Here is a 57,671-nt window from a genome sequence, read left to right on the forward strand (position 1 = left end):
GCGGTCACGGCCAGGCCGGCGGCTCGTGAGCGGGGCACGCAGCCGGATCCAGCGCTCAGCCGGGCAGCCACAGTATGCCAGCTCCTCGTCCAGACCGTCCGTGATCTTGGCGACTCCCGTGAGGAGTCGCCAAAATCGACGCGATGGCGATAAAAGTCGACACTGTGTAGACTTTGCGGCCAAGGGGAGCATTCCAGCTCCTGTCGAGGCTCTCTCTGGAGGAGCGATGCAGAAGCAGAAGTGGCTCATCACCGGCGTCAGCACGGGCCTTGGCCGTGCCTTCGCCCAGGCCGCCCTGGCCGCCGGGCACACCGTCGTCGGAACGGTCCGCTCCGACGATGACCTGCGGGCCTTCGAGGAGCTAGAACCCGGATACGCTCACGGCCGCATCCTGGATGTGACTGACAGCGACGCCGTCTCGCGTGTGGTCGCGGAGGCGGAGCAGAGCGTCGGCCCGCTGGACGTCGTCGTCGCCAACGCCGGCTACGGCCTGGAGGGCACCTTCGAGGAGACCCCGCTGGCCGAGGTGCGGCGGCAGTTCGAGGTCAACGTGTTCGGGACGGTGGCCACCTTGCAGGCGGCACTGCCCCACATGCGCCGGCGCCGCCGCGGGCACCTGATGGCCGTCACCTCCATGGGCGGGCTGATGGCCGTGCCCGGCATGTCCGCCTACTGCGGCAGCAAGTTCGCCCTGGAGGGCATCCTCGAGGCGCTGGGCAAGGAGGTCGCACAGTTCGGGATCCACGTGACGGCGATCGAGCCCGGCTCCTTCCGCACCGACTGGGCCGGACGGTCCATGACACGCGCCGCGCGGTCCATCGACGACTACGACGAGCTGTTCGTCCCCATCCGCGAAAGGCGGCAGAAGGCGAGCGGTAACCAGCTGGGCGATCCGGCCAAGGCCGGGGACGCCGTCGTGCACATCGCGTCGGTCGACCGGCCGCCGGCTCATCTCGTGCTGGGTTCGGACGCGCTGCGGCTGGTCGCCGCCGCGCGCACGGCCGTGGACGAGGATATCCGCGCATGGGAGGCGCTCTCCCGTACGACCGACTTCGCCGAGGGCACTCATCTCTGATGCCCGGCCACCACGCCGCGCGAGGCCGGCGCACCACCGAGCGCAAGGGCGATGTCCGGGAGCGGGCCATTCTCGACACCTGCGAAGCCCTGCTGGTGCAGAAGGGCTACGACGCCATGACCGTCGGCGACATCGCCCAGGGTGCCGGCATCACCCGCGGCGCCCTGTACTTCTACTTCGGCTCCAAGCAGGAAGTGGTCACGGCACTCGTGGCCCGGACCGTCGAGCACCTGTGGGAGCGGTCCCGGGCCACTGCGGAGGCCGACGAGCCGCGCCAGGCCATCGCGGCGGCGATGCGGCGCACGGTCGAGCTGTGGAACGAGCACGGCCTGGTCATGCGCACGGCGATCGACCTGTCGTTGAGCGTGCCGGAGATCGGCGAGCTGTGGAGCCGTACAGCCGACCTGTTCATCACGGCCATCACCGCGGTCCTGGAACGAGCCGGCGTTCAGGCGGGCACCGAACCGGACCAGGCGTCAGCCATGGCACGCGCCCTGTGCTGGATGATCGAGCGGTCCTTCTACCACGCCTCGCAGGAGTCCCGCGAGAAGCTGCAAGAGGCATCGTCGACCTGCGAACACATCTGGCTGATCAGCGCCGGCCTGACCACTTGATGCGGCGAAGATTCTGGCGCCTTTGCGCCGTATGGCCGCATATATAATGACAAAGCTTAGTCAAGCTTGAAATAACTCCTGGTAAGCGCGGCTATTCTGGCAAATTCTGGCACCGAACCGCCCCCCACCGGAGATGATGGCATGAAAGCAGCCAGCAGCGTCCCTGGAGGGGCGATCCCAGCGGTCGCCGTCGTCGACGCCGCCGGCCTGGTGATCGGCTGGACCGAGGCCGCCGAGGAGCTCACCGGCTACCCCGCCGCCGACATCCTCGGCCGCCCCATCAGTACGCTCCTCCCGTCCGACGACCCCGACCCCGACCCCGACCCCGACCACGGCCACGGCGACGGCGAACGGCGCGGCACGCACCTGCCCCGTACGGGATTGACGGAGGTGCGGCGGCGCGACGGCGAGGTGGCCATCGTGCGCGTCAAGGCCGCCGCGCTCACTCACGGCGACCACGCCGGCAGCCGGAAGGAGTCCTGGCTGGTGTCGGCGATCCCGGTCACCACCGGCCTGCCGACCGGCAACGGCGCCCTGCTGGAGTCGCTCATCAGCAGCTTCCCCGTCGCCATGGCCATCTGGGACAAGGACCTGCGCTGCGTCTGGCTGAACGAGGCGGCCGAGCAGCTCAGCGACGGCTACCCGTACTACCGGGTCGGCCGCTCCCTGACCGAGGTCATCGAGGGGATCGACACGGAAGCGGTGCAGGACGCGATGCGCAAGGTGCTCGCCGACGGCCGCCCTGTGATCGACCGTGAGGCCCGCTGGTTCCACCGGAGCCAGGAGCGCACGCTGTCCATCTCGCTGTTCCCTCTGGAGGGCGCGGACGGCCGGCCGCTGGGCGTGCGGTCGGTGGCCCTGGATTTCAGCAACAGCAAGGCGCGGGATCGCCTCGAGCTGCTGCGCGAGGCCAGCGTCCGGCTCGGCAGCACGCTGGACGTCATGACCACCGCCCAGGAGCTGGCCGAGCTGGCCATTCCAGTCCCCGCCGACTACGTGACCGTCGACCTGGCGGAGGCGATGCTGCCGGGCACGGAGCCGCTGCAGCGGCAGGCCGCGGCCGAGGCCGGGGTCCCCCTCTTCCGGCGGGGCGGCGTGGCCATGGTGCACGACGAGCTGCACGGTGACATGCCCGAGTCGCTCTGGAGGCGCGAGGAGGCCGTGTCCGTGCCGCCGGGATCCCCGTTCATGGAGGTCCTGCACTCGCGCCGGCCGCACTTCGAGCCCGTGCTGGACGCCTCGTCCAGCACCTGGCTGGATCTGGACCCCGACCGGGCGCGGATCATCCACGCCACCGGCATGCACTCGCTGATCGTCATTCCGTTGGAGGCGCGCGGCGACGTGCTCGGCGTCGCGGTGTTCGGGCGTACCTCCAACCCGGCGCCGTTCACCAGGGACGACCTGCTGCTGGCCGAGGAGCTGGTCACGCGGGCCGCGCTGAGCCTGGACAACGCGCGCCAGTACACGCGCGAGCGGCTGACCGCGCTCGCGCTGCAGCGCGACCTGCTGCCGCACGACCTGTGCGGCACGGGCACCGTCGAGGTGGCCTCGCGCTACCTGCCCTCCGACAGGCACGAGGGAGTGGGAGGCGACTGGTACGACGCCATCCACCTGCCCGGCGGCCGCATCGCCCTGGTCGTCGGCGACGTGACCGGGCACGGCATCAACGCCGCGGCCACCATGGGCCGGCTGCGTACCGCCATGCGCACCCTGGCGTACCTGGACCTGCCTCCGGACGAGCTGCTCACCCATCTCGACCACCTGATGGCGAGGGACGCCCGGGGCTTCGACGCCGCGGGCGCCACCTGCCTGTACGCGGTCTATGACCCGCGGACCGGCCGCTGCACCATGGCCGCGGCCGGGCATCCGCCGCCCGCGATCGTGACCCCGTCCGGCGACGTGACGTTCCCGTCGCTGCCCGCCGGCACGCCGATCGGCGTGGGGCTGGGCACCTTCCGGTCGCGCGACCTGCACCTGCCGGCCGGGACCCTGCTGGCCCTCTACACCGACGGCCTGATCGAGACGCGGCAGGCCGGCCTCGACGCGGGCATGGCCAGGCTCGGCGGCGCCCTCGCCCGCGCGGCACCGCGGGGGACGTCGCTCGAGCGCGTGTGCGCGTCCGTGATCGGCTCCCTCGTGGGCGACGCGCCCGCCGAGGATGACATCGCCCTGCTCATGGCCCGTGTCCGGGCCTGACCCCGGCGGCCGTCACCACGCCGCTCGGCCCGTCCCAAGGTCGCGTCACACACGCCCGTCTCGCCGTGGTGGTCGGTTCAGAGAGTCGCCGTCACGGGACGGCGGCCGCCGAGGTGGGCGGGAACCGAGGTGAGCGCCGCGACCACGAGCACGGTTGAAAGCACCAGGGCGACCAGCTGCCAGGGTGCGGGCAGCGTGGCCCTGTCGCTGTCGCCGCCGGTGATCGCGTTGATGGCGGCGAACAGCAGGAAACCTCCCGGGAAGACGCCCAGGACGGCGCCGAGGAGCGCGGGCAGCACCTGCGCGGCCGCCAGGGCGACGGTCACTTCCCGGGGAGTTGCGCCGAGGGCGCGGGCCAGCGCCGACGCATGCCGGTTGTCGAGCACCGTCGCCCACGTGATGACGGTGGCGTTGACCGCCGCCAGGGAGAGCAGGATGACCGTCCAGACGAGGAGCACGTGCCGCAGCACCGCCACCTGAGCTTCGGTGTACGCGCCGGTGTCCGGCTGGTCGCCGAGGAAGGTGTTGAGCACCAGCAGGACGTAGATGCCGCTGACCGTGACCGCGATGCTCGCCACGCCCAGCGCCGCCCGTCGCGGCCGGCGGGCGGCGACCCGCAGGGCGAGCAGCAGCGGGACGGGTAGTCGCGTCGAGAGAGCGATCAGCCAGCCGGTGCGGCGAGGCGGGCGTGCCGCGTCCGCCAGCGCGCTGACGGTGCTGGAGCGGGCGCCCCGCACGGCCGGAACGGCGGTCGCCACCACCGCGACGCCGAGTGCCACAGCGGTCACCAGACCGATCGTGGACCAGGTCAGCGCCGCCGTTCCCGCGCCGCCGACGAGGCCGGCGCTCGACTCGGTGAGCAGTGGAGCGGCCAGCGCTCCGATCGTCAGCCCGGCCGCGGCCGCGACGACGGCCACCAGGAGGTACTCCGCGAGGAGCACGGCGGCGACCAGGCCCGGTGTGCCGCCGACTGCCTTCAGCAGCCCGACACGCCTGGTCTGATCGGCCATCCGCCCGCCGACCAGCACCGAAAGGCTGGCCACGGCGAGCAGGCCGAGCAGCCACGCGCCGAGCAGCAGCAGGATCTGGGAGTCCCGGGCCAGGTCGGTGGCGTCGGCGAGAACGGTCTCCCAGGTCTGCATCGGCACGGGGCGACCGTGATCGCCGCGGTTCCGGTCGACGAATGCCTGGGCCTGGTCGGGGTCGGCCAGCTTCAGGTTCATCACGTAGGACAGCGCGCTTCGGCCCGGGGCGAGGCTCAGCAGGTCCGTCTGGGTGAGCCAGGCCAGCCCGGGCCTGTACAGCAATCCCGCCGGCAGGTTCCGGTCGTCGGGGACGGCGCCGTTGACGCAGCCGGCGGAGACGATGCAGGACGCTCCGGGATAGGGCGGCATGGCGGCGGTGACCGCGACGCCGGCGACCTTGTACGACCTGCCGTCCAGGGCGACCGCGTCACCGACGCCCACGTCGAGCGAGTCGGCGAAGGCCGCCTCGAGCACCACGCCGCCGTCACTGACCCAGCTGCCCTGCCTCACCGCGGGCTGATCGACCGCCGCGACAGCGGCGTCGCGCCCTATGACCTGCACATCCGACGTCCGGCCGGACGCCTCCAGCTTCGCCGCGATGACGGGGTACGGTCCGCTGTGCTCGGTGACGCCGGAGGCGGTGGCCAGTTTCCCGAGCTCCGCGAGGTCGCCGGCCCGGCCGACGTTGGCGATCACGTCAGGTCCCTTGGTCGCCGCCCGGGTGCTCCGGTACGGGTCGCCGGCCGCGTCGCGCAGGACGAGCCCGAGCGTCAGCGTCGTGGTGGCGGCCAGGATGGCGATCAGGAGAAGCGCGACCTCGGTGCGGCGCCGCCGGAGGTCGCGCAGGGCCAGGCGGATCACGAGGACGATGCGGCCCATGCCGATCAGTCCTCCAGCCCGGCGAGCGCGCCGAGTCGCCCGGTGGTGCCGCCGGTCAACCTGGCCTCGTCCACGAACGCGCCGTCGCGCATCGAGAGCTTCCGGTCCGCGGTGGCCGCGATCCGCGCGTCGTGGGTGACGATGACCAGCGTCTGCCCGGACTCGTGCAGGTCCTTGAAGAGCTGGAGGACGTCCACGGTGGCGGCGCTGTCCAGGTTGCCGGTCGGCTCGTCGGCGAGGACGACCAGCGGCTCGTTGCTCAGCGCCCGGGCGACCGCGACCCGCTGCCGCTGGCCGCCCGACAGTGCCGAGGGCAGGAACCGCGCCCGGCCGGCCAGCCCGAGCTGATCCAGCAGGGACTCCGCGCGCCGACGGGCGGCCCGCGGCGAGCGTCCGGCGAGCAGCGCCGCCAGCTCGACGTTCTCGACGGCGGTGAGCTCCTCCATCAGGTGGAACGACTGGAAGACGTAGCTGACCTCGGTACGCCGCATCCTGGCCAGCCCCTTCTCGCTGATGTTGTCGATGCGCCGGCCGTTCAGCGACACCTCGCCGGCCGAGGGCCGATCCAGCCCGCCGAGCAGGTGCAGCAGCGTGGACTTGCCGCAGCCGCTGGGCCCCATGATCGCCACCGTCTCTCCCGCGCTGACATCGAGATCGACGCCGTCGACGGCGCGCACCAGTCCTTCCCCTTTGCCGTGCTCCTTCCGCAGCCCGCGGGCGCTCAGTACGGGCGTGTGGGCGGTATTGCTCACGATTCACTCCTTGCGATGGGTCCAGTTCTGCTCACGGGCCTTCAGCCGGCGCGGGCCGCCTCAAGAGCGGCGGTCGGCCCCGGCCGCCGCGGCAGGTGGGTCACAGAAGCGCCAGCGCCTTGGCCACTCCCGGGTCACGCCCGGTGGCCAGGTCGAGGGCGGTCATGGGGGCGTAGTGGTCGACCGGCACGCCGATCGTGTCGATGACTTCGCGGGCGGGCCCGAGGTGCCGGACGCCGGGCAGGAACACGGCGCTCCCGTCGTCGAGGAGGTACGCCTTGCTGGGGCCGGAGATTGCGCCGGCGGTGCGGGTCCCGATGAGGGTGCCCAGGCCGTTGTCCTTGACCGCCGCGCTGAAGCCCTCGCAGGCCGAGGCGCACCCGCGGTCGGTGAGAACGATCAGGCGCGAGCCGAGCAGCGGGACGCTGTCGTCGGTCCGGTTGGGCACGCAGTCGCCTTTCAGCGGGCAGAAGTAGCTGGTGACCTTGCCGTGCGCGAATGCGCCGAGCAGCCGCATCACCTCGCGAGGCGACCCTCCGCCGTTGCCGCGCAGATCGAGGACCACGACCTCCGGCCTTCCGCGCAGCTTGGCGAGGACCTGGTCGGCGGCGCCCTCGTAGAATAGGGGCAGCTGGACGTAGGTGACGCCGTCGGCGAGCTTCTTCGACGTCACCGCCGGAGGCCGCCGCGTGATGGGGCCCTCCTTGAGCTTGACGGTGCGGGTCCGTCCCGTTGTGGGCCGCTTGAGGGTGAGCCGTACCGTGCCGGAGGCGAAGGCGTCGAGGATGCTCTGATTCACGGCGTCTCCGATGAACGCCGGCACGCCGTTGGCCTTGACGATGATGTCACCGGCCCTGATGCCGGCCTTGGCGGCGGGGCTGCCGGGCAGGACGCGGGTGATGAACATCGGTGGCTGGGCCGCGGGGTCGAGCCGGTGATCGCGGCGCGCAGGGCGGCGCGGTCGCCGGCGCCGAGGACTTTCGCGAAGGCGGCCCAGTCGGTGTCGCGGTTCCCGGTCAGGGCGGGCAACCTGAGGTCGGCCCGGTCCGCGCGGCGTCGCATCAGGTTCTGGGTGTAGGCGGCGAAGGCGCTCTTCAGCAGCGCCTTCGCATCCATCACAGGGCCGCTGTAGTAGTTGTCCAGCACGCAGAAGTACGCCTGCCGGAGCGTGTTCACCGATGTCGGCGGTGCCGGTTTCGGGGGTGGCCCCGTGTCGGCGGTGCAGCCCCCGCCAGGGGCGGCTGATGCGGAGGCCGTGGCCGACGCGGGTGCGGACATGGAACAGGCAGCCATCAGGACGGCCACGCAGAGGGCTCTGATCATGGCCGCCAGCGTGGCCTCGGGCGGGTTACATGGTCGTGAACGGATCCGTTAACGCCATTGAAACCCCGGTTCGAGTATGAAGGTCGGGTGCGCATTCTGGTGGCGGAAGACGAACGCGACCTGGCCGATCTCGTGGCGGTGGGGTTGCGCCGCCATGCGATGGCCGTCGACGTGGTGTACGACGGGGCGGCCGCGGTGGAGCGGTTGGCGGTGCACGACTACGACGTTCTCGTGCTGGATCGGGATCTGCCCGAGCTGCACGGCGACCTCGTGTGCCGTGAGCTGGTGGCGCGCGGGAGCCGTACGCGGATCCTGATGATGACGGCGGCGGCGTCGGTGCCGGAGCGAGTGGCGGGTCTGGGGATGGGGGCCGACGACTATCTGCCCAAACCGTTCGACTACGCCGAGCTGGTCGCGCGGGTGCAGGCGCTGGGACGGCGGAGCCGGTCGGCGGTGCCGCCGGTGCTGACGCGGCACGGGATCGTGCTCGACAGGCACCGGCTGCAGGCCTCGCGGGACGGGCGGCACCTGCATCTGTCACTCAAGGAGTTCGCCGTCCTGGAGGTGCTGATGAGGGCGGACGGCGCGGTCGTGAGCTCCGAACGGCTGCTCGAAGAGGCCTGGGACGAGAACGCCGATCCGTTCACCACGGTGGTGCGGGTGCTGGTCAGCCGCCTGCGGGCCAAGCTGGGCGACCCGCCGTGCATTCAGACCGTTCCCGGCGCGGGATATCTGCTGTGACGACGATCCGGGTACGGCTCACCCTGATCTACTCCGGGCTGTTCCTGCTGACCTCGATCGTGTTGCTGGTCACGGTCAACCTCCTGCTGCGCCAGGCGGTGAAGAGGCGGGTCGGCCAGTTGTCCGGGGGAGTGGCGCCGCCGCTGGACTCGCTGTCGGGCGGAAGGGCGACGCCGCCGCGGGCCGGGCCGGGTGATCAGCTGTCACAGCTGCCCGGTCTGGTGAACAACGTGATCGGCTACCAGTGGCAGGTGACCGTGCTGACGGTCGGGGGCCTGACACTGGTCTCGCTGGCCGTCGGATGGCTGCTCGCCGGGCGGATCCTGCGGCCCATCCACCGGATCACGGCCACCGCGCAGCGGCTGTCCCTGTCCACCCTGCACGAACGGATCGCGCTCGCCGGGCCGAAGGACGAGCTGAAGGAACTGGCCGACACCTTCGACGCGATGCTCGACCGGCTCGAACGCTCCGTCGAAGGGCAGCGGCGATTCATCGCGAACGCCTCCCACGAGCTGCGGACCCCGCTGGCCGTCCAGCGGGCGGCGATCGAGATCGGGCTACCCGAGGACGTCGGCGAGATCCGCGGCACGCTCCTGCGCCACAACCGCCGCGCGGAGAACCTCATCGACGCCCTGCTGGTGCTGGCCCGGGCGGAACACGGCCTCGACAGCAGGAGCCCGGTGGCCGTGGACCAGGTGGTACGGCGCGTCCTGGCGGAGAAGGACGCCGACGGCGTCACCGTGACGGGGCGGACAGAGCCGCTCGTCGTCGACGGGGACCCTGTCCTGCTGAACCGGCTCGTCACCAACCTCCTCGACAACGCGGTCCGCTACAACCATCGCGGCGGGACCGTCGAGGTGACGCTCTCCCATGGAGTGCTGACGGTCCGCAACACCGGCCCGCAGGTGCCCGACGAACGTCTCGGCGACCTCTTCAAGCCCTTCCGGCGGCTCCACACGACGTCCGGACAGGGTGCCGGGCTCGGCCTGTCGATCGTCGCAGCGATCGCGAAGGCCCACGGGGCCGACGTACGAGCGAACCCCAACCCGGGCGGCGGGCTGGAGCTCGCCGTCGTCTTCGCGGGATCGGAGGATGCGTCCCCCGCGGGAGGAACAGCGGAGTAATGCGCGTGGCACACAGGATGCCAGGAGCGCCGGTACGTCCGCCTGGGCGAGGAGAGCCAACCGCCGAGGCGGCTGCTGGATTCGCCGCCGTCAAGCCGCCTCGTCCGAGGAATCGGGGGTGGGAGCCAGGCGCACGCTGCCGGACTCGGCCCTCTCGTCGGGGAAGACCCACTTCCGGAGCGCCCAGAAGCGGAAGACCATGGCGATCAGCGTGCCGATGACCTGCGCGCTCATGAAGTCGGCGATCTCCTGGGTCACCAGGCTCACGTCCGGGGTCTCCAGGCGGAACACGTACCGGGAGATCCACAGCGGCGCGGAGCTGAGCACCAGACCGACGCCACTGACCAGGAAGAACAGCGCCGCCTCGTGACGGCGCTCGCGGCCGCCCCTGGTCCGGAACGACCATTCGCGGTTCAGCACGTAGGACACGATCGTCGCCACGAGCACCGCGATGATCTTCGCGGTCACCGGCTTCGGCTCCAAGATGGTCAGCTTCAGCCCGTAGAAGACCGAGTTGTCCACCAAGAAGGCTGTTCCACCCACCACCACGAACTTCAGCAGCTCACGGTGCTTCAGCACAAGGGCGTGCAGCGGTTCCGGCAAGCTTGCCAGTACTGCGTTTGCTATTCGGAGCACCCCCGATCTTCTCACCCTTGGAACATCCTGGAAGCAGGATTTACGGACCGGGAACGTGACCACTTCACGCACCGGAACGCCGACGCCTGCACGAGATCTCGACATCTCTTCCCCCGGAGCTGCATCCGCGTCTGGTTGGCTGAGCGCATGATCAACATGGACTCCCGGTCTCGTCCGGATCCCATCGCCTATCTCGACCAAGTCGCCGCGAGCACAGCCGGCCGGGACTACAAGCAGCAGGTGCTGGAACTGCTGGATCTGCACCCCGGGCAGACCGTGCTCGACATCGGTTGCGGACCGGGGACCGACCTGGCGGCGATGGCGACCGCTGTCGCGCCGGCCGGCCAGGTCATCGGGGTGGACCGCGATCCCGTGATGATCGCCGAGGCCCGTTCAGCCGGCCGTGAGCCGCGCGCTGGTTCGGTTCCTGATCGCACAGATCATCCGCAACGCGACCATCGGCCGCAGCCTGGCCCGGGTGTGCGGGGAGGCGGGACTCGTGGTGCGGTCCGTGGTAACGGCCGCGCCGGTGTTCCGCGACTTCACGACCGCCGATCACCTCTTCGGGCTGCGCCGCAACGTCGCCCGGGCCGTCGATGCCGGCTGTCTCAAGCCGGACGACGCCGAAGGATGGATCGACGACCTCGCCTCTCAGCCATTCCTGGCTTCGGCCTTGCTGTTCTTGGTGGTGGCCGAAAATTCCGGGGTGATGGGCCGGCCCGGGTTGCGAGGACAGCCGCCCAGCGGCGGCCGACGGCGAGGAGCAGGACTCCGGGTCTTTCGCTCGCTCGACCGCGACGACCTCACCGGAGCGACGGAGGCCGCTGGCGAGATGGAGGCACCAGGCCGCACCTCGCCGACGCCTCTACGGCAGATCGAAGGGGGCGGGAAAGTGGCCTTCCCAGATCCGGCGGGAGACCTCTTCGGGGTACGGCAGAGTCTCGGGCACGGTGTCCAGGACGCGGGTGAGCCGCTGGCCGGGCCGGTAGGCGGCCCAGTCCGGGTCGCCGGTGGTGATGAAGCGGACCCATGCGGCGTGGAGTTCGTGGGAGAGCGCGACGGCCTCGGGGGTGGGCTCGTCGCCGATGAGCTGCGCGGCGATGGGGCTGTCCAGCGTGCCGAACGCCAGGGGGACGTCGAGGCTGTGGCAGGCGCCCAGGGTGCCGCCGAGGGCGGGGGCGGTCCAGCGCAGTTCGAAGAGGTACGAGGTGCCGCCGGCCGCGGCGTTCGCCTCGGCCAGCTTCTGCGTCGGCATGCGGAAGAGGGCGTCGGAGTACACCGTCTCCACGAGCTCCTCCGGGCCGGCCTGCGGGAAGGCGGCACGGTAGGCCTGCGCGCCGTGCGGCTGCGGGGCGAGCAGGTGCAGGGCTGTGCTGGCGTCCTCCTCGGTGAGGGTGCCCCGCCGTCCGCTCATGACGCTGAACAGGCGGAACTCGTCGCGGGTGTGGCCGGCGAGCAGTTCGGTCCCGCTCGCGCGCGCACCGGTCAGCGCGGGCCAGGGCGTTTCGGGGAGGACCTCGCCGTCCACGACGGGGCACAGGGCGGTGCCGGTCTCCGTGATCCGTCCCCAGCTCTCCCGGTGTGCATGGAGGCCGAAGTTGAAGGAGGTGAGCTCCGCGGCCAGGTGCCACGGGTCGATGTCGCGCAGGGCCGCGGCGGTGGGCGCCGCCGCGCCGAGCCGCTCCGCGAATGCGGCGGTGATCTGCCGTGCCAGCGCGGGAGTGCTGTGCAGCCCCGGCACCGAGTGGGCGATGGCCCGCCGGAACAGGCCGCGCGCCGGCTTCATCGTCAGGAGAGCGGCGACCGACCCTGCCCCGGCGGACTGTCCGGCCACGGTGACCAGGTCGGGGTCGCCTCCGAAGGCGGCGATGTTCCGCTGCACCCACTCCAGCGCCGCGATCTGGTCGAGGAATCCGCGGTTGGGCGGCGCGTCGTCGAGGAACGCGAAACCTTCCACGCCCACGCGGCAGTTGATGGTCACCACGACGAGTCCCGCCTCGGCCAGCGCCGCCGGGTCGTACATCGGGTCGCTCGACGCCGCCGAGACGTAGCCGCCCACGGGGATCCACACCAGCACCGGTAGCCCTGCCGCGCCCGGGTCCGGAGTGCCGACGTTGAGCGTCAGCCAGTCGGTGCCCTGCGGGGGCACGTCGATCGGCAGGGACAGCGGCACCACGGGGCCGAACTCGACCGCCTGCCTCGTCCCCTCCCAGCGGTGCGGCGGCGCGGGCGCGGCGAAGCGGAGCGCTCCCACCGGGGGCTGGGCGTAGGGGATGCCGCGGAACACCGCGTGCCGCTGCCGCCGGCGCCCCTGCACCACGCCTTCCGTGGTGCGCACCCGTGGCTGTTCGGGCAGTTGTCCAGGCATGACGCTTCCTTCCGCGAGTGGACGAGCCTTATAGGTCAACTGTATTATGTCAGCTGTATGGGAAAGACTCCGGGGGTAGGAGGACGGGACGGCGATGCCGAAACAGGTGGATCACCGCCGACGCCGCGAGGCGATCGCCCGCGCGCTGTGGCGGGTGGTGGAGCAGCGCGGCGTCGCCCACCTGACGATGCGCGTGGTGGCGCAGGAGGCGGGCATCTCCCTCGGGCAGCTGCAGCACTATTTCGCCTCCCGGGCCGCCATGCTCTCCTTCGCCATGGATTTCGCGTCCGAGCAGACCTCGCTACGCGTCGACCAGGGGCTCGAGAAGCTCGGCGACCGCCCGCACCCCCGTGACGTGCTGCGACTGACGCTCGCGGAAATGCTCCCCCTGCACGCCGACGCCCGCGCGACCAGCCGGATGAGCGCCGCCTACGTCCTGGAGGCCCTGCACGACGAGGCCGTCCACGAGCAGGCGCGCCGCGGCCTGGTCCAGGGCCGGGCCCTCGTCGAGCAGCTGGTCCGCCAGGCGGTCGCCGACGGCCACATCGGCTCCGACCGCGACCCGGCGACCGAGACCAACCTGCTCCTGGCCCTCACCGGCTTCACCCCTCTGATCGAACTGGACGTGATCGAACCCCGGGACGCGCTCGCGGCGATCGATCTGCATCTGGACAGGCTGTTCAGCAAGATTGATCGGAGTGCGTGACCACGGCCGGCGGCCCGATCGCCTACGTGACCGTGGCCGCGCATCAACCAGCATCGAGACGAGCCATCCCGCGAACGGCAGCGGCGACAGTGACGGGCTTCAGGCTCGCACCGGCGCCTCTCTGCCCTGGCCTGCGGCCTCCACGCCAGCCGGCACAGCACCAGGCGGCCGAACGACCCGGTTCACGCCGAGATCAACAGCACCCCGAAAGGGGCGTCTGACAGGTCGACGGTCAGCTATGGCGGACACGGCTTCGTGCAGCCCTACGTGATCGCGGCCAGGTCCAGGACGTACATCTCGTTCTTGATCGGGTAGGTCATCAGCCGGTCGAGGCCGCCGTCGGGGATCCCCATGGCTCCCTTCGCATCCGGCCGTATGCCGAGATCGGCGGACCTGCCGGTGTCGGCGTCGTAAAGCGTCAGGACGGCCTGGTTTCCCGATCCCCACAACGTGACCTTGAAGAAGCGCTCCAGCCCGGCGTCGTCGCCTGGCTGGAAGGTGCTGGGCAGCTCGCGTTCGTGGGAGCCGTCGCGGTCGCGGACGAACCTACGCAGGATGGTCTGGCTCTGCACCGTGTCCGGGCACTTGCGGGTGCCGCACTTGATCTCCTTGCCGGAGCGGTCGCGGGGCGGTTCGACCTTGACGGTCTTGTACCGCACGGCCACGCCCGCGCACCGCTCGACGCCGCACCGGACCTCCTCGTCCGGCTTGACCACGGCGTCGCGCCGCTCACCGGTCTCGACGTTGAGCAGCTCGCTGAAGATCGCTTTTCCGTGATGGACGCCCACCCATGGCCACTGCAGGATGTGGTGCCGCTCGGCGCCCTTCACCGGTTGCGGCGAACCCCCGCTCAGGGGGACCCGGTAAACCCCGCCCTTCTCGTACGCGAAGACGACGTCCGAGCCCGCCACCGTCAGCCCGTTGATGTGCCCCTGCTTCATGACGTTTCCGAGGGGGACGTCGGTCACCACCCGAGGCCGGCCGCCGGCGGCCGGCACCGTCCAGATCCGGGCGACCCGCGGGCTGCCCGCCTCCTTGTAGGACGCCCACCAGACGATGCTGCCGCCACCGGCGGCGACGCCGTCGGCGAAGATCGCCGATCCCTTCGTCGGGGGGATCTCGGCGATCCGCCTGGGCCGGCCGGTGCCCAGGTCGTAGCTCCACAGGAACTGACGCGTCCCGTCTCTGACGCCCGTCATGACCAGCAGCGTGTGATCGTCGAGGAGCAGCTGCGGGTAGTACGCGCGGCCGTCGGGCAGCTTGGCCGGAATCTTGTGCAGGGCCTGCGGCCACACCTTCTCGATGGGTGGCGGGATCTTGTCCGCCGTCGGCACGGCCTCGCCGGTCGCGCTCACCGCGGGGTGCGGCTCGGCCGCCGCGCCCAGAGCGCTCACGGCCGCACCCACTCCGCCTGCCACCAGGACCACGGCGGCGGCCGCGCGCACGGCGGCGGTCCTGGCCCGCCGCCGGCGATGGCGCGTCTTCACCGTCGCGAGCAGCCCGGCCGGCGCCTGCGGCGCACGTTGCGCCGCCCCGGAGAGGACGCCGCTCAGCTTGTCTTCCAGATCGGTCACTGCATGCTCCTGAGGGTCGCCGGCGAGGAGAAGAGGGAGGAACGCAGCTTGTCCAGGCCCCGGGAGGCCTGGCTGCGCACGGTTCCGGCAGAGATGCCGAGCACCTTGGCGATTTCGGCGTCGCTGAGCTGTTCGTAGTAGCGCAGTACCAGCACGGCCCGCTGTCTGCGGGGCAGCGCGGACAGCTCTTCCCAGAGACCCTGTTCCTCGTCGGGAGGGAAGACTTCGTGGTGACCCCGCTCCGGCGGCTCTTCGGTGAGATGTTCACGCCTGTGCCGCCGCCAGACGCTGATGTGCAACCGCGCCATCGTGGTTCGGACGTAGCTGTGCGGGCTGTCCTTGCGTCTCACTCTCGGCCAGGCGCCGCACAGCCGTACCAGAGCTTCCTGCACCAGGTCGGCGGCGTCATGAGGATTTCCGGTCAGGACGTATCCGTAGCGGAGCAGCGCGTCCGTCTGCTCTGCCACGAAGTCGTCGAAGCCGGGCTCGTCATCCACTTGTAGTCCCTTCGGTAGTCACGTTCCAGACGGCCGAAGGGGCGAAGATGTTGCATCGCCCGGCGAATGTCTTCTCGGGATCTTGGGGACTGCCCGGCGATGGCCATGACCGCAACCGGTCGCGAGCGCCTTTCATGCCCTGGGGAGCGGCCCGAAGGTCTGGTCCTGCCAGAGACGGCATGAGGTCTCCTGCGGGTAGGCCGTGACCGACGGGCCGGTGTCGAAGACCCGGGTCAGGCGCTCCCGAGGGTCGTAGGCGGGCCAGCCTGGATCACCGGAGGTGGCGAAGGCGGTACTCGTGGCGATTGTGCCCGATGATCAGGTCCACGTCGCGGCCCGCGCCGCCCGCCAGCGCCTGCCACGGCGCCTCCGGCAGCACCTCGCCGTCCACGACGGGGGAGAAGGTGGTGAGCGTGTACGCGAACGAGCCCCAGCTCTCCGCGTACTGGCGCATCCTGGCCTCCAGCGCGTTGCCCGCCGGAACAGCCCCTTCGCGCTCGGCATGACCATCTGCGCGGCGATCGAGCCGGCACCGGCCGAGTCGCCGAGGATGGTCACCCGATCGGGATCGCCGCCGAACGCTTTTCGCGGTCTTCTCCTGCTCGACGGGGTTGTTGCCGGCGATCACGCCGCCGTTACCGAAGCCGACCCACTGGGAGAACCGGTTGAACGACTCGACCTTGGTCGCCGGAGCTGCTTCGCCATGCATCGCGCCGCCGGCGGCCGATGACCACGACTCGGCGCCCGCGGCTCCGGCGTAGATGTCGCCGGAGACGCCGCGCCCGTCTCGACATCGCCGAGATCGAACTCGGCGACGAACCAGCCGCCTACGACCCCCGCCTGGACCTCGACTTCAATCCGCTGCGCGGCGACGAGCCAGCGCCAGAAGGTTTTTCGCGGGCCGCGTGAACCCGCGTGTCCACGAGTCGGGGGCCGTTACATCACCGCCACCCTGGTTGGGCGTCATCTTCAGGTCTCCGTGGGCTCCTGATCGACGTGTTCTTGCTCCTGCGCCCAGATGGCCGCCCATTCGTCGAGCGGACGGAGGGCGTGACCGAGTTCTGTGCCCAGCCGAGTGAGCTCGTAGCCATCGGCCGAAGGGGCGATGATCCCGCTCGATGCCAGTTCGCGGAGCCGCTGGTAGAGGACGCTGGAGGACATGCCTTCGCATCGTGCCAGCAGCGCGCGGGCGCCGAGCGGGCCCGAGCGGAGCTCCCAGAGAATGCGCAGCGCCCACCGGCGGCCGAACAGGTCCATCGCGGCCATGATCGGACGGCCGGTCGTCGATCCACGAACCGGTGTTCCTGGGCGCGGCGTTGGCATACGCCTCCTTGCGTTTCGTTATCCGAAACACTAACATCCATCGGGCGTTTCTAATTTCGAAACGATCTCGACGGAAGAGCCGTGCTCCGCCGCCGGGATCGATCGATCTGAGCGTCAATTCGAAGTCCGGACGTGTCCGGCCCAACACAGGAGGTTTCCATGGCCAAGGGCTACTGGGTCAGTGTCTACCCCGCCATTTCCGACCCTGAGAGTCTGACTGCCTACGACAAGCTGGCCGGTCCGGCTGTCCAGGCTGGGGGCGGGCGCACCCTGTCCCTCCTCCCGTCCCGTGGCGGTCGAATCGTCGCCCACGAGGCCGGAAACACGCAACGCGTCGTTCTGATCGAGTTCGACAGCTTCGAGCAGGCCGTCGCGGCATACGAGAGCGAGGCATACCAGAAGGCGCTGGTGGCCCTCCCCGACGGCGTCGAGCGCGACTTCCGCATCATCGAAGGCATCGACTGACCGGCGGGCCCAGCCATCGCCGAGCGTTCGTCATCTGATACGCACACGGTGCTGAACGACGGCTCACGAGACGAGGCCCGGGCCGACTGGGATCACGAACGCAGACAACCGACGCGCCCGACCAGCGACCTCCGCCTGCCACACCCGCCGCTTCACCCTGGTGCCCCGCCTGAAGAAGGCGCTGAGGGTGCCGACCCCGGCCGACTGCAGGCCGGGGCAGCCGTTGCGGCCGGGCACCCCACCGCCTGCGCCGATCGACTCGGACCTGCCGAGCGCGGACATCCGCGTCGGCTACGCCCGCTGCTCGACGCTCGGGCAGGAACTCGACTCCCAGCTCGACGCGCTCAGCAAGCACCGCATTTCGAGGGACAAGATCTTCAACGAGAAGATCAGCACCCGCGTCCGCGTACGCCCCGAGTTCGAGGAGGCGCTGCGGACCGTGCGGGAGGTCAAGGTCCGCGCCCCGCACTGCCGGGTCATCTTCACCGTGTACGAGATGAAGCGGCTCGGCCGCGACGCCGCCGAACTCACCGCGCTCGCCGACCATCTCACCGCCCACGGCCTCGTCCTGGAGATGCTCGCCGGGCCCGCTGACCGGCATCTACGACCCCACCGGGCCCGGCAAGCCGCCGTCCGCGTTGTTCGCCGCGATGGCCGAGACCGAGCGGAAGAACATCCGCGAGTCCACGCTCGAAGGAATCGACACCGCGGCCCGTAAGGGCAAGCACGGCGGCGCCGGCTCCCGGTCATCACCGACGACATGCTGCACACCGTGCTGCGCCGCCGCGCTGGCGGCGAGTCCGTCGAGCAGATCCAGCCCGACCTGATCGTCCCTACCGGCAAGCGCCAGGGGCAGAACCCCTCGGTGGCGAGCATCCACCGGGCGCTCGCCGAGCACGCCAAGCGCGAGGCATACCCCGAAGCGTGGGGTTGTTGCCGGCGGTGGAGGGGGAGACGGTCCGCTGCTGGTTGGTCTTGGTGCCGTCGCCGCAGCCCCATTGCTGGAGCTGGGTGCCTCAGGTGGTGGGGGAGCCGGGGACGTCGATGCAGCGGCCGCTGTTGCCGTTGGCGGTTGTAGACGCTGCCCTGAGCCACGGCCTTCCACCGCATGTGGGTGGCCGTGGCGTCGCAGGCGATCCGGATGAGTTGGAAATCTACAATGTAAAGGCGGTTGGCTGGATCAAGTCAACCCGATCGAAAAACGAAACGGGCTTCGCCCGTCTTCATCCACCGCCTCAGGCACTCGGAGGCGTGACGTCACCGCGCCGTCACCGTCGAGCAGCCATTGCGATCCCACGGCCAAATCGGCAATGCCTCGCTTGGCGCACCCTGATCGACGGGCGCTGTAGAGCGGCGGCCGGGGGAGGCTCGGATCCAATGTCGCCTCGCCAACGGCCCGGCGAGGTGGTTGCGATCTCCCCGTCGTCCTTGCCAAGGGTCCACGGCGTGCCGACTGATCGCTCCGGCGACACCGCCACGGGTCAGTCCTTCCCGTCGGGAGGTCGCCCAGGCGGCGGGGCGAGGTCCGGGCGGATGATCGTGTAGTCTTCGACACGACAACGGTATTGATAACCGTTTTCATCGGTGCTAGATATGACATCAGCTGACTTGTCGGCCTCTTGGATCGATGCCCCGCCCACATACGTGGAGGTCTGGTGACCCCTTTTCCGCTGCCTGATGCGTTGTGCCCGTCGTTGGACGAGGTCGTCTCGTGCGTGGCACAGGTGCTCGGAATCGAGGAAGGGGAGGTGGATCCGGACGCGAAGCTCACGGAGCTGGGCCTGGAGTCGTTCACGGCCGTACGGTTGCGCCGCAGGCTGCGCGAGCGCACAGGAGCGGACCTGCCGATCGCGACGTTTCTGGGCCGGACGTCAGCGCGCTCGATCGCGCGGCGGGTCGCGCCGGAGGACGCCGGCTTCCCTCTCACGGCCGCGCAGTCGGCCTACTGGGTGGGGCGGGATCCGGCGTTCCCGCTGGGCGGCGTCGCCACGTTCTTCTTCCACGAGTACGACCGCCGTCCCGACGACGGACAGGCCGATCTGGACCGGCTGGAGCAGGCGTGGAACGTGCTGGTCGACCACCATGCCATGCTGCGCATGGTGGTCGGCGACGACGGCAGGCAACGCATCCTCCCGTCGCCCGGCCCTTATCTCTTCGGCCGTAGCGACCTGCGTGAGGCATCTCCTGAGGAGGCCCGGGAGGCACTCGACAGGCTGCGCGCGGAGCGGTCCCATCAGCTCCGCCCGAGCGGTGTCTGGCCGCTGTTCGACATCCATGCCGCGCTGCTGCCTGACGGCCGGACGCGGCTGTTCGTCGGCATGGACATCCTGGCGCTCGACATGGCGAGCTGGCTGCTCGTGATGCGTCAGTGGGGTGAGCTGGTGGCTGACCCCGTGGCGCGGCCGCAGCCGTGCGCCATTGACTTTCCCACCGTGGTGAAAGAGCGCGAATCGGACCCCGAGGAGCGCGAGCGCCGGGCTGTGGCCGGCGCTTACTGGGCCGAGCGGGCGCCGGATCTGCCGCCTGGGCCGGTGCTGCCGCTGGCCGTGCCGATCGAGGAGGTCGGTGTGCCGAGGTTCGCCCGGTATGAGGGTCGGCTCGCCGCCGAGGAGTGGGAGCTGCTGCGGGCCCGCGCGGCCGATCATGGGCTCAGCCCGACCGGCGTGCTGCTCGCCGCGTTCGCTCTCACCCTGCATCGGCGGGGCGCGTCCGAGGCCTTCTGCTTGAATGTCACGCTCTTCGACCGCCCCGACCGTCCGGAGTTGCGTGACGTGGTGGGTGACTTCACCACGACGGCCCTCGTCGGCATTCCGGTCCCCGACCTCTCGGGCCCGTGGACCTTCTCCGCATGGGCGGCCGAGGTGAATGAGCGGTTCTGGACCGATCTGGAGCACCGTGCCGTCTCCGGTGTCGAGGCGCTGCGGGCGGTGGGACGCACGAGCGGTGTGCCGGCGCATCCGGTGGTCTTCACCAGCGGCGTCGGGCTGGCCGATGAGGAGGCCACGGCCTGGCTGGGGGAGGAGGTGTTCGGCGTGTCGCAGACTCCGCAGGTGCTGCTCGACCACATCGTGCGGGACGACGGCGGGCCGCTGAGGATTGCCTGGGACGTCGTGGAGACGGCGCTTCCCGGGGAGTGGGTCCGGGGGTGTCTCGACGCCGAGGTGCGCCTGCTGCGCAGGTTGACGGATCCGGCCGCCTGGACGTCCGCGACCCTGGCCGTCGATCCGGGCTTTCACGCTGATGAGCCGCTGGAGTGCGTGCCGTTCCCCGGAGCCGGGCCGCTGCTCGACGACCCGTGGGCCGAGGCGGCCCGCCGTGGCCCCGGCGCCCCGGCCTTGCTGGGGCCCGGCGGTGCGATGGCGCACGGCGAGCTGGCGGAGGCCGTCGGCAGGATGGCGGCGGGGATCAGGCCGGGCGAACCGGTCGCCGTTGCCCTCGACAAGGGGTTCGACCAGATCACCGCCGTCCTGGCGGTCGCCGCCGCGGGCGCCTGGTACGTGCCCGTCGAGCCGTCCTGGCCCGCCGCCCGGGTCGCCTCCGTGTGCCGGCAGGCGAGCATCACGTACGCGATCGCCGTCGAGGGCGGCCCGGTCACCTGGCCCGACGGCGTGACCGTCCATCGGGTGGGCGACGGTCCTTCCCTGGTCAGCGGCCGGGTCCGGGAACGGCCCGCGCCCGGCCGGCTGGCGTACGCGATCTTCACCTCCGGCTCGACCGGAACGCCGAAGGGTGTGGCCGTCGAGCACCGCGCGGCCCGCACGACCGTGGACGACATCGTGGACCGGTTCGCGATCGACCACCGGGACCGCGTGCTGGGGCTGTCGGCGCTCAGCTTCGACCTGTCGGTCTTCGATGTCTTCGGCGTGCTGGGTGCGGGCGGGGCGCTGGTGCTGCCGGAGGTGGCCCGCCAGCGCGACCCGGAGCACTGGCTGGAACTCGCCGAGCGGCACGGCGTCACGGTGTGGAACACCGCGCCCGCGCTGCTGGAGATGCTCGTCGAGTACGCCGAACTGGACCCGGGCGCGGCCCGCCGGCAGCTGCGCTCGCTGCGTCTGGTGATGCTGTCCGGCGACTGGATCCCGGTCACGCTCCCCGAACGGCTGCGCGCGCTCGCGCCCCAGGCCCGGCTGTTCAGCCTGGGCGGGGCTACCGAGGCGTCGATCTGGTCGATCGCCTATCCGGTGGAGGAGGTGGATCCGGCGTGGAAGAGCATCCCGTACGGCCGGGCGCTGCGCGGGCAGAGCTTCCGCATCCTCGACGAGGACGGGGTGCCGGTGCCGCTGGGTGAGCCGGGGGAGCTGTACATCGGCGGTGACGGGCTGGCCCGCGGCTATTTGGGGGATCCCGAGCAGACCGCGGCGAGGTTCGCGGTGCACCCGCGGTTCGGTGAGCGGCTGTACCGCACGGGTGACCTGGGCCGGTGGCGGCCCGATGGGACGATCGAGTTCCTGGGCCGGGTGGACCGTCAGGTCAAGATCCGTGGGCACCGCATCGAGTTGGGCGAGATCGAGTCCGTGCTGGCCCGGGAGCCGGGGGTCCGGGCGTGCGTCGCGGCCACCGTCCGCGGGGCGGACGGGCGGCCGAGGCTGGTCGCGTACGTGGCCGGGAAGGAGGTTCTGGCCGAGGAACGGCTGACCGCGGCTCTGCGGGAGCGGTTGCCGGCGTACATGGTGCCCGCCCGGCTGGTGATCCTGGACCGGTTGCCGGTCACGGCCAACGGCAAGGTGGACCACGCCGCCCTGCCCGATCCGTACGCGCGGGGGAGCAGCCCCGAGGCTGAGAAGGCTGCCGGGAAACTCGATGAGGAGCACGTGGACGTGCGGCCGGACGGCACGCAGGATCTCGCGGACTGGACGGCGCGGGTTCTTCGCGAGGCCCGGGAACGCGGTCTGGAGCTGGTCCTGACGATACGTCCCGGCGCGTCGGGGCCCTCGTCGAGGTTCCGGACGCCGGTCACGGAGATCTCACCCGCCTCACCGGACGGGCCGAGCGGAACCGGCGGAGAAGGCGGTGCCCCGGCTGATCCTGAGGTGCTGAGGTCTGTCCTCTCCGTCTTCGAGGAGCTGCTGGGACACCCGATCGATCCCGACGCCACCTTCTTCGACCTCGGGGCCACGTCGATCACCCTGGTCCTGGCCCACCGCGAGCTGCGCCGCCTGGCTCCCGCGCTCTCCGTCGTGGACCTCTTCGAGAGGCCCACGGCCCGTGCCCTGGCGGCGCACATCGCCGGCCGTACGGCGCCACGGGAGCCTGCCCGCGTCGCGGACTCCGAGCCCGCTCGCGGCGTGGATCCGGCGACGGCCCGTGGGTCGAGGCTGCGTGCCCGCGCGCACGCCGAGGAGGTTGCGCGTTGAACGCCGCCGTCGCCGTCGCCGTCGTCGGCCTGGACTGCCGTTTTCCCGGTGCGCCCGACGGGGAGTCGTTCTGGCGCATGCTGGTCGAGGGCAGGCAGGGCCTGACCCGCTTCGGGAGAAGCGAGTTGCTGGCCAGAGGCGTGGACCCGGCTCTGCTGAGCAGGCCGGGATACGTCCCGGTCGGCGGGCTGATCGAGGGCCAGGATCAGTTCGACCCCGACCTGTTCGGCATGACCGAGGCGGAGGCCGCGCTGGCCGACCCGCAGCAGCGGCTCTTCCTGGAGTGCTGCTGGCGGGCGCTGGAGTCCTCCGGTCACGGGGGCGGCGCGGGCGCGGGCACGGTGGGTGTCTATGCCGGGGCCGCGCACAGCTCCTATCTCATGTCGAACCTGCGCGATCGTTACGATCCCACGGGTGGCGGCGCGGACCCGGTCGGCAGTCTGCAGACGGCGATGGCCACCGTCGCCGACTACCTGCCGCTCCATGTCGCGTACCGGCTCGGGCTCACGGGGCCGGCGCTCGCGGTCAACACCACGTGTTCGACCTCCCTGGTCGCCGTGCACGTCGCCGCGCAGGCGCTGCTCAACGGCGAGTGCGACACCGCGCTCGCGGGTGGGGTGTCGCTGACGGTCCCGCAGGGGCACGGGTATCTGCACGTGCCCGACGCGATGTTCTCCGCCGACGGCCGGGTGCGGCCGTTCTCGGCGGAGGGCAGTGGCATCGTCTTCTCCCAGGGCGTGGGGGCCGTCGTGCTGCGCCGCCTGGACGATGCGCTCGCCGACGGTGACGAGGTGCTGGCCGTGCTGCTCGGTTCGGCGGTCAACAATGACGGCGCCGACAAGGTCGGCTTCACCGCGCCTTCGGTGCGCGGGCAGGCCAGGGTCATCGCGGAGGCGCTGTCCGTCGCCGGGGTCGAGCCCCGCGCCGTCGGGTACGTCGAAGCGCATGGCACCGCCACGCCCCTGGGCGACGCCGTCGAGGTGGCCGCCCTGCGCAGGGTGTTCGGTCCGGAGGGACCGGCGTGGTGCTCGCTCGGTTCGGTCAAAGGCAACATCGGGCACGCCAACTCCGCGGCCGGGATCGCGGGGTTCGTCAAGGCCGTGCTCGCGGTCCGCCACGGCGTCATCCCGGCCTCGCTCGGCGCCAAGCCGCTGAACCCGGCGCTGGAGCTGGACGGCTCGCCGTTCGAGGTGGCCGTGGCGACCGGGCCGTGGGAGGGGCCCCGGTACGCGGGCGTCAGCGCGTTCGGCATCGGCGGCACCAACTGCCACGTGGTCCTCGGAGAGGCTCCGTCTCGTCCGCCGGCCCCGGCGGACGATCGTCCCCAGTTGCTGCTGGTCTCGGCTCGTTCCGCCTCTGAGCTCGGGCAGGCGGCCGAGGAGCTCGCGGCCCGCGAGTGGCGGGAGGTCGCCGACGCCGCGTACACGCTGCATGTTGGACGCAAGGCGTTCGCCCATCGCCTGGCCGCGGCCGTCACCGGCCCCGCTGACGTCCCCGGCGCGCTGCGCGCCGCCGTGCCCGCCGCCGTGCCCGCCACCGTGCCTGAGACCGCGCCCCGGGTGGTGTTCGCGTTCCCCGGCGGGGGCGCGCAGTACGCCGGCATGGGTTCCGGCCTGTACGGCGACGAGCCGGTCTTCGCTGATTCGGTCGACCGGTGCGCCGAGGCGCTTGCGCCGCTCCTGGGCGCTGACGTGCGGGAGCTGATTCTCGCCCGCCGCGACGACCCGGCGGCACGGATCGCGGCCCGGAACGCCGGGATCGGGCTGCCCGCGCTGTTCGCCGTCAGCGTGGCCACTGCGGCGCTGCTGGAGTCGTGGGGGGTCGTGCCGGACGCCGTGCTCGGCCACAGCCTCGGCGAGTACGCGGCGGCTGTGGTCTCGGGCACTCTGCCGATGGAGGATGCGGCGTCCCTGGTGGCGGTCCGGTCGACCGGGATGGCCGCGGCGGCGGGGGCGATGCTCGCGGTGTCCCTGCCGGAGGAAGCGGTCGTCGGGTTGCTCGGCCGCCACCCCGACCTCGACCTGGCTGTCGTGAACGCTCCCGACTCGTGCGTGCTGTCGGGGCCGGCCGAGGCGGTGGACCGTCTCCACGAGGAGCTGCGCGCGGAAGGCGTCGACGCCACGCGGCTGCATCTGGACGCCGCCGCCCATTCGCGTCTCGTCGAGCCCGTCATGCCCGCGCTTCGCCGGGCCGCCGGACGTCTGTCGCCGCGCAAGCCGGCGGTGCCGCTGGTGACCACGCTCACGGGGGACTGGGCGGGCGACGTGCTGCTCGATCCCGAGCACTGGGTACGTCACCTGCGCTCCACAGTGCGCTTCTCCGGTGCCGTGCGCACCGCCGTGGGGGACTCGCCCACCGTCCTCGTCCAGGTCGGCCCCGGCAGCGGGCTGATCGTCGCCGCCCGCCGGCACGGCCTGCCCGCGCTACGCGCCGCCCTGGCCACCTTCCCGGCGCCTGGCGACGACCAGCAGGACAGGGCCGCCGCGTTGGCGGCCGCGGGACAACTGTGGACGTACGGCGTGCCGCTCGACGCCGCGGCCCTGCACCGGCCGGGACGGCGCCGCGTCGCTCTGCCCGGCCATCCGTTCCGGCGCCGCCGCCTGTGGACCGACCCGCCCAATCGGGCCGCGGTGGCCGCGCCGTCCACCGGGGACCTGCTGCAGATCCCCGTGTGGCACCGGGCGGTCCCGGCTCCGGCTCCCCGGTTCCCGGACGGCGAGCGGTGGCTGGTCGTCGGCGGGACCGCCGAACTGGCCGACGCCTTCGCGCGTGCCGGGGCCGAGCCCGTCACCACCGCCGATTTCCCCGGTGGGAGCTGTGCGGCGGCCGTCTACGTCGTCGATCGCCAGGGCCGGGGCGAGAGCCTTGACGGTCGCCAGGGCCAGGGCGAGGGCCTTGACGGTCGCCAGGACCAGGGCAGGAGCCTTGGCGGTCGAGTCCGCGATGCCGTCGTCGGCTTCGGGCGGTTCGCCGCCCTGCTGGCCGCGCACCCCGACCCACCGCGGCGCCTGCTGCTGGTGACCGCGGGGGGCGAGCGGGTGGAGAGCTCCGACCTGCTGGACCCGGCAGCGGCGGCGGTGCGGGCGCTGCCACGTGTCCTCGCCCAGGAGAGCCCAGGGCTGACGTGGCGGTCCGTCGATCTGCCCCGCGGCTCCGTGGACGTGCGCGCCGTGGTGGCCGAGGCCGCCGACCTCGCCGCCGCCGGGACCCGGCAGGAGGGGAGCGCGGCCGAGCCGGGACCCGGCGCCGCGGAGATCGCCGTGCGAGGCGGGTCGCGGTGGCTGCGTTCGTTCGCGCCCTGGCGGCCTGCGACGGTCGCGGACGGGTCCCGGCGGGGTTCGGTGGCGGTCATCCTCGGCGGTCTGGGCGACGTCGGGTTCACGATGGCGGAGCACCTGGCCGGTCAGGGGGTCAGGGTGGTGCTGACGTCCCGGACGGGGATTCCCGAGCAGGCCGCTCCCGGGAGCCGGGACGCCGAGCGGCTGGCCTGGCTCCGGCGGCTGGCCGGGCTCGGGCTGGAGGTGGAGATCGAGGTCGCGGACGCCGCCGACCCCGCGGCGACCCGCGCGCTGCTGGACGGCGTGGCGCGCCGGCACGGGCGGCTCGACCTCGTCGTCCACGGCGCCGGCGTGGTCGCCTCCGCGGGGATCGGCCCGCTGCGGGAGCTCGACGCCGGCGTCGCCGACGCGCACGCCCGTGCCAAGGTGGGCGCCGCCGTCGCGCTGCAGGAGGCCATCGGCGCGCTGCCCGAGCAGGTCAGGCCGCGCGCCGTCGTGCTGATGTCGTCGGCCACCGCCGCCGTCGGCGGGCTGGGGCTCGGGCCGTACGCGGCGGCCAACCGCGCGCTCGACGCCGTCGCCGAGCGGGCGGGAACCGGTACCGGCACCCGGTGGGTCAGCGTGGCCTGGGACGGCTGGCGGGTCGGCCCGGCCGGGCGGGAGCGCACGGTCGCCTCCGCGCACTCCATCGGCGCCGCCGACGGCATGCGTGCCCTCGATCGGGTCCTCGCGGCCGTGGCCGACGGCAGCGCTCCGCCCGTGGTGGCCGTGTCGCCCGCCGATCTGGCCGCCCGCCTGGCCTTCGACAGCGCGGCACCGGACTCCGGGGCGGCGCTCTCGGAGGGGGGCTCCGGGGAGGCGCTCTCGGAGGGGGAGAGCGGTGAGTGGCGTCCGGCGGAGCGGCTCGTGGCCGCTTGCTGGTCCGAGCTGCTCGGCTTTCCGGTGAACGACCGCGACGCGGACTTCTTCGCGCTGGGCGGGCACTCGCTGCTGGCCACCCGGATGCTGGCTCGGCTGGCCGACGACCACGGCGTGCCGCTGCGGCTGAGCGACCTGCTGGCCAGGCCGACGGTGGCGGCGCTTGCCCGGCTGCTGCCGGACGGCGGTTCCGGCGGCCCGGTCCAGGTCTCGGAACCCGCCTCGGCCGGGGAGACCGATTTCCCGCTGACCCGGGTGCAGCACGCGTACTGGGTCGGCGGCGCGGGCGGATACCGTCACGGCGGCACGGCGTGCCACTTCTACCTGGAATACGACTGCCCCGATCTCGACATCCCGCGCTACCAGCGGGCGTGGAACCGGGTCATCGCCCGTCACCCGATGCTGCGCGCCGTCATCACCCCCGAGGGCCGCAACCGGATCCTGGACCGCGTGCCCGGATACCGCATCCGCGTGCACGATCTGCGCGAAGAGGCCGATCCGGCGGCCCGGCTGGCCGCGCTCAGGGCACAGCTGTCGCACCGGGCACCGCGCCCCGACCGCTGGCCGCTGGTCGAACTGCGCGCCGCCCTGCTGCCGGCGGGAACGGTCCGCCTGTTCGTCAGCGTGGACGTGCTGGTCTGCGACACCGCCAGCTACCTCCTGTTCGACCGGGAACTGCGGCACTTCTACGAGCACGACGGCGGCCCTGACCTGCCGCCGATCGGCACGGATTTCGCGGCCTGCGTACGCGCGATGCAGGAGAGGACGTCTGGAGCGGCGGCCGGGTACTGGCGGGCCAGGCTCGATGACCTGCCGGGTCCGCCCGCGCTGCCCGTGCGGGACGGCGACGCGGCGGCCCCGAGGTTCGCCAGGCGCAGCGCCAGGCTGCCCGCCGAGGTCTGGGAGCGGCTCAAGAAGCGGGCGGCCGGCCACGCGGTCACTCCCACGGCCGCGCTGCTCGCCGCGTACGGTGACGCGCTGCACGCCTGGTCGGGCAGCGACCGGTTCTGCGTCAACCTCACCCTGTTCGACCGGCCGCGCATCCATCCGGACGTCGGCAAGGTCGTCGGCGACTTCACCTCGCTCCTGCTGCACGAGGTGGACCGGAGAACCCCGATGGCGTTCGCCGAGCGTGCCAGGGCCGCCCAGCGCAGGCTGTTCCAGGATCTCGATCATCGCGACTTCTCGGCCCTGGACGTGCTGGCGGAGCAGTCGGCCCGCGCGGGCCGGCCGGCCCAGGCGCCCGTCGTCTTCACCAGCGCGCTCGGCCTGGACGACCTGCTCGACGGCGGCCATGACCTGGACTGGGTCGGCACCCCCGTCCACGGGGTCAGCCAGACGCCGCAGGTCTGGCTGGACCACCAGGCGTTCGTCCAGCACGGAGAGCTGCTCCTGCAGTGGGACGTGGCCGAGACCGCCCTCCCGGCGGACCAGGCCGATGCCGCCTTCGAACGCTATGTGGCCGAGGTGCGCCGCCTGGCCGACGACCCCTCGGCCTGGGAGAGCACGTACGGAGACCTGACGCTGCTGCTGCGCGAGGGCGCCCATCCGCGCCCGCTGTTCCTCGTGCATCCGTCCGGTGGTGACGTGCTCTGCTACGCGGAGCTGGCCCGCCTGCTCGACACCGACCGCGCGGTCGTCGGCCTGATCGACCCCGTCTTCGCCGGCATCTCGCCGCCCGGCGACATGGAGGGCCTCGCCGATCTGTACGTGCGGGCGGTGCGCGCCTGGCAGCCCGCCGGTCCGTACGCGCTCGGCGGCTGGTCCATGGGCGGCACCCTGGCCCAGCTCATGGCCTGCCGCCTGGCCGAGGGGGGCGAGAGGGTCGAGCTGCTGGCGATGCTGGACTCGAACGTCCCCGACCGGATCCGCCCGCTGCCCGCCGAGAGGCCGGACGCGCACGCGGCCGCCCGGTACCTGCGCTCCCTTCAGGCGTTTCGCGGTGCGGACCTCGACGTGTCCGATCTGGAAGCGCGCCTGGCGGCGCTGCCCGAGGCGGAGCTGCCGGAGGAGGTCTCCGGGATGCTGCGGCGGGCCGGGCTGCTCGGCGCCCGCGACTCGGTGGCGGAACGGCTGGAGGTCTTCACCCGCCACCTGCGCGTCCTCGGCGAGCACCGGGCCCGCCGCCTGGGCGGCGGCACCCGGGCCCTCCTCGTCCGCGCCGCGCTGCCGTCCCCGCTCAACGCCGGGATCGGCATGGGCGTCGACGACGTGCCCGACCACCACGACCTCGGCTGGAGCCCGTTCCTGCCCGGGCTGCAGGCGGAGCCGGTCGACGCGCACCACTACTCCCTGCTCCGCGCGCCCGCCGTGCGCCGTGTCGCGGAACTGCTCGGCGAGCTCCTTCGCGAGCCCTGACCCTCCGGAAGAGGAATCCATGACCTTCAAGCATCGACGACCTGCCCTGCTGATCGCTCTCGCGGTGCTCGTCGCCGGTTGCTCGGCCCCGCCCCCGACCACCTCGGCCGGCACCAGTACTCTGCGGTACGTGGCCGCGGGCAGCCCCGCCGCCGCGAGCAACGACCCGCACGGCGGTCTGGCCAACGAGTCGGACGCGCTGCGCTTCTCCCTGGTCTACGACGTCCTGACCGTGCCCGGGGACGACGGCACGGCCAGACCACGCCTGGCCACCTCCTGGGAGCCGGACCGGACGCTCACCCGCTGGACGTTCCGGCTGCGCCGGGACGCCACGTTCACCGACGGCCGCCCCGTACGGGCCGCCGACGTGCTCTACTCCCTGCGCCGCATCGAGCGCAAGGCGGCCGAGAACTACGGCAGGCTCGCGTCGTTCGACACCCAGGCCTCCACCGCGCCCGACGACCACACCGTCGTCCTGGTCAGCAGGACCCCGACCGCTCTGGCGCCGGAGGCGCTGGAATCGGTCACGTTCGTCGTCCCCGAGGGCAGCGAGGACTTCGGCAGGCCCGTGCCGGGCTCGGGGCCGTACCGGATGGCGCGTGGGGACGGGCGGAGCGCCGTGCTGACGCGCAACCCCACATGGTGGGGGCCCCGCCCGAGCCTGGACGGCGTCGAGATCCGGGCCGTGGCCGACCCGCAGGCCAGGGCGGCCGCGGTCACCTCCGGCCAGGCGGACGTGGCCGGCAGCGTCAGCCCTGCCGCCGCGAGATCCGCGGGCACGGGCGTCCGGGTGGTGCGCCGCACGGCCGTGACCGAGTACCCGTTCGTGATGCGCCTGGACCGCGAGCCCTTCGACGACCCGCGGGTCCGCGAGGCGTTCAAGCTGGCCGCCGACCGCCAGGCCCTGGTGGACACCGTCTTCCTCGGGTACGGGAAGGTCGCCAACGACCTGCCCACCCCGTACGACGCCTCCTATCCCGAGGACCTGGCGCAGCGGCCCCGCGACGTGGCCCGGGCCAAGGAGCTCCTGGCCGCCGCCGGGCACGCGGACGGGTTGGAGGTCACCTTGCGGACCACCACGTCGTATCCCGGCATGGACAGCGCCGCCGCCTTGTACGCGCGTCAGCTCGCCGACATCGGCGTCACCGCCACCGTCCGCAACGAGCCGCCGGACACGTATTTCACGAACGTGTGGAGCAAGGCCGACTTCTACACCGGCTACTTCGGCGGCATCCCCTTCACCGACGTGGCCAGGGTCGCGCTCCTGTCGACGTCACCGACGAACGAGACCGCCTGGAAGCGGCCCGCGTGGGACAAGGCGTTCGCCGAGGCGCTCGCCGTTCGCGACGACGCCGACCGTAACGGCCGGCTCGGGGCGCTGCAGAAGCAGCTGTGGAAGGACGGCGGCTACGTCGTGTGGGGTCTCGGCGAGGGACTGGATTTGACGTCGCCCGCCGTCCACGGCCTGCCCACGGGGCCGGGGTTCCAGCGCTTCCTCCTCGACGGCGTCCGGCTCGGCGAGGCGGGCTGAGCCGGTGCGTCCTTCCCTGACGGCGGGGCTGTCTCGTGCCGTCCTGGCGCCGTTACGGGCGGTCGGCCTGCTGGCCGCGGTCTCGGCCGCGGTGTTCGCCGCCACGGAGCTGCTGCCGGGGGACGCCGCCGACGCCGTGGGCGCCGGTCGGGCCTCGGCGGCGCAGCTCGCCGAGCTGCGCGCCGAGCGCGGGCTCGACCGGCCGGGCTGGGAGCGCTGGGCGGGCTGGGCGTGGGCGCTGCTCCACGGTGACGCGGGCCGGTCCCTGCTGAGCGGCCGCCCCGTCGTGGATGTGGTCGGCGGGCGGCTGCCCGCCACGGCGGTGCTGGCCGGGCCGGCCTTCGTGCTGACCGCCCTGCTGGTCCTGCTGGGCTGCGCGCTGGCCGGCCGTCGGGCGCTGCGCCGTCCGGGCGACGCCGGCGGCGGCCTGGCGACGGCGTTCACCGCGGTGCCCCAGGTCGTCGTGGCGGCGGCGCTCGCGGCGCTGCTCAGCGGGGTGCTGGGATGGGTGCCGCCGGTGTCGCTGCTGCCCGCGGGCGGCGGTCCGCCGGATCCGTCGATCGTGCTCCTTCCCGTCCTGACGCTGGCCCTGCCCTCGGCCGCGTTCGGTGTCGCGCTGCTCGGCGGCGCGGTGGCCGACGCCCTGCGCAGGCCGTACGTGACGGATGCCCTCATCCGCGGTGTGCCGGCCGGTCGCATCCTGCGCCGTCATGTGCTGCCCGTGCTCGCCGCGCCCGCGCTGCGGGTGCTGGCCGTCGTGGTCGGCGGGCTCACCGCGGGCAGCGCCCTGGTGGAGACGGTCTTCGGCTACGCGGGGGCGGGCGAGCTGCTGGTCAGCTCGGTGGCGGCCCGGGACACGCCCGTGGTGCAGCTGCTGGCGCTCGGGTCGGCCGCGGCCGTGCTGGCGGTGCTGCTGCTCGCCGATCTGGTGCCGGTGCGGCGGCCGTCGTGAGCAGGATCCCGCTCGTGCTCGCGGCCGTCGTCGTCGCGGTGACCCTGCTGGGGCCGGCCCTGGCCCCCTACGACCCGGCCGCACCCGTGACCGCGCCGTGGCAGGCGAGCTCCGCCGGTCACCTCCTGGGGGGCGACGTCCTCGGGAGGGACGTGTTCTCGCGGCTGCTGGCGGGCGGGCGGCACCTCCTGGCCCTCTCGCTCGTGGCGGCGGTGGCCGCCACCCTCGCCGGCACGCTCGGCGGGCTGCTGGCCGGGTGGAGCGGGTCCCGCGTGATCGCGACCGGTGCCGACCTGCTGCTGGCCGTGCCGGTGCTGCTGCCCGCGCTGGTGGTGGCCGTGTCCCTGCCCGGGGACGCGGCCGTCGTGATCGCCACGGTCCTGGCGGGAGCGCCGCTGACGCTGGGGGTGGTCCGTGACGCCGCCGCGGGCGTGCAGGAACGCGGATACGTCCGGGCGGCGCGGCTGCGGGGCGAGCGGACCCTCGAGGTGCTGCTGCGCGAGGTGCTCCCCGCCGTGGCCGGGGTGCTGGCCGCCGACCTCGGGCTGCGCTTCGTCACCGCGCTGCAGCTGGCCTCCGCGCTGGCCGTGCTCGGCCTCACCGACGCGCCGGCCACGGGGGACTGGGCCGCGATGCTCCGCGAGAACCTGGCGGGCGCCGCGCTCAACCCCGCGGCGCTGGCGGCTCCCGCGCTGCTGCTGGCCCTGCTCTCCCTGGCCGTCGCCGCCGCCGCGCACGCCGGGCTCCGCCACGCCTTCGGAACGGGGGACACCTGATGACCGCGCACGAGGGACTGCGCGGCGACCGGGTCCGCGTCACCGGCCCTTCAGGTCGCGTGGTCCTCGACGACCTGAGCGCGCATGCCGTGCCCGGCCGCGTCCTCGCGCTGACGGGACCCTCGGGCGGCGGGAAGACCACGCTGCTCAGGGCCCTGCTCGGCTGCCTGCCGCCGGGGCTGCGGCTCGCGGCCGGTGAGGTGCGCTGGCGCGGCGGACCGGTGCCCGCCGGACGGGCCGGCCGCCGCTGGCGCCTCACCCGGGTCGGCTGGCTGGCCCAGGACCCCGCCTCCACCCTCGACCCCTGGCGGCCCGTGCTCGACCAGGTCACCGAGGCCCTGGCCGACCGCGGCGCCACGGGAACCGCCGTACGCGCCGAGGCCGCCGCACTGCTCGAACGCCTCGGTCTCGATCCTGCCCTGCACGCCAGGACTGCGGGCCGGCTCTCCGGCGGGCAGGCCCAGCGGGCCGCGCTGGCCCGCGCCCTGGCCGGGGACCCGCCCCTCCTGGTGCTGGACGAGCCCACCAGCGGCCTGGACCCGGACTGCGTGCGGCTCGCCGCCGAGGCCGTGCGCCGGCGACGGGGCGACCCGTCACGGGTCACGGTACTGGTCTCCCACGACCGGAGACTGGTGGAGGACCTCGCCGACGAGGTGACGGAGATCGCCGCCGTCGCCCCGGCGCGCAGCCCGGCGATCGCAGCCCGGCGGACGGGCACGCCCGCGGTGCTGACCGTACGCGGGCTCGTCCTGGACCACCCGGCGGGCGGGCCCCCGCTCATCAGCGCGGACCTGACCGTGCACGCCGGAGAGCTCGTCGCGTTGCTCGGACCGTCCGGCAGCGGCAAGAGCACCCTGCTCCGTGCCCTCGCCGGGCTGCACCCGCCCGCCGCGGGGACCCTGGTCCTCTCGGCGGCCGATGCCGCGGGGCCCCTGCCGTACCTGGCGAGCGAGCGCAGCCGCGCCCAGCTGCGCCGCATCCAGTTCGTCGGCCAGAACCCCCGCGACGAGCTCAATCCCGCCCACCGGGCCGTGACGGCGGTCGCCCGCCCGCTGCGCACGCTCGCGGGCTTGGGGCGCACCCCCGCACGGGCGCGGGCCCTTCGCCTCCTGGCAGAGCTCGGCGTGGACGCCGAGCACGCGGCACGCCGCCCGGGGCGGCTCTCCGGCGGCCAGCGCCAGCGCGCCGCCGTGGCCCGTGCGGTGGCCCCGGGCGCCGCCGTCCTGCTCGCCGACGAGATCACCTCGGCCCTGGACCCGGCCACCGCGACGCGGCTGCTCGACCTCCTGGACCGGCTGCGCGGCGAGGGCCTCGCCGTGCTCCTGGCCACACACGACCCGGAGGTGGCGGCCCGCGCCGACCGGGTCCTGCGCCTGAACGCGGGGGCCCTGCACGAGCAGGACCTGAGCGCGCATCCATGAACACCACCCCTACGGAGGACCGGTCTTGACCGACGAAGCCATCCTTGACGTGCTGCGCGGCCACCCATGGGTGGCCACCGCGCGCCGCGGATCCCAGGGCGTCCTGGTGCGCCCGCGACCCGAGACGCTCGCCGCGCGCCCCCGGCCGGGAGCGTTGCTGCGCGAGTTCCTGGAGCACTGGGGAGACGTCTACGACTGGGTGTACGAAGGCTCTCCCGAACCCGGCGAGCCCGACTTCTCCGGCTGGCGCGCCTCCGACACCGGCCGGCCGCTGCCCGAGGACCACATGGCCGACTGGCTCCGGTGCACCGCCGACCTGGTGCTGAGCCGCCGCCCGTCCCGCGTGCTCGAACTCGGCTGCGGCAGCGGGCTGCTCCTGCACGCGCTGCGCGAGCACCTGAGCGCGTACGTCGGCACCGATGTCTCCGCCGCCGCCGTCGAGCGGCTCGGCCCGGTGACCACGCCCAGGCTCGCGGTCGTCCGCGCCGCCGCCCACGAGGCCCGCTCGGAACAGGTGACGAGAGCCCTGGCCGACACCATGGGACCGCGAACCCGGCCGGACTGCGTCCTGCTGAACTCCGTCACCCAGTGCTTCCCCCACCTCGGTTACCTGCGGGCCGTGCTGCTCGATGCCCTCGACCTGGTCGCCCCCGGCGGCACGCTGATCATCGGCGACATCCGGCACGCCGGGCTCCTCGGCCACTACTGCCGCTGGGTCGAACGCGCCAAGGACCCCGAGGCCGACGCGGCCGAGATCGGGCGGCGGGCGGCGCGGCGGGCCGCGCAGGAGGAGGAGATGCTGCTCGACCCGCGGATGGTCGCGCGCATCGCCCTGGAGGCGGGCCGTCCCGTCGCGGTGTCGGCCCACGCCCGCACCATGGCCGGCGACACCGAGCTCACCCGCTACCGCTACGACCTCGTCCTGCACACCGACGTCGAGGCACCCGACTGGCCCGGCTCAGGAGTGCGCGACGGCATCCCGAACGCGCTTCTGGACGACTCCCCGGGCGCATGCACCCCCCACGCCCTGCGCGGGGGAGGAGCGGTCCTGCTCGATCTCGCCGATCCCGCCCGCCTGGCCGTGGCACGGCCCGCCTCGACGGGGCGGTTCACGGCGCAGAGCGTCGCCGCTCTGGCCGAGGGCGTCGAACCCGGCCTGCTCGCGCACGAGCCCATGACCGCCTTCGTGGCCCGGCGGCTGCCCGAGGTGCTGTACGACCACCTGCGCTCGGTCCTGCCCGGCGCGCAGCTTCCGGTGATCGGCGTGGAGGAGGCGCCCGGCGATGCCCGCTGAGCTGCCCTCGCGTGACGACCTCCAGCTGGTGCGCCGCGTCCTCGAAGGGCTGCCCGGCGTGGGCGGGGCGCAGGTCCTGCTCATCGCCGACGGCTCAGAAGCAGCCGTGTCGGCCCTGGTCTCCGACGGGCGCCCGCCGCCGGAACCCTCGATCCCCACCTCACCACCGGCCCGGCTCGGCGCCGGCGGGGCGCACGTGGTGCCCGGCTGCCTGGCGGCCATGGACCGGGCGGCCGTGATGGCCATCGCCCACACGCTGCACACCGTGGGGTCGTTCTGCGACGTCGTGGAGGAGGGCGTGGAGGAGGGCGCGGAGAAGGCCGCGGATGCGCTAGGGGCCGTCCCGCGTCACCGGTGGATCGTCCGCCGCTGGCTGGCCGCGCTCGCCTCCGAGAACCTGCCGGTGCCGCCGTCCCGCCCGGAGCTGGCCCGCGCCATGCGGGACCTCGACGCCGCCCGCCAGGAGCTGGGCTACCCCGCCGGGATGGGCCGCTTCTTCCAGGCGGCGCTGCGCAGCCTGCCGCGGCTCGTCCGCGACGAGATCACCCTGCAGTCCCTGCTCTTCGCGGGCGGAGGCACGAGCACCGCCCAGGGCAACTACCGCGACAACCTGATCAGCCGCCACCTCAACAGGGCGGCGGCCGAGGCCGTCGCGGCACGCGCTCCCGCCAGGGTGCTGGAGATCGGGGCGGGGGTGGGCGCCACCACCGAGGCGGTTCTGGCAGCCGTGGGGGAGGTGGACTACCTGTTCACCGACGTGTCCGCCTTCTTCCTGGACGCCGCGCGCGAACGCTTCGCGCGCCACCCGGGACTGCGCTACGCCTGCCTGGACATCAACGCCCCGATGGCGCTCGACGAGCGGCCGTTCGACGTGGTCCTGGCGGCGAACGTCCTGCACAACGCCCGCCACGCCGGCCGCACGCTGGCCGCGATCCGCGAACTGCTGGCACCCGGCGGCGCGCTCGTGCTGATCGAATCCTGCGTCGAGCACCACCTGGTGTCGGCCTCGATGCACTTCCTGATGTCGCCGCGGGCCGATGCGCTCCTTCCCGGCTTCGCCGACGTCCGGCAGGGCCAGGACCGCGTGTTCCTGGACCGTGCCGAATGGACCCGGCAACTCGCGGCGGCCGGGTACCGGGACGTGCGCGTCGAGCCCGCTCCCGACGACCCGCTCGCCGCGGCCGGACAGTACGTCTTCACCGCCGCACGCGGCGAGCGCCACCCGGATCCCGCGCCGCTGCTGTCCAAGGCGGCCGAGGCGCTGCCGCCGCACCTCGCCCCCCGCGAGATCCACACCGTCGACGCCCTCATCACCGATCGGAGCCACCGCCCGTGACCGTAGAACCCGAACCCCAGCTGCGCCGGATCTGGGCGGACATCCTCGACCTCCCCGAACACGACATCTCACCGGGCGACAGCTTCCTGTCCCTGGGCGGCGACTCCGTGCTCGCCGTCCGGACCGCCGCCCTCGTCCGCAGGCGGCTGGGGGTGGTGCTGGCGATGTCGGACATCCCGGTGCACCACACGCTCGCCGACCTCGCCGCCGTCGTCCGCGAGCGCGGCGCCGTACGCGCCGCCGACGTGCCCGACCTCACGGTGGCCCGCCGGGACGATCCGCTCGCGCCGTTCCCCCTGCTGCCGCTCCAGCAGGGCTACTTCGTCGGCCAGCAGGACGGCTGGGAGCTGTCGTACGAGTCCGCGCACCACTACGCCGACCTCGGCCTGACCGGCGTGGACGGCGACGAGGCCGCCGAGGCGCTGCGCGACGCCCTGCACCGGCTCGCCGCCCACCAGCCCGCGCTGCGCGCCCGCATCCTGCCCGACGGCAGCCAGCGCATCCTCGACCTGGACGCGCCCGGCGCGATCCCGTCCCTGACCGTCCACGACTGGCGCGCACTCGACCCCGAGGAGGCCGTCCGGGAACTGGCCGGGCTCCGCGCCGCGATGCGCGCGCACGGCCCGGACCCGGCCACGGGACCAGGCATCGACCTGCGTCTCAGCCTCCTGCCGGGCGGACGCGGCCGGCTGCACTCCTCCATGAGCCTGCTCCTGGTGGACGGCTGGTCGTCCGGCGTCTTCCACCGCGACCTCTTCGCGTTCGCCGCCGACTGGAACGCCGTCCTCGCGCCGCTGGACATCGACTTCGGCGACTACGTCACCGCCGTCCAACGGCTGCCGGAAACACCGCAGTGGCAGGCCGACCACGACTGGTGGTGGCAGCGGCTCGACACCTTCCCCCAGCCGCCCGCGCTGCCGCTCGCCGCCGAACCGGACGCCGTACGGGCCGACGTCATGCGCAGCCTCGAAACCCGGCTGGCCCCGGAACGCTGGGCCCGCGTCCAGGAGCGGTGCCGCGCGCACGGGGTGACGCCGTCCGCCGCGGCACTGGCCGCCTACGCCGTCGCGCTCGCGCGTACCGCGGGGCACCGGCGCTTCCTGCTCAACAGCCTCCAGCTCAACCGGCTGCCGCTGCACCCCGACGTGCACCGCATGGTGGGCGCGTTCTCCTCCACCGTGCTGCTGCCGGTCGAACTGCCCGAACGGGCCTCGTTCGCCGTCCTCGCCCGCGACCTCCAGGCGCTCACCGGCGAGGCGCTCGCCCACAACCTCGTCTCAGGCGTGGAGGTGTCCCGGGAACTCGCCCGCCGGTGGGGTACGACCCGGCCGGTCGCGCCCGTCGTCTTCCAGAGCACGCTGGGTGTCGACGCCGCCATGGGCAGCGCGGTCCCCGAGGAAGCCGGGCCACTGGGCCGCATCGACCTGGCGGACCACCGGCAGGAACTGCGCACCCCGCAGGTGGCCATGGAGGGGCGCCTGTACGAGGCCAGGGACGAGCTGGTGATCGTGCTGTCGCTGGTGGAGGAGCTCTTCCACGCGGCGGACGTGGAGCGGCTGTTCGCCACGTTCACCACGCTCGTGCGATCCCTGGAAACCCCGGAGGGCTGGGAGAGCACCTGCGATCTGCCGGTGGCGCTGGACCCGGACGGCGGGCTGCGGCTCGGCGCCCGTCCCCGCGCGACCACCGGTCAGGACGGCGGCCCGCCCCGCGACGAGGTGGAACAGGCGGTGGCCGACTGCTGGCGCGAACTCCTCGGCCTGCCGGAGCGCGATCGGCTCGACCGGGCGGCGGAGTTCTTCGCGCTCGGCGGGGATTCGCTCGTCGCCATCCGGATGCTCGCCCGCCTGGCCCGCGCAGGACTTCCGCAGGTCACGCCCCGGGCCTTCCTCGCCGCGCCCACCGTCGCCGGGCTGGCCGCGGCCATCCGCGCCAAGCGCTGACCTGACGGCCCGGCGGCCGCGCGCCGCCGGGCCGTGTCCTCCTTCAGCCCGCCCCTGGGGCGGCCAGGCCCGCATCCTCGCGGAACAGCTCCTGATCCGCCCAGATCGCGGCCCTGGCGCCGTCGGCCGCGCCCATGACCACGAACGTCATCGCGTCCGGCAGCGCCTCCAGCCGGGCCATGTCGCCCGCGGCGTACACCCCGCGCACGGAGGTCTGCTGGAACTCGTTGACCCGCACGCACCCGTCCGGCAGCAGCTCACAGCCGAGGCGCTCGGCGAGGTCGGAGTGCTGCCTGATGCGCGTCCGGTGGAACACCGCGCCGCGGGCGAGCGGCCGGCCGCCTTCCAAGCACAGCTCGAGAGCGCCGAACTCGCCGCGTACCTCCGTGACGCGTTCGTCCCGCACCGCCACTCCGGCCTTCTCCAGCCGCTCCCGGTGTTCGTCCGGCGGCGCCTGGCCGTTGCCGCACAGGACGACGTCGCCGCTGAAGCGGTCGGCGACGTACAGGGCGAGCATGACGCTCGGGAAGTCGGCGCCCAGAACGGCGATCGGCTGCTCACGCGCCTCGTAGCCGTGGCAGAAGGGGCAGTGGAACACGCTGCGGCCGAACCGCTCGGCCAGGCCGGGGACGTCGGCGAGGACGTCGGTCTGGCCGGTGGCCAGGACGAGTTTGCGCGCCCGTTCCCGTCCGCCGTCGGCCAGGGCCAGCTCGAAGCCCGAAGCGATGGCCGACGCGTCGATGACCTCGGCGGATCGGGTCTCGACACTGGGATAGGCCCGCAGATCCGCCTGCCCCGCCTCCCGGAGCGCCGCGGGCGAGAGACCGTCGCGGGACAGCAGCATGTGCGTCTCCTGCGCGGGGGCGTTGCGCGGCGCACCGCTGTCGAGCAGCAGCACGCGCCGCCGCTGCCTCCCCGACACCAGCGCCGCGTTCAGTCCCGCGGGTCCTCCGCCCACCACAACGACATCGAACATTCCGTACGCATCCCTTCGTCGCCGATTTATATAACGATAATCATTTCCATCTCCGCCATGCTACCGATATGTCGGAAAAGACGGGCGACCTCTTCAGGCCGTCGCACAGGCAGGTAGAAGGTGAAGGAGATGGTGGTGACGTAGGGGCTGGTCGGGATGCTGCTGCCCAGGGCCGGCAGGATGCCGCCGACCATGGAGGTGACGGCGAAGGCGACGCTGAGCAGCGACACCAGGCGGGGCGGGGCGGTGACGCGCGTGGCGGCCGCGGCGGGTGAGAGGGAACCGCAGGCTGTCAGGACGTGGCCCATCCCGGAAGCTGTTCGCGAATGGGGCGTCAAGGGCGGTCGGTCGTCGCGAGGTGTCCGGCGTTGCTCAGTGCTCGTCCCAGTGGTCCTCGTGCTGCGCATGACGGTGGCCGTCATGGATGTAGTCCACGTGATCGTCGTGCGGCACCGCGACGTGGCCGCAATCAGGCCCATGCCGGTGGTCATGGCCGGTGTGGGCGCTGTGGCCATGAGGAGTGCACTCGTCGGCGTGGTCATCGTGCAGGCGGTGCAGGTGTCCGTCGTGGACGTAGTCCACGTGACCCTGATGGGGCACGGCCACGTGCCCGCACGTCGGGCCGTGCCGGTGTTCGTCGTTGCTGTGGGCTTGAGGGTCGGCGGCGGTTGTCATCGGTGCTGTACTCCGTTGGTGACCAGGCTCGGGCCATATGTGGCGTTCGCCTCAGGAGGTACCCGGATGATGTGCCGGCCTTCGTCATTTGTGCTCTATTGGCCGGATAATTGCGTCGTCGCACCATCGAGTCAGCGAGAGGCGGCTCGATCCCGGCCTCCGTCATCGAGTTGAGAGCGCGATAGACGGTGGTGGGCCCGGCGTTCTCGCCGCGGTCCCGCAGTTCGGCGTGGACGCGCCGGCCCCGCGAAACCCCTACTCCGGCGATCTGGTGACGCACCACAGGCCGAGGCCGTCCGGGCCGGTAGGGCTGACATGGAGGCCGTGTTCGGCGAGTTCGGCCCTGAGTCCCTCGTGGCCGAGGACCCACCAGGCGTACTCGACCTCCACCTCCTCGGCCGGTTCCCCGTCCTGGAAGACGCGGTAGGTCATGTGCCACGTGACCTGCTCGGGGCCGGTGGGTTCCGCGCGGCCCCAGCCCTCGTAGCGGCGCCGCCCGATGCGCAGCTCGGACAAGCGGGTGAGCGGCACGGCGACGGGTTCGGCCGGGGGCTGGAGGTTGAGCACCACCCGGCCGCCGGGCAGCAGGCGTTCGGCCAGCAGTTGCCAGATCGCGCGGCGCTCGGCGGGGTCGAAGTGGCCGATGACGTTCATCGCGACCAGCGTGCCCAGGCGGGGTGGGAGCTCGGCGCGGAGCAGGTCGCCGGGCAGCACGGTCACGCGCTCGCGCAGCTCCGGGTCCTCGCCGGCCCTGGCGAGCAGGACCGCGCGCAGGCCCGGCGACGGCTCCACGGCGAAGATCTCCGCCTGGGGCATCGCCCGAGCGATCACCCGGGTACCGTGGCCGCCGCCGGCCCCGACGTCCACGACCGGCCCAGGAGCTCCGCGCAGCGCCTCGGCCAGCACCGGGTCCAGTGCCATCCAGACGGGGGCGAGCATCACGTCCACGAACTCGGCGGAGCGCTCGTACTGGTCAGTCCCGGTGGCGAGGTGCCGCTGCCGCTGTCCGTGATGAGGCTTCACATGCTCTCCTTCAGGTTCGGTACGGGGGTGGACGGATCGAGGTCGGGCCTCGTGAAGCGGAGGTGCCGGACGCGGTCACCAGCTCGTCGACGGCCTCGAACAGGCGTCCCGGACGCGAGCATGACGAGCCGGGGGAGCGGGCCCTCGCGCGCGGTGCGGGTGAGGCGACCGTGCGCGAGCCGGACCCTCGGCGGTGCGGTAGATCACGGGCGCGTTCCGGCTCCGATGAGGGACGTGGCGTCCAGCTCGGTCATCTCCCGTTCGCGCAGGAGCCGTCCGAAGGCGGCGCGTACCCGCTCGACGGTGGGCTCCTCCAGCCCGGAGATCATGCCGCGGAAGCCGCTCCCGAGCACCACCTGCCAGGCGAGTGCGGCGTCCACGGGGATGCGTAGGGTGAAGCGCGTCACGCTGACCCGCGTCAGCCCGCGGGCGGTGAGCCAGGCGTGCAGGTCCTGCTCGGTGTCGATCCTGGACGCCGCCTGCCTGCTGGTGGGCGGGGCCACCGGGGCTTGTCGTACGTGCGCGACGGCTTCGGCGACCAGCCGGCCGAAGCCCTCCATGGCACCCTGCGCCCAGGTGGTGATGACCAGCCGCCCGCCGGGCCGCAGCAGATCGGCCAGGCGGGCGACGGAGGCGTCCATGTCCGGCAGGAGGAAGACACCGTGGACGCATTGCACCACGTCGTAGGGCCGGTCCTGCCACGTGGTCGCGTTGGCCTGGACGAAGCGTACGTTCTGGAGCCCTTCGCCGGCGGCGCGGCGCCGGCCCCGGGCGAGGAGCCCTGCGGAGAGGTCAACGGCGTCCACGTGGCCGTGCGGTCCGGCGGCCCGCGCGGCGGGGACGGCCGATGCGCCCGCGCCGCAGCACACGTCCAGCACCCGTTCGCCCGCTCCGATCGCGGCGGTCGCGACGGTGGCCTCGCCGATGCGATCCCACAGCAGCGGCGAGATCTCGTCGTACTGGGCGGCGGCGCTGTCGAAGACGGCACCGATGCCGGCGGATGTCATGAGAAATCTCCTTATGGAAGGCGTCGGGATGGAGGGCTTCAGGGGCGGTCGGCTGCGCGCAGGCTGTGCGCTGAGGCCGGTCAGGACGCCACAGCCGATCAAGGTAGATCGGGCCGAAGCCAGTACTGAGGGCATGACGCGACCTTCCGGAGGGGATCGAGCAGGGATATCGTAATGAAAACGGTTTCCATTTTCCAGAAGATGCGCAAATTGGAGCGGGCCCATGAGGATCACGTGGGAGCCGCGGGCCAGGAATGCCCTCGGGGCAGGTCATTTCTCGGAAAGACGGCACTGTTCGTCAGGGTGTGAGCTCCGATGTCTCATTAGCGTCGGCGGCATGGAGATCGACGTGGTGCTGCCCTGCCTGAACGAGGCGGCGGCCCTCCCGTGGGTGCTCGGACGGATGCCGGACGGTTTCCGTCCGATCGTGGTCGACAACGGCTCGACCGACGGGTCCGCGAGGATCGCGGCCGAGTTCGGCGTGACGGTGGTGAGCGAGCCCCGGCCCGGCTTCGGCGCCGCCTGCCATGCGGGACTGGCGGCCTCGGCCTCGGACGTCGTGTGCTTCATGGACGCCGACGCGTCACTCGACCCCGGACAGCTGTCGCGGGTGTGCGGTCCCGTGGTGGCGGGCGAGGCCGACCTGGTGCTGGGCCGGCGTGTCCTGAGTCCGGGCGCGTCGTGGCCCGTGCACGCCCGGATCGGCAACGCCGTGCTCGCCAGGGGGCTGCGCCGCCGTACCGGGGTCCCGCTGCGCGATCTGGGACCGATGCGGGCCTGCGGACGCGTCTCGCTGCTCGCGCTGGGGCTCGTCGACCGGCGCTTCGGCTACCCGCTGGAGATGGTCCTGCGAGCGGGGGCGGCGGGCTGGCGCATCGGCGAGACCGACGTGGACTACCTGCCCCGCAGGGGCAGGTCGAAGGTGACCGGTACGGTACGGGGCACGCTGCGGGCGGTCGGTGACATGCGCCGGGTCATGGCCCGTCAGGACGGGGTCGCGTGAACCCGGCGTACGGCCGATCGGGACGGCACGCACCGGACGGCTCCCTCCGGGGGCAGATCGTCGTGATCGCCAAGGAGCCCGCGCCGGGAAGGGTGAAGACCCGGCTCGTGCCGCCTCTCACCCCCGGCGAGGCCGCCGCGCTGGCCGGCGCCGCGTTGGAGGACACGCTGCGGACCGTCGCCCAGGTCCCTGCCGCCGGCCGGGTGCTCGCCCTCGACGGCGCCCCCGGCGCCTGGCTTCCCGAGGGCTTCACCGTGCTCCCGCAGCGCGGGGACGGTCTGGACGAGCGGCTGGCCGCGGCCTTCGAGGACGCGCACCGGCTGCTGCCCGCCCCCATCGTGCTCATCGGCATGGACACCCCGCAGGTCGCCGCCGGCCTGCTGGCCGATGCCCTGTCGCTGCTCGCCGGCCACGACGCGGTGTTCGGCCCCGCGGCCGACGGGGGCTTCTGGCTGCTGGGGCTCCGCGCCCCTGACCCCGCGCTGCTGCTGGGCGTGCCGATGTCGGCGCCGATCACGGGAGAGGTCCAGCTGCGAAGACTGAAGGAGGCCGGGATGAGCGTCGCCTTGATGCCGTGCCTGACCGATGTGGACACGATGGCGGACGCGGTCGAGGTGGCGGCGCTGGCCCCGGCGTCCCGCTACGCCGCCACGCTCGCCGGGATGGGGGTACCGCGATGACGAAGGTGCTGGTGACCGGTGCGGCCGGCTTCATCGGAAGCCATGTGGTCGAGGCGCTGGAGGCGGACGGCCACGAGGTCACCGCCCTTGACCTGCGGTGGGGCGATGACGTACGCGACGCCGCGGTGCTCGGCCGGCTGCTGCCGGACGCCGACGTGGTCGTGCACCAGGCGGCCAAGGTCGGGCTCGGCGTGAACGTCGCGGATCTGCCCGACTACGTCTCGGTCAACGCGTACGGCACGGCGGTGCTGCTCGCCGCGATGGCCGCCCACGGCGTGGGGCGGCTGGTGCTGGCCTCCTCGATGGTGGTCTACGGCGAGGGTGCCTACGACTGCGCGCGGCACGGCCGGGTACGCCCCGGTCCCCGCTCCGCCGAGGACATGGCGCGAGGGTCCTTCGAACCGCGCTGCCCCCGTTGCGGTGAAGGCGTGGTCCTGGCTCCCATCGGCGAGGACGCCCCGGCGGATCCGCGCAACGCCTACGCCACGACCAAGCTGGCCCAGGAGCACCTCGCCGCCAACTGGGCGCGCGAGACCGGAGGCACGGCGGTCGCCCTTCGCTACCACAACGTGTACGGGCCCAGGATGCCGAAGGACACGCCGTACTCGGGCGTGGCGGCGATCTTCCGGTCCGCGCTGGAGGCCGGTCGCGCCCCGCGGGTGTTCGAGGACGGCGGGCAGACGCGCGACTTCGTCCATGTTCGCGATGTCGCCGACGCGAACGTGGCCGCGCTGACCGGCGGCGTGCCGGGGAGCCTGGCCGTCTACAACATCGCCAGCGGGCAGCCGCACACCGTCGGCGAGCTGGCCCGGGCGCTCGCGGAGCAGCGGGGCGGCCCTGAGCCGGTCACCACCGGGGAGTTCCGGCTGGGCGACGTACGCCACATCGTGGCCGTGCCGCACCGGGCGGGCGCCGAACTCGGCTTCCACGCGCGGATCGCCTTCGCCGAGGGGATGAAGGAGTTCGCCACCGCGCCACTGGCGGAACCGTCGAGGCACCGGAGCGCATGAACCGCTGCCGCGCCGCCGGCACGGCGGTGCTGCTCCTCGCGCTGGTCTGCGTACTGGCGCGGACGATCGGCTCGGCGTCCTTGACCGGCGACCGCACGGACCTGCTCCGGTGGTACGCGCTCTCCTGGGCGCTCTTCGCCGCGGCGGTGTGGACCCTGCGCGGGGTGCCGGGGCGCCAGGGGGCGTTCCTGGTGATCGCCGGAGCTGCCGCGGTGACCGCCACGGGCCTGCTCGCACCGCCCGCCACCAGCACCGACTCCTATCGCTACGTCTGGGACGGCCGGGTCCAGGAAGCGGGCGTGTCTCCTTACGACCACGCTCCGGCGGACCTCGCGCTCGCCCGGCTGCGCGACCGCTGGCTCTTCCCCGAGGGCTCCGGGTGCGACGCCCCGTACCGCTATCCCGTCGACTCCGGCCCAGGTGTCCGGTCGTGCACGCGGATCAACCGCCCCGCCGTCCACACGATCTACCCGCCGCTGGCGGAGACGTACTTCTGGGTCGTGCACCGGCTCTCGCCCGAAGGGAGCCGGAGCAGGCCGCTGCAGATCGGCGGGGCGCTGCTGGCGTTCGGAACGTCGCTGGTGCTGCTGACGGCGCTCCGTCGCAGGGCGGGCACCCGCCTGCCGGCCCCCGCGCAGGCCGCGTGCTGGGCCTGGTGTCCCGCCGTTCCGCTCGAGGCGGTGAACAACGCCCATGTCGACGCCCTTGGCGTCCTGCTCACCGTCGTCGCCCTGACCATCGTGAGCCGGCACAGGACCGGCGGCGGCATGCTGCTCGGCGCGGCGATCGCTGTCAAGTTCCTGCCCGCGCTCGCCGTGCCGGGGGCGCTTTCCGGGCTTCTGGCCGCAGGTCCGCTTTCCGTGCGGCGGCGGGCACTCGGCGCTCTGGCGGTTCTCGGGCCCGCGGCCCTCGTCGTGGCACTCGCGTATCTGCCGTTCGTGCTCGCGTCCCGCGCTTCCGTCCTCGGTTACCTCTCCGGCTATCTCGACGAGGAGGGGTACGACGACACCGGCGGCGGCCGCTACGCGTTGCTGCGTCTGGTGCTGCCCGGCTCGTGGGCACTGCCCGCCGCCCTCGTCGTTCTCGCGATCGCCGCCGTGCTCGTGCTTCGCGGCACCGGCCGGCCGTGGAGAGGGGCCCTGGTGGTGACCGGGATCGCGTTCCTCGTGTTCACCCCCGGCTACTCCTGGTACGCCCTGCTCGTCGTCGCGCTCGTCGCCCTCGACGGCCGGTGGGAATGGCTCGGCATCCCGGCGGCCGGCGCCGCCGCCTACCTGGGTTCCCAGCCCCACGCCGGGACGGCCGCCTACGCCGTCGCCGCGCTGGCGGTGGCCGCGGGATCCGTCGCGCGCATGCGCTCACGGACGCGCGGCACGTACCCGCTGCCCTCTGGCTGACGAGACGGTCACGACAGGGCCGCGAACCACCGCCCGGCCGCGGTCCACCGCTCGACGGCGTCGAATCCGCATCGCGCGGCGAGCGAGCCGATGTCGTCGGCCGATACGGTCGCCCAGGCGAACCAGTCGCCGGTGCGGCCGTCGTGGCGCAGCCGTACCCTGTCCACCGTGCTCTTCGAGCCGGGCGGGCACACTTCGGCGATCACCGATCCGCCCGGTCTGACCAGTTGCCGCAGGCGCCGGAGCAGAGCCACCGGATCGCCGCCGATGCCGATGTTGCCGTCCGTCAAGAGCGCCTCGGCCCACAGCCCGGTGCCGGGAAGGGGGTCGAAGACGCACCGCAGCAGTGCCAGGCCGCCCGCACGCCGGGTCAGCTCGACGGCCAGCGGCGTGACGTCGATGCCCAGGGCGAACACTCCTCTGCGCGTGAGTGTCACGGTCAGCCTGCCGGGTCCCGAGCCGACGTCCAGCGTGGGGCCGCCGCACCGGGCCAGGACGTCCTCGTCGCCCTCGATCGGCCCGAGCCAGCGCTCGGCGGCGAGCGGCCGTACGCTGCCGTCGGCGTATTCGACCTCGACGTGTCCTCCCAGCAGGCCGTGCTCGTAGAAGGCACCGATCACGAGGCGTCACCCCAGGGAACGGCTCCCGAAGGGCCGCCTGCTCGGGATGCCGCCGTGCCGTCCATGGGGCCTGCGCTCAAGGTCACGGTCTCGGAGAGGCGTCCCTGGCGGCTCGGGCGGCGTTGCGGCCCGCGGCCCAGCGCCGCAACGCATAGAGCAGGCCTGAGACGCCGGCGAGCACCAGAGCGACCCACAGCCACCGCGCGAGATAGGGGGAGGTGCTCAGCCCGACCGCTGCCCGGTAGTTGGGCTCGGCACCCCCCAGGATGAGCGGGGCCCACACCAGGAGCAGCAGGCAGGCCAGCCCGACCGGCACCCGCACGTGGTTGACCAGCGCGGGCCGCCGCCCGTCCGGCCGTGCCCGGCCGAGACGCGCAAGGGGCCGCGACAGGGAGCGGACCGCGCTGTCGCCCGCCGAGTAGAGCGGCCACAGCACCAGGTCGTGGAGGACGACGGCGCCGACGAACCATGCGGCGAACCCCATCCAGATGCCGGCCCCCACCACCCGGCTGACGACGTACCCGGCGAACACGAAGCAGGCCGCCAGCCCGAGAAGATGCCACGGGCCGGCACCGTAGAGGCTCGCCCACCGGTCCGCGCGGCGGTTCACCGCGCCTCCCTGCGGAAGTCGAGCTCGCGCACCCATTTGGTGTTGTGCACGCCGGGAGCGTTCGGCACGATGACCCGCGCGGGGAACCCGTGGTCGAGGGACACGTCGGCGCCGTTGACCCGCAGCGCCAGCAGCGAACGCGGGTCGGCCACCTGCCCGGTGCTGAGCGATGCCTGGCCGAAGTAGCCCACACGCTGCAGCGACCTGGCCGTGACCGCCGCCGTGCCGGGCGCGATGCCCACCAGGCGGGCCAGGTCCGCCAGCCGCACACCGGTCCACACCTGCTCGGTCGACCACCCCTCCACGCAGGCGATCGGCAGCGCGTAGGTGTGCAGCGGCATCGCCAGCAGGTCGTCACGGGACAGCTGGATCCGGTCCACGCCGGCCACCGTCAGACGCCACCCGTCGCCCGCCTCCGCCGCGGTGACGCCCAGGCTCGCCGCCGTCTTGTTGATCTGGAAGTCGTTGGGCCCCGTCCCGTATTCGCGCCCGCGCGGCGCCAGCAGGGCCGTACGGCGCAGCGGCCCGTCCAGCGTCTGGCCGACCGACAGGCCGAGCATCACCACCGAGCCACCGCCGACGAACGCCAGCAGGCCGCGCCGGGACATGGTGGGCGGCGCCGGATCCGCCGGGACCAGGCCATCGGGGTCGGGAGGCTCCGGTCGCGTGCCGGCCAGACTCGTACGCAGCTCGCGGCGCAGGCTCCGTGACCGTACGGCTCGGATCGCGCGCGGCAATCGCACGGCGACGTGCAGCGCCAGCGCAGCCAGGAAGATCCACGCACCGTACAGATGCGCCGGGTAGAACGAGAACGGAAAGACGTAGTAGAGCTGGATGTTGAGGATCCCCGTGGCGAACTGGAACACCGCGCCGCCGACCAGGAGCACCAGGCTGGCGCGCTCGACGGCCTGGGCGATCGAGCGCACCGGCGGCCAGTCGAACAGCTTGGGGATCACCGACCACAACTTGGCCAGCAGCACCGGCACCAGCGTCAGCCCCAGGATGACATGGGTGCCCTGGGTGACGCGGTACATCCAGACCGGGTGCGTCGGCCAGTCGAAGAGGTAGAAGCCCAGCAGGCCCTTGCCCGGCGTCATGTCGTTCCCCGGCAGCCGCGGCTCGTAGGCGGCGTACGACAGCAACCCGGTGACCGCGACGATGACCAGCCCGACGAGAAGGACCAGGCCGAACACGGACGTGAGCCAGGGACCGCGCAGCGGGCTCCGCCAGAACCCCGGCCGGAACGGCCCGGGAGGCCCGCCGCCCGCCCGCGACCATGCCCTCAGCCGAGCGGCCCAGCGATGTCCTACGGCGGACACGCCCCGGTCATGAGCGCGCCCGGGCGGCGTATCCGGCACTGATCCCCCCGAAGCCCTTGTCGGATGCTTGGTGTCCTAACCGCAAACGCCCGCCGTCAATGCCTGGCCACAGTACGCATTCCGCCATGCCGCGATAAGCGGTTGGATCGTGCGGCGGGTTCGTGGACAAGGGAGGAACTCCCGCTAGCGGGGCGCCCCGTCGCGCTCGTTCCTCTGGGCGAGGCGCTGGAGTTGCCCGTCGTGCACATCGCTCACCCACTCCCAGCCGGGCCTGGCCGATGGGCCGATCCTCGGGTCGCTGAGTGCACGGCCCTCACGCAGGGCGAGCACGTACGCCCGGTCCCGCTCGATCCGAGCGTGTACCTGATCAGCTCCGCCGACCGACCCGTGGCCGGGGACGACGACATCGACGTCGCCCGCCACGCCCTCCAGCAGTCGCAGCGCGGTGAGGTAGTCGTCGATCGGGTCGGCGGTGCCGTCCAGGTCGAGCATCGGAATCAGGACATCGGACAGCATGTCGCCGGCGACGAGCACCCCGCGTTCCTCGATCAACAGCGCCGCATGGCCCGGGGCATGCGCGCGATGCTCGATGATCCGGACCTGAGGGCCGTCCCATGGAATCCGCGCCGTCCCGGCCGGCAGGGCGGTGACGAGGCCGAGCAGGTCCAGCGACACCTGCCCGGCGATTTCCGTCTCCAGCAGGTGGTCGGCGATGCGGGCCTTCGCCTCCGGGTCGGACAGCTGATCCAGGACAGTGGCCGCGCAGCGTGCCGTGCCGTAACGAGGGGGCGCGCCGAGCCGGACGTGCCAGAGGAGGTGATCCCAATGCGGATGCGTCGAGAAGCCCGCCACCACGGTCTGGCCCGAGTCGGACAGGTCGTTCGCGAGGCAGTCCATCTCGTGGTCCTGCACCCCGGGGTCGATGAGCAGCACGCCGGCCCGGCCGTGCACGACAACGGCGTTGCTCTGGACGAACTCGCTCTCGTGGACCAGCACACCCTCCGCGACCTGCCTCAGCACGAGCCCGCCTCCTTCGACCCCGCCACGAGGCCGTCCCGTGCCGTCGTGAATCGACAGAGCACCTTCCCGCCCGCGGTCTGCGGTTCGGTGTCGTTCATGCGTCGCCTCCTGCGATCTGCTTGCGATGTGTGACGTCAGGTTGCTCAGCCTGGCAGGAATTGGTACACGTCGGTAAGGTCCGATCCTGTGGGGCGATCGAGGACCAATTCCGGGTTGGCCGAGGACCTGCTCATCGAGCTGGACCGCGATGCCGGGGTGCCGCTGCACCGGCAGATCGAGGCGTCCATCCGCGCCGGCATCCGGGCCGGTCGGCTGCGATCCGGCGCGTCGCTGCCGCCCACCCGCACCCTCGCGGCCGACCTCGGGGTCTCCCGTGGGGTGGTCGTGGAGTCCTATCAGCAGCTCGTGGCCGAGGGCTACCTCGTCAGCCGATCGGGTGGTTACACCCAGGTCGCCGCGTCGATGCCGCCGTCCGCCGCCGCCGGCTCGGCCTCGGGCTCGGGCGCGGGCTCGGCGGCGCAGCCGGCCGCGGGCAGCGCGGGCTTCAGGGTCGACTTCGGGTACGGGCGCACCGACGTGTCGCAGTTCCCGCGGGCCGCCTGGCTGCGCTCGGTCCGTACCGTGCTCACCACCACGCCCAACGACCGGTTCGCCTACCTCGACGGGCGTGGTGTGCCAGAACTGCACGCGGCCCTGTGCGACTACCTCGACCGGGTGCGCGGCACATCGTGCATCCCGGCCAACATGGTGATCTGCAACGGTTACGGGCAGGGCATCTCGCTGCTGATCCAGGTGCTCGTCCAGCGCGGCGTCAGGCGGATCGCCCTGGAGGACCCGTCGTCCAACGACGACGCCCGGGTGCTGGCCGGCGCCGCCGGTCTGGAAGTGGTCGGCATCCCGGTGGGCCAGGACGGCGTTCAGGTCGATGCGCTCCATCGGGCGGACGCCGACGCGGTCGTGCTCACACCGTCGCACCAGTGGCCCACCGGCGGGGTCCTGTCGGCCGCGGCACGGGCCGAGGTGATCCGCTGGGCCGAGCGCCGCGGCGCGATCGTGATCGAGGACGACTACGACGCGGAGTACCGCTACGACCGGTCGCCGGTGGGCGCCATGCAGGGCCTGGCGCCCGATCATGTCGTCTACTGCGGCACGGCCAGCAAGACGCTCGCACCGGGGTTGCGACTCGGCTGGCTGGTCGTGCCTTCCCATCTGGTCACCGACGTCGCCGAGGCGAAGGTGCTGGCCGACCGCGGTTCGCCGGTCATCGACCAGCTGACGTTCGCCGACTTCCTCGCGCGTGGCGAGTTCGACCGCCATCTGCGCCGGATGCGTCCGGTGTACCGCCGCCGCCGCGACGCGCTGCTGGCCGCGCTGCGTACTCACCTGCCCGATCTGGAACCGGGCGGGGTCGCCGCCGGGCAGCACGTGGTCGCCTGGCTCCCGCCCGACCTCGACGAGGCGGCGGTGGTGGAGGCCGCCGCCCGGCACGGGCTCCGCATCCACGGCGTCGGCCCGTACCGGATCGCCGGCACCGGACCGGGCGGCCTGATCTTCGGCTACGCCATCCTCGGCGAGAGTGCCATCGCCGAGGGGGTCGCGCTGCTGGCGACGGCCATCCGGGAGATACGGGGACGCTGATCCCGCGCGGGCGCTCCGCCGGCGGTGCGTCCAGGAGACGCCGTCAGCGTGCCGGGCGGATGTTCTGGTTCAGGTGGAACACGTTGGCCGGGTCGTAGGCGGTCTTCAGTGCGGTCAGCCGGGCCAGCTTCGCGGCCGAGTACGCCCGCCGCACGCCACCCTGCCCATCAGCCAGCTCGTCGGCCGTCAGCGAGTTGACGTACACCCCGCTGGCGTACGGTTCGAGCGAGGCGCCGGCGGCGCGGGCGGCATCCATCCTGGCGTCGTCCTCGGCCGGGTCGCTCCAGCGGGAGCCGGCACCGAACTCGAACATCGTGCCGCGGTGGCTGAACGCCGCGTCCGCGTCCGCGACCTCGGCGATCGCGCCGCCGTGCGCCTGCAGGCCGACGCTCGGCAGGTACGGGTCCGCGCTCAGGTCGGTGCCGCCGCGCAGCAGGAACGCCTCGATCGCCGTGGTGGGGAATCGCCGCAGGTAGTGCGCCTTGGAGTAGCGGCGGTAGGCGTGGCCGCCGGTGGAGTCGTCGCGTTGCTGGAGTTCGAGGTAGGAGGGTGTGGTGACGCGCGAGGTGACGGGGCGTCCGAGTGCCCGCATCGCGGGGAGCAGCCGGCGGCCCTCGGCGGGGTCGCCGACCCACACGAACCCCAGCGTCGCGATCGGGCCGGCGGGGCCGCTGCCGACACTGGCGGTGAACGTCGCCTGCCGGGGCGCGACGGCGTTCAGGTCCCGCCAGCCCTCGATGGCCGGCACGGCGTCCTCGGCGCGGAAGTCGAACTCGGCGACCAGCGTCCGCGTGCCGGTGTGATGCAGCTGGAACTCGAACTCGGTGACGATGCCGAAGTTGCCGCCACCGCCGCGCAGGCCCCAGAACAGGTCGCGGTTCTCGGTGCGGCTGGCGGTCACCACGTCGCCCTCGGCGGTGACCATCGTGTAGGAGACGACGTTGTCGCAGGCCAGGCCGTACTGGCGGGCCAGCCAGCCCATGCCGCCGCCGAGGGTGAGCCCGCCGACGCCGGTGTGGGAGACGTTGCCCGCGGTGGTGGCCAGGCCGTACGCCTGGGAAGCCTGGTCCAGCGCGCCGAGCAGCGCGCCGCCCTGCACCCGGGCCAGGCGGCGGGCCGGGTCGATCCGCACGCCGCCCATGGGGGTCAGGTCGATCATGAGACCGTCGTCAGGAACGGCGAAGCCGGCGACGTTGTGGCCGCCGCAGCGCACACCGATCTCCAGGTCCAGCTCGCGGGCCATCCTCACGGCGGCGACCACGTCGGCGACGCCCGCCGCGCGGACGATCATGCGTGGACGCCGGTCGACCATGGCGTTCCAGACGGTGCGGGCGGTGTCGTAGCCGGGGTCGCCGGGAGTGAGGAGCCGGCCGTCGAAGCGGGTCGTTGTCGTCGTCATGCCCCTCAGCCTGACAGGGATTGGTACAGCGTTTAAGGGCCGATTCTTTCCTCGAATCGAGTACCGATTCAGGGCCGGCCGTGTCGCCAGGGTCACCGGCGCGGTCGGTCGATCGCCGTGGCTGGGAGCCGCGGACCGACATCGGGGAACGAGCCGTCACCGAACAGGATCCGCGCCGCCAGGGCACGACCGGCGCGGCTGCGTAGCGCGCTCACCGCGGCCTCCGCCGCGGCGGGGGATCGAATGCCGGCGAACAGACGGCGCAGCAGCAGCCGGCCCCGGAATCGTGTCCGCAACGCGCCCCCGTCATACCGGCTCAACAGGCGTGCGTCGCCCGTACGCAGATACCCGGCCGTCACCTCCGCCGCCAGGTCGGACATCCGCAGGCAGGGATCCAGGCCACCGGCCGTCAGCGGCGACACCGCGCCCGCCGCGTCCCCCACGAGCAGCCCAGCGGGGCAGGCCAGCCGTCTCAGCACACCACCGACGGGGATCAGACCGCCTCGACGCGTGACAGGCCCGGCCGGCGCCACCCGGCCGGGCGCGTCTGCGGCGAAAACGTCCAGCGCGTGGCGGATGCCGGCGGGCATCGCGTCCGGATGACCCGCGACGCCCACATGCGCACTCCGGCCGTCGTCGATGACCCACCCCAGGTACCCGGGAGCCACGCGGGGATCCAGCACGCAGTGGAACGCCGGGGGAGTGGAGCCCGACGCGACGGGGTGGACGATCTCGGCACCGACGAGGAAGCTCCGGTTGACATCGAGGCCGAGATCACGCGCCACCCGGGAGCGGGCGCCGTCCGCGCCGACGATGAAACCGGCCCGCACCGGCTCCGCCCCCGCCAACCGTACGATGCCCCTTGATGCGGCGACGTACCGCACTCCCAAGAGGACCTGCGCGCCGGCCGACTCCGCCGCCCGGCGTGCGTGATCGTAAATCCCCGCCATGTCGGCCACGCGGTACTCGTCCCGGTGGCTGGTGAGCCGGATCGGAGCCCGCCGCGAGGGCGGATACAGCAGCACGTCCCGGACACCGGGTCCGAGCAGGTGCTCCGGCAGGTCGAAGTCGTCGAGGGTACGGCGTACGAAGATGCCCGTCGTACGGATGCCGGTCGACAGCGACCGGCGGCCGTCGACCACCATCACCTTCAATTCCCGTCGTGCGAGCAGGCGAGCCGTGTGCAGGCCGGCCAGACCCGCGCCCACGACCAGGACATCCACGGTCTGCATGTTTCCCGACGCTAGAGGCGAGGTTGTGCCCGAGCGACCGTTTGCACGCTACCCATCCCCAACCTGCACATCCTCGCCACACCCAGGACGCGGACGGCTCCTCCGCGGCGGCTCGCCGGCCTGTGACCCTGCTGATACCCACCCCGCCCTGGGATACGGCCTCGCACCAGCTGACGCTCGTGGAAGGGGCTCGGCCGCTCTTCCCTCCCGGGTGTTCGGTGATGCCGGAGGAATGACAGCGAGATGTTCCGGAGAGCGTGAGCCGCTCCGCCTGCCGTCTCAGTACTGTGACTTCGCATGACCGACACCGAGATCGAGATCACCGCAGACCTGGTTCGCGACCTGCTCCAGGAGCAGCATCCGGACCTTGCGGGGCTGGCCATCCGCGAGGTGGTGGGCGGTTGGGGCAACCAGATGTGGCGTCTCGGGGAGGAGCTGGCCGTGCGGATGCAGCGCATGGACCGTACTCCGGAGTTCCAGCTCAAGGAGCGGCGGTGGCTACCCGTGCTGGCCCCGCGCCTGCCGTTGCCGGTGCCGATCCCGGTGCGGTTCGGCGAACCGTCCGAGCGCTTTCCCAAGCACTGGACCGTGATGACGTGGGTTCCCGGCGAGCCGCTGGACCACGGCTCGATCACCCGCGGCGCCCACGCGGCCGACACGCTGGCGGGCTTCCTCCAGGCACTCCATGTGGAGGCACCCGCCGAGGCGCCGACCGCTACGGACCGCGGTGCCCATCCCAGGAACTGCACGCACGGCTTCGAGAACTTCTTGCAGGACGTCGTCCCCGACGACGTCGCTGCCGACGTCCGGGATGTCTGGGCCGATGCCGTCGCGGCCCCCGAGTGGGAGGGCCCGCCGGTGTGGGTGCACGGTGACCTCCATCCCGCGAACGTCGTCGTCTCGGACGGAACGCTCTCGGGCATCATCGACTTCGGTGCCTTGTTCGCCGGCGATCCGGCGTGGGACCTCGCCGCCGCATGGGTGCTGCTCCCCGCGGGAACCGCCGCACGATTCTTCGACATGTACGGGCATGCGGACGAGGGGGCGATCCGGCGCGCCCGCGGCCTGGCCGCCATGAAGAGCCTCTTCCTGATGCACATGGGGCGGAGCGGTGATCGTGGCCTTCCCGGCGGGAAGCCTCACTGGGGACCTGCGGGCCGGGCGGCACTTGAACGTGTTCTGAAGGGCCTTTAAGGCCAAATGAATCTACTAAGTAAAGGCGGTCGGCTGATTTGCTTCACATCCCACTGCAAACACAAGTAGAACGGGCTTCGCCCGTACTCATCATCAAACCCCAGGAACCGATGTCGTAGCACTTCAGGCGGGCGGCGGGGGCGTTCAGGGAATGGGGTGCGCCGCGTCCAGCAGGCGGCGCAGCCGCATGGTGTCAGGGGCCAGGGCGGTGATCAGAAGGGCGGGGCCGGCCAGCGGGGTCAGTACCGCCTGGCCGGTCGCCGGGTTGTCGCCGAACAGGCGGGCGCGGGGCGGGTGCCGGTCCAGCGCGGGGTCGACGATGAGGATCTGGCCGACGGCGCGGTGGCCGGCCAGGACGGCGGGGCCGTCCCAGCCAGGCGCGCCGGGCCCGTACCCGGTCTGCTGCTCCAGAACGGGGCGTCCGTCGCGGCGGACGGACAGGCGGGTGGAGAGTCGGCCCGGCGGTTCGCCGGAGCGGCCGAGCACGATCTCTTCGCGTAGCAGGAGCCTGGCTGTCGGGGCCAGGTCGATGGTGCAGCTCTGGCGTAGGTTGCTGCGGGCCGCCGAGATGAGCGGTTGGGGCAGCCAGTGCAGGCTGGCGTGTTCGGCCACGCGCAGGTGCACGTCGTAGGTGGCGTGGGCGGTGGTGGGGCCGCGCAGGGCGATCGTGGCGGCGGCGGTGGTGATGCGCAGGTGGGCGGCGTGGTCGGCGGTGGCCTCGATGTGCAGCCGGTCGCCGCCGAGGGGAGCGGTCATGGTGCCGAGGACGCACACCCGTGCCTGGTCGCCGTGCGCGCGGCCGCGCCGCAGGTCGAAGGGGCCGTCGCCGGAGAGGACGGGGACGACGGTGGTGCCTCCCGCGCGGGCCGCCCTGATGCGGGCGGTGGCGTGCACGCCTACCACGGCGCGCTCGGTCGGGGTGGCGCGCTCGGTCGGGGTGGAGGCCGAGGTCGGGGTGGAGGCCGGGGTGGAGGCCGGGGTGGAGGCGGGGGCCGGGGTCGGCGGGGAGGGAACGGCGGCTCGGCTCATGCGGGGCACGCGGTCCAGGCGGTCAGGCGCTCACGGATCCAGCCGGCCACAGGCGTGATGCCGCCCGTGCTCTTGACCGCGGTCAGCACGGTGGGCAGGTCGCCGCGCTGTGCCTTGGCGTCGCGGGCCATGGCCTCCAGGTCGGCCCCGACGTGCGGGGCGAGGTCGGTCTTGTTGATGACGAGCAGGTCGGAGGTGGTGACGCCGGGCCCGCCCTTGCGGGGGATGTCGTCTCCGCCGGCGACGTCGATGACGAAGATCTGGGCGTCGACAAGGCCCTTGGAGAAGGTGGCGGTGAGGTTGTCGCCGCCTGATTCGACGAGGATCACGTCGAGCGGGCCGAGGCGTTCCTCGAGGTCTTCGACGGCTTCGAGGTTGGCGGAGATGTCGTCGCGGATGGCGGTGTGCGGGCAGGCGCCGGTCTGTACGGCGGTGATGCGTTCGGCGGGCAGGACGGCCTCGCGTAGCAGGAATTCGGCGTCCTCTCGGGTGTAGATGTCGTTGGTCACGACCGCGATGGACAGTTCCCCGCGCAGCGTACGGCAGAGGGCGGCGACGGTGGCGGTCTTGCCGGAGCCGACGGGCCCGCCGAGGCCGACGCGCAGGGCGCGACGGCCGCCGGGACGCTGAGGTGACCCGCCTGAACCGCCCGAACCGTTGGGGCCGTGGGTGTGGCCGTCGGGGGAGGTGTCGCTGTGGTGCAGGTGCATGGGGTTGCTCCCGAAGGGATCGAAGGCGTGGTCAGGAGGCGAACAGGCGGGCCGGGCGGGTGGCGTGCTGTTCGGCGGTGAGGTCGAGCAGCGGCGCCGAGGCGGCCGGCAGGGCGGCGACTCCGTCGGTGTGGACGTGCTGTGCCGCTTCGGCCGCCTGTGCCGCGACGTGATCGATGTCGGCGGCCAGGTGGGCGAGGACGGCGGTGGCGTCGAAGGGGTCCAGCCTGAGCAGGCGGACAGCCGCGGCGACCGGGCCGCTGATGCTCTCGTACGCTGCCGCGTAGGCGGCATCCACCGGGAGCAGCCCCGCGCCGCGGGCGGTGAGGCCGAGCACCACGCTCTGGTGAGCGCCTCCTGGCCGTGTTGCGGCCAGGTCGTCGAGTTCGGCGCATGGCCAGGTGGCGCGGGCGGCTCGCAAGAGCTGCCGTCCGAGCCGGCGTGAGGTGCGCCGCAGGGCGGGGGCGGCCGTGCGGGCGTCGGCCGCTTCGTCGAGCAGTAGTGGGTCGTAGCCGGTGGCGGCCGCGGCGGCCAGCCCGGCGGCGACCAGGCCGCTGGTGTGGAGCCGGCCGCGGCAGAATTCGCGCAGGTCCGCTACGTCCCGTACCCGTCCGGCCGTGATGGCCTCCTCGGCTCCGCCGGAGTGGGCGTGCCCACCGGCGGGGAATCG

General features: G+C 72.8%; 47 protein-coding genes (1 of these 47 only partly in view). 24 read left to right on the plus strand and 23 right to left on the minus strand.

What is annotated here, in order from left to right:
• Nucleotides 1-226: 226 nt before the first annotated feature.
• From FH608_RS16670 to FH608_RS16680, 3 genes are all read left to right on the plus strand, one after another.
• The gene (locus FH608_RS16670) at nt 227-1,075 is read left to right on the plus strand and encodes an oxidoreductase (protein ID WP_139631392.1); all 849 of its coding nucleotides are present in this window, start codon (nt 227-229) and stop codon (nt 1,073-1,075) included.
• Nucleotides 1,075-1,689 (plus strand): TetR/AcrR family transcriptional regulator, encoded by a 615-nt coding sequence (locus FH608_RS16675; RefSeq protein ID WP_139631393.1) that lies wholly within the window; start codon nt 1,075-1,077, stop codon nt 1,687-1,689. The genes FH608_RS16670 and FH608_RS16675 overlap by 1 nt, the downstream gene beginning before the upstream one ends.
• A 141-nt stretch (nt 1,690-1,830) precedes the next feature.
• Nucleotides 1,831-3,885: a SpoIIE family protein phosphatase gene (locus tag FH608_RS16680; RefSeq protein WP_139631394.1), complete on the plus strand. Its 2,055-nt coding sequence runs from the start codon at nt 1,831-1,833 to the stop codon at nt 3,883-3,885.
• A 77-nt stretch (nt 3,886-3,962) separates the two neighbouring features.
• On the opposite strand, the gene FH608_RS16685 is transcribed toward FH608_RS16680, so the two are convergent.
• The 3 genes from FH608_RS16685 to FH608_RS16695 all read right to left on the minus strand — a co-directional run bounded on the left by FH608_RS16685 (nt 3,963) and on the right by FH608_RS16695 (nt 7,850).
• Complete coding sequence (locus tag FH608_RS16685; RefSeq protein ID WP_139631395.1) at nt 3,963-5,789, minus strand: FtsX-like permease family protein; 1,827 nt, start codon at nt 5,787-5,789, stop codon at nt 3,963-3,965.
• 5 nt (nt 5,790-5,794) lie between these two features.
• On the minus strand, nt 5,795-6,541 hold the full coding sequence (locus FH608_RS16690) for an ABC transporter ATP-binding protein (RefSeq protein ID WP_226899593.1): 747 nt from the start codon (nt 6,539-6,541) through the stop codon (nt 5,795-5,797).
• 100 nt (nt 6,542-6,641) lie between these two features.
• Nucleotides 6,642-7,850, minus strand: a complete 1,209-nt coding sequence (locus tag FH608_RS16695; RefSeq protein WP_317135566.1) for a S41 family peptidase — start codon at nt 7,848-7,850, stop codon at nt 6,642-6,644.
• A 101-nt stretch (nt 7,851-7,951) separates the two neighbouring features.
• On the opposite strand from FH608_RS16695, the gene FH608_RS16700 reads away from it, so the two are divergent.
• Together FH608_RS16700 and FH608_RS16705 are read left to right on the plus strand one after the other, a co-directional pair.
• Nucleotides 7,952-8,605 (plus strand): response regulator transcription factor, encoded by a 654-nt coding sequence (locus FH608_RS16700; protein ID WP_139631398.1) that lies wholly within the window; start codon nt 7,952-7,954, stop codon nt 8,603-8,605.
• Nucleotides 8,602-9,729 carry a sensor histidine kinase gene (locus FH608_RS16705; protein ID WP_139631399.1) on the plus strand — a complete coding sequence of 376 codons (1,128 nt, stop codon included), beginning with the start codon at nt 8,602-8,604 and terminating at the stop codon, nt 9,727-9,729. The genes FH608_RS16700 and FH608_RS16705 overlap by 4 nt, the downstream gene beginning before the upstream one ends.
• A gap of 90 nt (nt 9,730-9,819) precedes the next feature.
• Here the strand turns inward: FH608_RS16705 and FH608_RS16710 are convergent, their stop codons facing one another.
• Nucleotides 9,820-10,332, minus strand: coding sequence for a GtrA family protein (locus FH608_RS16710; protein ID WP_226899594.1), 513 nt, complete (start codon nt 10,330-10,332; stop codon nt 9,820-9,822).
• Nucleotides 10,333-10,521: 189 nt separating this feature from the next.
• Between FH608_RS16710 and FH608_RS54385 the strand changes: the two genes are divergently transcribed.
• Nucleotides 10,522-11,334: a methyltransferase domain-containing protein gene (locus tag FH608_RS54385; protein WP_226899627.1), complete on the plus strand. Its 813-nt coding sequence runs from the start codon at nt 10,522-10,524 to the stop codon at nt 11,332-11,334.
• Here the strand turns inward: FH608_RS54385 and FH608_RS16720 are convergent.
• On the minus strand, nt 11,231-12,733 hold the full coding sequence (locus tag FH608_RS16720) for a carboxylesterase/lipase family protein (protein ID WP_226899595.1): 1,503 nt from the start codon (nt 12,731-12,733) through the stop codon (nt 11,231-11,233). The genes FH608_RS54385 and FH608_RS16720 overlap by 104 nt on opposite strands.
• A 94-nt stretch (nt 12,734-12,827) precedes the next feature.
• Between FH608_RS16720 and FH608_RS16725 the strand changes: the two genes are divergently transcribed.
• The gene (locus tag FH608_RS16725; RefSeq protein WP_139631400.1) at nt 12,828-13,439 is read left to right on the plus strand and encodes a TetR/AcrR family transcriptional regulator; all 612 of its coding nucleotides are present in this window, start codon (nt 12,828-12,830) and stop codon (nt 13,437-13,439) included.
• A gap of 263 nt (nt 13,440-13,702) precedes the next feature.
• Here the strand turns inward: FH608_RS16725 and FH608_RS16730 are convergent, their stop codons facing one another.
• From FH608_RS16730 to FH608_RS16745, 4 genes are all read right to left on the minus strand, one after another.
• A complete protein-coding gene (locus FH608_RS16730; RefSeq protein WP_139631401.1) occupies nt 13,703-15,013 on the minus strand; it encodes a TolB family protein in 1,311 nt (436 codons plus the stop codon).
• Nucleotides 15,010-15,510, minus strand: coding sequence for a SigE family RNA polymerase sigma factor (locus tag FH608_RS16735; RefSeq protein WP_139631402.1), 501 nt, complete (start codon nt 15,508-15,510; stop codon nt 15,010-15,012). Before FH608_RS16735 ends, FH608_RS16730 begins: the two co-directional genes overlap by 4 nt.
• Before the next feature lie 271 nt (nt 15,511-15,781).
• Nucleotides 15,782-16,219, minus strand: coding sequence for a hypothetical protein (locus FH608_RS54725; protein ID WP_449867010.1), 438 nt, complete (start codon nt 16,217-16,219; stop codon nt 15,782-15,784).
• Between the two features lie 260 nt (nt 16,220-16,479).
• Nucleotides 16,480-16,767, minus strand: coding sequence for a winged helix-turn-helix transcriptional regulator (locus FH608_RS16745; protein ID WP_226899597.1), 288 nt, complete (start codon nt 16,765-16,767; stop codon nt 16,480-16,482).
• 225 nt (nt 16,768-16,992) lie between these two features.
• Here FH608_RS16745 and FH608_RS16750 point away from each other — a divergent pair, with 225 nt between their 5' ends.
• The 11 genes from FH608_RS16750 to FH608_RS16800 all read left to right on the plus strand — a co-directional run bounded on the left by FH608_RS16750 (nt 16,993) and on the right by FH608_RS16800 (nt 38,459).
• Nucleotides 16,993-17,298 (plus strand): DUF1330 domain-containing protein, encoded by a 306-nt coding sequence (locus FH608_RS16750; RefSeq protein WP_139631405.1) that lies wholly within the window; start codon nt 16,993-16,995, stop codon nt 17,296-17,298.
• Nucleotides 17,299-17,458: 160 nt separating this feature from the next.
• Nucleotides 17,459-18,016 (plus strand): recombinase family protein, encoded by a 558-nt coding sequence (locus tag FH608_RS16755; RefSeq protein ID WP_226899598.1) that lies wholly within the window; start codon nt 17,459-17,461, stop codon nt 18,014-18,016.
• Nucleotides 18,017-18,953: 937 nt separating this feature from the next.
• Complete coding sequence (locus tag FH608_RS16760; RefSeq protein ID WP_139631406.1) at nt 18,954-22,652, plus strand: non-ribosomal peptide synthetase; 3,699 nt, start codon at nt 18,954-18,956, stop codon at nt 22,650-22,652.
• A complete protein-coding gene (locus FH608_RS16765; protein ID WP_226899599.1) occupies nt 22,649-29,206 on the plus strand; it encodes a type I polyketide synthase in 6,558 nt (2,185 codons plus the stop codon). Before FH608_RS16760 ends, FH608_RS16765 begins: the two co-directional genes overlap by 4 nt.
• 19 nt (nt 29,207-29,225) lie before the next feature.
• Nucleotides 29,226-30,737 carry an ABC transporter substrate-binding protein gene (locus tag FH608_RS16770; protein ID WP_139631407.1) on the plus strand — a complete coding sequence of 504 codons (1,512 nt, stop codon included), beginning with the start codon at nt 29,226-29,228 and terminating at the stop codon, nt 30,735-30,737.
• Between the two features lie 4 nt (nt 30,738-30,741).
• Nucleotides 30,742-31,689: an ABC transporter permease gene (locus tag FH608_RS16775; protein WP_139631408.1), complete on the plus strand. Its 948-nt coding sequence runs from the start codon at nt 30,742-30,744 to the stop codon at nt 31,687-31,689.
• Nucleotides 31,686-32,465 carry an ABC transporter permease subunit gene (locus FH608_RS16780; protein WP_139631409.1) on the plus strand — a complete coding sequence of 260 codons (780 nt, stop codon included), beginning with the start codon at nt 31,686-31,688 and terminating at the stop codon, nt 32,463-32,465. Before FH608_RS16775 ends, FH608_RS16780 begins: the two co-directional genes overlap by 4 nt.
• Nucleotides 32,465-33,886 carry an ATP-binding cassette domain-containing protein gene (locus tag FH608_RS16785; protein ID WP_139631410.1) on the plus strand — a complete coding sequence of 474 codons (1,422 nt, stop codon included), beginning with the start codon at nt 32,465-32,467 and terminating at the stop codon, nt 33,884-33,886. Before FH608_RS16780 ends, FH608_RS16785 begins: the two co-directional genes overlap by 1 nt.
• A gap of 25 nt (nt 33,887-33,911) precedes the next feature.
• On the plus strand, nt 33,912-35,180 hold the full coding sequence (locus FH608_RS16790; RefSeq protein WP_139631411.1) for a methyltransferase domain-containing protein: 1,269 nt from the start codon (nt 33,912-33,914) through the stop codon (nt 35,178-35,180).
• Nucleotides 35,170-36,516, plus strand: coding sequence for a class I SAM-dependent methyltransferase (locus FH608_RS52745; RefSeq protein ID WP_139631412.1), 1,347 nt, complete (start codon nt 35,170-35,172; stop codon nt 36,514-36,516). Before FH608_RS16790 ends, FH608_RS52745 begins: the two co-directional genes overlap by 11 nt.
• Complete coding sequence (locus tag FH608_RS16800; protein ID WP_226899600.1) at nt 36,513-38,459, plus strand: phosphopantetheine-binding protein; 1,947 nt, start codon at nt 36,513-36,515, stop codon at nt 38,457-38,459. The genes FH608_RS52745 and FH608_RS16800 overlap by 4 nt, the downstream gene beginning before the upstream one ends.
• Before the next feature lie 43 nt (nt 38,460-38,502).
• On the opposite strand, the gene FH608_RS16805 is transcribed toward FH608_RS16800, so the two are convergent.
• From FH608_RS16805 to FH608_RS16825, 5 genes are all read right to left on the minus strand, one after another.
• Nucleotides 38,503-39,435 carry an NAD(P)/FAD-dependent oxidoreductase gene (locus FH608_RS16805; RefSeq protein ID WP_139631414.1) on the minus strand — a complete coding sequence of 311 codons (933 nt, stop codon included), beginning with the start codon at nt 39,433-39,435 and terminating at the stop codon, nt 38,503-38,505.
• A 26-nt stretch (nt 39,436-39,461) separates the two neighbouring features.
• Nucleotides 39,462-39,743 carry an ABC transporter permease family protein gene (locus FH608_RS52750; RefSeq protein ID WP_226899601.1) on the minus strand — a complete coding sequence of 94 codons (282 nt, stop codon included), beginning with the start codon at nt 39,741-39,743 and terminating at the stop codon, nt 39,462-39,464.
• A 64-nt stretch (nt 39,744-39,807) separates the two neighbouring features.
• Nucleotides 39,808-40,110 (minus strand): hypothetical protein, encoded by a 303-nt coding sequence (locus FH608_RS16815; RefSeq protein ID WP_139631415.1) that lies wholly within the window; start codon nt 40,108-40,110, stop codon nt 39,808-39,810.
• Nucleotides 40,111-40,365: 255 nt separating this feature from the next.
• Entirely contained in the window at nt 40,366-41,133 is a 768-nt protein-coding gene (locus tag FH608_RS16820; RefSeq protein ID WP_226899602.1) for a class I SAM-dependent methyltransferase, read from the minus strand.
• A gap of 203 nt (nt 41,134-41,336) precedes the next feature.
• The gene (locus tag FH608_RS16825; RefSeq protein WP_139631416.1) at nt 41,337-42,140 is read right to left on the minus strand and encodes a class I SAM-dependent methyltransferase; all 804 of its coding nucleotides are present in this window, start codon (nt 42,138-42,140) and stop codon (nt 41,337-41,339) included.
• A 337-nt stretch (nt 42,141-42,477) separates the two neighbouring features.
• Between FH608_RS16825 and FH608_RS16830 the strand changes: the two genes are divergently transcribed.
• From FH608_RS16830 to FH608_RS16845, 4 genes are read left to right on the plus strand one after another with little or no spacing between them, the layout of a single operon-like run.
• Nucleotides 42,478-43,143 (plus strand): glycosyltransferase family 2 protein, encoded by a 666-nt coding sequence (locus FH608_RS16830; RefSeq protein ID WP_139631417.1) that lies wholly within the window; start codon nt 42,478-42,480, stop codon nt 43,141-43,143.
• Nucleotides 43,140-43,823, plus strand: coding sequence for a TIGR04282 family arsenosugar biosynthesis glycosyltransferase (locus FH608_RS16835; protein WP_193318457.1), 684 nt, complete (start codon nt 43,140-43,142; stop codon nt 43,821-43,823). The genes FH608_RS16830 and FH608_RS16835 overlap by 4 nt, the downstream gene beginning before the upstream one ends.
• Entirely contained in the window at nt 43,820-44,833 is a 1,014-nt protein-coding gene (locus tag FH608_RS16840) for an NAD-dependent epimerase/dehydratase family protein (protein ID WP_139631418.1), read from the plus strand. The genes FH608_RS16835 and FH608_RS16840 overlap by 4 nt, the downstream gene beginning before the upstream one ends.
• Nucleotides 44,830-46,230 carry a glycosyltransferase family 87 protein gene (locus FH608_RS16845; RefSeq protein WP_139631419.1) on the plus strand — a complete coding sequence of 467 codons (1,401 nt, stop codon included), beginning with the start codon at nt 44,830-44,832 and terminating at the stop codon, nt 46,228-46,230. Before FH608_RS16840 ends, FH608_RS16845 begins: the two co-directional genes overlap by 4 nt.
• A gap of 8 nt (nt 46,231-46,238) precedes the next feature.
• Here the strand turns inward: FH608_RS16845 and FH608_RS16850 are convergent, their stop codons facing one another.
• The 4 genes from FH608_RS16850 to FH608_RS16865 all read right to left on the minus strand — a co-directional run bounded on the left by FH608_RS16850 (nt 46,239) and on the right by FH608_RS16865 (nt 49,799).
• Nucleotides 46,239-46,850 carry a class I SAM-dependent methyltransferase gene (locus FH608_RS16850; RefSeq protein ID WP_226899603.1) on the minus strand — a complete coding sequence of 204 codons (612 nt, stop codon included), beginning with the start codon at nt 46,848-46,850 and terminating at the stop codon, nt 46,239-46,241.
• An 82-nt stretch (nt 46,851-46,932) separates the two neighbouring features.
• Entirely contained in the window at nt 46,933-47,460 is a 528-nt protein-coding gene (locus FH608_RS16855; protein WP_139631420.1) for a hypothetical protein, read from the minus strand.
• Nucleotides 47,457-48,779: a molybdopterin-dependent oxidoreductase gene (locus FH608_RS16860; protein WP_139631421.1), complete on the minus strand. Its 1,323-nt coding sequence runs from the start codon at nt 48,777-48,779 to the stop codon at nt 47,457-47,459. The genes FH608_RS16855 and FH608_RS16860 overlap by 4 nt, the downstream gene beginning before the upstream one ends.
• Nucleotides 48,780-48,962: 183 nt before the next feature.
• Nucleotides 48,963-49,799, minus strand: coding sequence for an MBL fold metallo-hydrolase (locus tag FH608_RS16865; RefSeq protein ID WP_139631422.1), 837 nt, complete (start codon nt 49,797-49,799; stop codon nt 48,963-48,965).
• Between the two features lie 186 nt (nt 49,800-49,985).
• On the opposite strand from FH608_RS16865, the gene pdxR reads away from it, so the two are divergent.
• On the plus strand, nt 49,986-51,437 hold the full coding sequence (pdxR, locus tag FH608_RS16870; protein WP_139631423.1) for a MocR-like pyridoxine biosynthesis transcription factor PdxR: 1,452 nt from the start codon (nt 49,986-49,988) through the stop codon (nt 51,435-51,437).
• 43 nt (nt 51,438-51,480) lie between these two features.
• Here the strand turns inward: pdxR and FH608_RS16875 are convergent, their stop codons facing one another.
• The gene (locus FH608_RS16875; RefSeq protein WP_139631424.1) at nt 51,481-52,836 is read right to left on the minus strand and encodes an FAD-binding oxidoreductase; all 1,356 of its coding nucleotides are present in this window, start codon (nt 52,834-52,836) and stop codon (nt 51,481-51,483) included.
• 92 nt (nt 52,837-52,928) lie between these two features.
• On the minus strand, nt 52,929-54,068 hold the full coding sequence (locus FH608_RS16880; protein ID WP_139631425.1) for an NAD(P)/FAD-dependent oxidoreductase: 1,140 nt from the start codon (nt 54,066-54,068) through the stop codon (nt 52,929-52,931).
• 297 nt (nt 54,069-54,365) lie between these two features.
• On the opposite strand from FH608_RS16880, the gene FH608_RS16885 reads away from it, so the two are divergent.
• Complete coding sequence (locus FH608_RS16885; protein ID WP_139631426.1) at nt 54,366-55,262, plus strand: aminoglycoside phosphotransferase family protein; 897 nt, start codon at nt 54,366-54,368, stop codon at nt 55,260-55,262.
• Nucleotides 55,263-55,406: 144 nt separating this feature from the next.
• Here the strand turns inward: FH608_RS16885 and FH608_RS16890 are convergent, their stop codons facing one another.
• The 3 genes in view from FH608_RS16890 to FH608_RS16900 are tightly spaced (at most 31 nt apart) and all read right to left on the minus strand, a layout consistent with a single transcriptional unit that may run on beyond the window.
• Nucleotides 55,407-56,291, minus strand: a complete 885-nt coding sequence (locus FH608_RS16890) for an urease accessory protein UreD (RefSeq protein ID WP_139631427.1) — start codon at nt 56,289-56,291, stop codon at nt 55,407-55,409.
• Entirely contained in the window at nt 56,288-57,001 is a 714-nt protein-coding gene (gene ureG / locus FH608_RS16895; RefSeq protein ID WP_139631428.1) for an urease accessory protein UreG, read from the minus strand. Before ureG ends, FH608_RS16890 begins: the two co-directional genes overlap by 4 nt.
• Nucleotides 57,002-57,032: 31 nt before the next feature.
• Nucleotides 57,033-57,671: the 3' portion of an urease accessory protein UreF gene (locus FH608_RS16900; RefSeq protein WP_226899604.1), read on the minus strand. 48 nt of this gene lie beyond the right edge of the window; the window shows 639 of its 687 coding nt (coding positions 49-687); its start codon lies beyond the right edge, outside the window; the stop codon is at nt 57,033-57,035.

Source organism: Nonomuraea phyllanthi (assembly GCF_006334985.2).
In the GTDB taxonomy this organism is placed as follows: domain Bacteria; phylum Actinomycetota; class Actinomycetes; order Streptosporangiales; family Streptosporangiaceae; genus Nonomuraea; species Nonomuraea phyllanthi.

Bases quoted from the DNA above. Each gene is read 5' to 3' on its own strand.
- FH608_RS16670 (WP_139631392.1), top strand. From the start codon at position 227: ATGCAGAAGCAGAAGTGGCTCATCACCGGCGTCAGCACGGGCCTTGGC.
- FH608_RS16675 (WP_139631393.1), top strand. From the start codon at position 1,075: ATGCCCGGCCACCACGCCGCGCGAGGCCGGCGCACCACCGAGCGCAAG.
- FH608_RS16680 (WP_139631394.1), top strand. From the start codon at position 1,831: ATGAAAGCAGCCAGCAGCGTCCCTGGAGGGGCGATCCCAGCGGTCGCC.
- FH608_RS16685 (WP_139631395.1), bottom strand. From the start codon at position 5,789: ATGGGCCGCATCGTCCTCGTGATCCGCCTGGCCCTGCGCGACCTCCGG.
- FH608_RS54385 (WP_226899627.1), top strand. From the start codon at position 10,522: ATGGACTCCCGGTCTCGTCCGGATCCCATCGCCTATCTCGACCAAGTC.
- FH608_RS16720 (WP_226899595.1), bottom strand. From the start codon at position 12,733: ATGCCTGGACAACTGCCCGAACAGCCACGGGTGCGCACCACGGAAGGC.
- FH608_RS16725 (WP_139631400.1), top strand. From the start codon at position 12,828: ATGCCGAAACAGGTGGATCACCGCCGACGCCGCGAGGCGATCGCCCGC.
- FH608_RS54725 (WP_449867010.1), bottom strand. From the start codon at position 16,219: ATGCATGGCGAAGCAGCTCCGGCGACCAAGGTCGAGTCGTTCAACCGG.
- FH608_RS16745 (WP_226899597.1), bottom strand. From the start codon at position 16,767: ATGGACCTGTTCGGCCGCCGGTGGGCGCTGCGCATTCTCTGGGAGCTC.
- FH608_RS16750 (WP_139631405.1), top strand. From the start codon at position 16,993: ATGGCCAAGGGCTACTGGGTCAGTGTCTACCCCGCCATTTCCGACCCT.
- FH608_RS16770 (WP_139631407.1), top strand. From the start codon at position 29,226: ATGACCTTCAAGCATCGACGACCTGCCCTGCTGATCGCTCTCGCGGTG.
- FH608_RS16785 (WP_139631410.1), top strand. From the start codon at position 32,465: ATGACCGCGCACGAGGGACTGCGCGGCGACCGGGTCCGCGTCACCGGC.
- FH608_RS52745 (WP_139631412.1), top strand. From the start codon at position 35,170: ATGCCCGCTGAGCTGCCCTCGCGTGACGACCTCCAGCTGGTGCGCCGC.
- FH608_RS16805 (WP_139631414.1), bottom strand. From the start codon at position 39,435: ATGTTCGATGTCGTTGTGGTGGGCGGAGGACCCGCGGGACTGAACGCG.
- FH608_RS52750 (WP_226899601.1), bottom strand. From the start codon at position 39,743: ATGGGCCACGTCCTGACAGCCTGCGGTTCCCTCTCACCCGCCGCGGCC.
- FH608_RS16815 (WP_139631415.1), bottom strand. From the start codon at position 40,110: ATGACAACCGCCGCCGACCCTCAAGCCCACAGCAACGACGAACACCGG.
- FH608_RS16825 (WP_139631416.1), bottom strand. From the start codon at position 42,140: ATGACATCCGCCGGCATCGGTGCCGTCTTCGACAGCGCCGCCGCCCAG.
- FH608_RS16830 (WP_139631417.1), top strand. From the start codon at position 42,478: ATGGAGATCGACGTGGTGCTGCCCTGCCTGAACGAGGCGGCGGCCCTC.
- FH608_RS16840 (WP_139631418.1), top strand. From the start codon at position 43,820: ATGACGAAGGTGCTGGTGACCGGTGCGGCCGGCTTCATCGGAAGCCAT.
- FH608_RS16845 (WP_139631419.1), top strand. From the start codon at position 44,830: ATGAACCGCTGCCGCGCCGCCGGCACGGCGGTGCTGCTCCTCGCGCTG.
- FH608_RS16875 (WP_139631424.1), bottom strand. From the start codon at position 52,836: ATGACGACGACAACGACCCGCTTCGACGGCCGGCTCCTCACTCCCGGC.
- FH608_RS16880 (WP_139631425.1), bottom strand. From the start codon at position 54,068: ATGCAGACCGTGGATGTCCTGGTCGTGGGCGCGGGTCTGGCCGGCCTG.
- FH608_RS16885 (WP_139631426.1), top strand. From the start codon at position 54,366: ATGACCGACACCGAGATCGAGATCACCGCAGACCTGGTTCGCGACCTG.
- FH608_RS16890 (WP_139631427.1), bottom strand. From the start codon at position 56,291: ATGAGCCGAGCCGCCGTTCCCTCCCCGCCGACCCCGGCCCCCGCCTCC.
- ureG (WP_139631428.1), bottom strand. From the start codon at position 57,001: ATGCACCTGCACCACAGCGACACCTCCCCCGACGGCCACACCCACGGC.